Annotated in this window: 56 protein-coding genes (2 of these 56 running past the window's edge); 31 read left to right on the top strand and 25 right to left on the bottom strand. The window is 61.7% G+C overall.

Annotated elements, in window-relative coordinates; all coding sequences use genetic code 11:
* The 4 genes from glnK to sutA all read left to right on the top strand — a co-directional run.
* A protein-coding gene (gene glnK / locus CAF63_RS25480; protein WP_002555808.1) for a P-II family nitrogen regulator crosses the window boundary here: on the top strand, positions 1–317 show its 3' portion. It extends 22 nt beyond the left edge of the window; 317 of the gene's 339 nt are visible here — the last part of the coding sequence; its start codon lies beyond the left edge, outside the window; it ends in the stop codon at positions 315–317.
* Positions 318–354: 37 nt separating this feature from the next.
* Complete coding sequence (locus CAF63_RS25475; RefSeq protein WP_007951904.1) at positions 355–1,692, top strand: ammonium transporter; 1,338 nt, start codon at positions 355–357, stop codon at positions 1,690–1,692.
* 215 nt (positions 1,693–1,907) lie between these two features.
* Entirely contained in the window at positions 1,908–2,333 is a 426-nt protein-coding gene (locus CAF63_RS25470) for a secondary thiamine-phosphate synthase enzyme YjbQ (RefSeq protein ID WP_011336526.1), read from the top strand.
* A gap of 102 nt (positions 2,334–2,435) precedes the next feature.
* The gene (gene sutA, locus CAF63_RS25465; RefSeq protein WP_007951900.1) at positions 2,436–2,762 is read left to right on the top strand and encodes a transcriptional regulator SutA; all 327 of its coding nucleotides are present in this window, start codon (positions 2,436–2,438) and stop codon (positions 2,760–2,762) included.
* Positions 2,763–2,827: 65 nt separating this feature from the next.
* Here sutA and CAF63_RS25460 read toward each other — a convergent pair whose 3' ends face one another.
* The 6 genes from CAF63_RS25460 to CAF63_RS25435 are packed head-to-tail and all read right to left on the bottom strand — an operon-like array spanning position 2,828 to position 7,435.
* Positions 2,828–3,532, bottom strand: a complete 705-nt coding sequence (locus CAF63_RS25460; RefSeq protein WP_085689976.1) for an HAD family hydrolase — start codon at positions 3,530–3,532, stop codon at positions 2,828–2,830.
* Positions 3,529–4,428, bottom strand: a complete 900-nt coding sequence (xerC, locus tag CAF63_RS25455) for a tyrosine recombinase XerC (RefSeq protein WP_007951897.1) — start codon at positions 4,426–4,428, stop codon at positions 3,529–3,531. Before xerC ends, CAF63_RS25460 begins: the two co-directional genes overlap by 4 nt.
* 2 nt (positions 4,429–4,430) lie before the next feature.
* Positions 4,431–5,156, bottom strand: a complete 726-nt coding sequence (locus CAF63_RS25450; RefSeq protein ID WP_007951894.1) for a DUF484 family protein — start codon at positions 5,154–5,156, stop codon at positions 4,431–4,433.
* Positions 5,157–5,169: 13 nt separating this feature from the next.
* Entirely contained in the window at positions 5,170–6,000 is an 831-nt protein-coding gene (gene dapF / locus CAF63_RS25445; protein ID WP_085689974.1) for a diaminopimelate epimerase, read from the bottom strand.
* A gap of 4 nt (positions 6,001–6,004) precedes the next feature.
* Positions 6,005–7,252, bottom strand: coding sequence for a diaminopimelate decarboxylase (gene lysA, locus CAF63_RS25440; protein ID WP_085689972.1), 1,248 nt, complete (start codon positions 7,250–7,252; stop codon positions 6,005–6,007).
* 9 nt (positions 7,253–7,261) lie between these two features.
* Entirely contained in the window at positions 7,262–7,435 is a 174-nt protein-coding gene (locus tag CAF63_RS25435) for a lipoprotein (protein ID WP_007951888.1), read from the bottom strand.
* Positions 7,436–7,674: 239 nt separating this feature from the next.
* Between CAF63_RS25435 and cyaY the strand changes: the two genes are divergently transcribed.
* The 3 genes from cyaY to rnk all read left to right on the top strand — a co-directional run bounded on the left by cyaY (position 7,675) and on the right by rnk (position 8,775).
* Entirely contained in the window at positions 7,675–8,007 is a 333-nt protein-coding gene (cyaY, locus tag CAF63_RS25425) for an iron donor protein CyaY (RefSeq protein WP_007951887.1), read from the top strand.
* Between the two features lie 4 nt (positions 8,008–8,011).
* Positions 8,012–8,236, top strand: a complete 225-nt coding sequence (locus CAF63_RS25420) for a DUF1289 domain-containing protein (protein WP_085689970.1) — start codon at positions 8,012–8,014, stop codon at positions 8,234–8,236.
* 128 nt (positions 8,237–8,364) lie between these two features.
* Positions 8,365–8,775 carry a nucleoside diphosphate kinase regulator gene (rnk, locus tag CAF63_RS25415; protein WP_007951886.1) on the top strand — a complete coding sequence of 137 codons (411 nt, stop codon included), beginning with the start codon at positions 8,365–8,367 and terminating at the stop codon, positions 8,773–8,775.
* Positions 8,776–8,781: 6 nt separating this feature from the next.
* Here the strand turns inward: rnk and CAF63_RS25410 are convergent, their stop codons facing one another.
* The 3 genes from CAF63_RS25410 to CAF63_RS25400 form a co-directional block, all read right to left on the bottom strand.
* The gene (locus CAF63_RS25410; protein ID WP_085689968.1) at positions 8,782–11,625 is read right to left on the bottom strand and encodes a class I adenylate cyclase; all 2,844 of its coding nucleotides are present in this window, start codon (positions 11,623–11,625) and stop codon (positions 8,782–8,784) included.
* A gap of 194 nt (positions 11,626–11,819) precedes the next feature.
* Positions 11,820–12,065, bottom strand: a complete 246-nt coding sequence (locus tag CAF63_RS25405; protein WP_007951883.1) for a TIGR02647 family protein — start codon at positions 12,063–12,065, stop codon at positions 11,820–11,822.
* A 191-nt stretch (positions 12,066–12,256) separates the two neighbouring features.
* The gene (locus CAF63_RS25400) at positions 12,257–12,541 is read right to left on the bottom strand and encodes a hypothetical protein (RefSeq protein WP_085689966.1); all 285 of its coding nucleotides are present in this window, start codon (positions 12,539–12,541) and stop codon (positions 12,257–12,259) included.
* A gap of 123 nt (positions 12,542–12,664) precedes the next feature.
* Between CAF63_RS25400 and CAF63_RS25395 the strand changes: the two genes are divergently transcribed.
* Entirely contained in the window at positions 12,665–13,324 is a 660-nt protein-coding gene (locus CAF63_RS25395; RefSeq protein ID WP_085689964.1) for a glutathione S-transferase family protein, read from the top strand.
* Between the two features lie 128 nt (positions 13,325–13,452).
* Here CAF63_RS25395 and argH read toward each other — a convergent pair whose 3' ends face one another.
* Positions 13,453–14,847, bottom strand: coding sequence for an argininosuccinate lyase (gene argH / locus CAF63_RS25390; protein ID WP_011336517.1), 1,395 nt, complete (start codon positions 14,845–14,847; stop codon positions 13,453–13,455).
* 470 nt (positions 14,848–15,317) lie between these two features.
* On the opposite strand from argH, the gene CAF63_RS25380 reads away from it, so the two are divergent.
* The 7 genes from CAF63_RS25380 (at position 15,318) to rsd (ending at position 21,718) form a co-directional block, all read left to right on the top strand.
* Entirely contained in the window at positions 15,318–16,064 is a 747-nt protein-coding gene (locus tag CAF63_RS25380) for a LytTR family DNA-binding domain-containing protein (protein WP_085689960.1), read from the top strand.
* Positions 16,065–16,202: 138 nt separating this feature from the next.
* Positions 16,203–17,144, top strand: coding sequence for a hydroxymethylbilane synthase (hemC, locus tag CAF63_RS25375; protein ID WP_085689958.1), 942 nt, complete (start codon positions 16,203–16,205; stop codon positions 17,142–17,144).
* A complete protein-coding gene (locus CAF63_RS25370) occupies positions 17,141–17,908 on the top strand; it encodes a uroporphyrinogen-III synthase (protein WP_085689956.1) in 768 nt (255 codons plus the stop codon). The genes hemC and CAF63_RS25370 overlap by 4 nt, the downstream gene beginning before the upstream one ends.
* Positions 17,909–17,924: 16 nt before the next feature.
* Entirely contained in the window at positions 17,925–19,067 is a 1,143-nt protein-coding gene (locus CAF63_RS25365) for a uroporphyrinogen-III C-methyltransferase (RefSeq protein WP_085689954.1), read from the top strand.
* Positions 19,064–20,302 (top strand): heme biosynthesis protein HemY, encoded by a 1,239-nt coding sequence (locus CAF63_RS25360; protein ID WP_085689952.1) that lies wholly within the window; start codon positions 19,064–19,066, stop codon positions 20,300–20,302. Before CAF63_RS25365 ends, CAF63_RS25360 begins: the two co-directional genes overlap by 4 nt.
* Positions 20,303–20,522: 220 nt before the next feature.
* Complete coding sequence (locus CAF63_RS25355; RefSeq protein ID WP_085689950.1) at positions 20,523–21,074, top strand: disulfide bond formation protein B; 552 nt, start codon at positions 20,523–20,525, stop codon at positions 21,072–21,074.
* 185 nt (positions 21,075–21,259) lie between these two features.
* Entirely contained in the window at positions 21,260–21,718 is a 459-nt protein-coding gene (gene rsd / locus CAF63_RS25350; RefSeq protein WP_085689948.1) for a sigma D regulator, read from the top strand.
* 60 nt (positions 21,719–21,778) lie between these two features.
* Here the strand turns inward: rsd and CAF63_RS25345 are convergent, their stop codons facing one another.
* On the bottom strand, positions 21,779–22,444 hold the full coding sequence (locus CAF63_RS25345; protein WP_085689946.1) for an FKBP-type peptidyl-prolyl cis-trans isomerase: 666 nt from the start codon (positions 22,442–22,444) through the stop codon (positions 21,779–21,781).
* Positions 22,445–22,636: 192 nt separating this feature from the next.
* On the opposite strand from CAF63_RS25345, the gene CAF63_RS25335 reads away from it, so the two are divergent.
* Positions 22,637–23,839 (top strand): AlgP family protein, encoded by a 1,203-nt coding sequence (locus tag CAF63_RS25335; protein ID WP_085689944.1) that lies wholly within the window; start codon positions 22,637–22,639, stop codon positions 23,837–23,839.
* Here the strand turns inward: CAF63_RS25335 and CAF63_RS25330 are convergent.
* Positions 23,836–24,297, bottom strand: coding sequence for a TIGR02444 family protein (locus CAF63_RS25330; protein WP_085689942.1), 462 nt, complete (start codon positions 24,295–24,297; stop codon positions 23,836–23,838). The two genes, CAF63_RS25335 and CAF63_RS25330, sit on opposite strands and share 4 nt — an antisense overlap.
* Positions 24,298–24,347: 50 nt before the next feature.
* Here CAF63_RS25330 and CAF63_RS25325 point away from each other — a divergent pair, with 50 nt between their 5' ends.
* The 3 genes from CAF63_RS25325 to CAF63_RS25315 all read left to right on the top strand — a co-directional run bounded on the left by CAF63_RS25325 (position 24,348) and on the right by CAF63_RS25315 (position 27,617).
* Positions 24,348–26,258, top strand: coding sequence for an ATP-binding cassette domain-containing protein (locus CAF63_RS25325; RefSeq protein WP_085689939.1), 1,911 nt, complete (start codon positions 24,348–24,350; stop codon positions 26,256–26,258).
* Positions 26,258–26,839 (top strand): mechanosensitive ion channel family protein, encoded by a 582-nt coding sequence (locus CAF63_RS25320; protein WP_011336505.1) that lies wholly within the window; start codon positions 26,258–26,260, stop codon positions 26,837–26,839. Before CAF63_RS25325 ends, CAF63_RS25320 begins: the two co-directional genes overlap by 1 nt.
* A 145-nt stretch (positions 26,840–26,984) precedes the next feature.
* Positions 26,985–27,617, top strand: coding sequence for a LysE family transporter (locus CAF63_RS25315; protein WP_085689937.1), 633 nt, complete (start codon positions 26,985–26,987; stop codon positions 27,615–27,617).
* 60 nt (positions 27,618–27,677) lie between these two features.
* Here CAF63_RS25315 and CAF63_RS25310 read toward each other — a convergent pair whose 3' ends face one another.
* The 5 genes from CAF63_RS25310 to CAF63_RS25290 all read right to left on the bottom strand — a co-directional run bounded on the left by CAF63_RS25310 (position 27,678) and on the right by CAF63_RS25290 (position 32,410).
* Entirely contained in the window at positions 27,678–28,421 is a 744-nt protein-coding gene (locus CAF63_RS25310) for a penicillin-binding protein activator LpoB (RefSeq protein WP_085689935.1), read from the bottom strand.
* A 3-nt stretch (positions 28,422–28,424) separates the two neighbouring features.
* Positions 28,425–29,012 (bottom strand): penicillin-binding protein activator LpoB, encoded by a 588-nt coding sequence (gene lpoB, locus CAF63_RS25305; protein WP_007951848.1) that lies wholly within the window; start codon positions 29,010–29,012, stop codon positions 28,425–28,427.
* Positions 29,013–29,048: 36 nt separating this feature from the next.
* Positions 29,049–29,423 carry a YcfL family protein gene (locus CAF63_RS25300; protein ID WP_011336502.1) on the bottom strand — a complete coding sequence of 125 codons (375 nt, stop codon included), beginning with the start codon at positions 29,421–29,423 and terminating at the stop codon, positions 29,049–29,051.
* Between the two features lie 15 nt (positions 29,424–29,438).
* Positions 29,439–30,833 (bottom strand): COG3014 family protein, encoded by a 1,395-nt coding sequence (locus tag CAF63_RS25295; RefSeq protein ID WP_085689933.1) that lies wholly within the window; start codon positions 30,831–30,833, stop codon positions 29,439–29,441.
* 203 nt (positions 30,834–31,036) lie between these two features.
* Positions 31,037–32,410: a COG3014 family protein gene (locus CAF63_RS25290; protein WP_085689931.1), complete on the bottom strand. Its 1,374-nt coding sequence runs from the start codon at positions 32,408–32,410 to the stop codon at positions 31,037–31,039.
* 151 nt (positions 32,411–32,561) lie between these two features.
* On the opposite strand from CAF63_RS25290, the gene CAF63_RS25285 reads away from it, so the two are divergent.
* The gene (locus CAF63_RS25285) at positions 32,562–34,457 is read left to right on the top strand and encodes an FTR1 family protein (protein WP_085689929.1); all 1,896 of its coding nucleotides are present in this window, start codon (positions 32,562–32,564) and stop codon (positions 34,455–34,457) included.
* Positions 34,458–34,560: 103 nt separating this feature from the next.
* Positions 34,561–35,016 carry a YaiI/YqxD family protein gene (locus CAF63_RS25280; protein ID WP_085689927.1) on the top strand — a complete coding sequence of 152 codons (456 nt, stop codon included), beginning with the start codon at positions 34,561–34,563 and terminating at the stop codon, positions 35,014–35,016.
* Positions 35,017–35,146: 130 nt separating this feature from the next.
* On the opposite strand, the gene elbB is transcribed toward CAF63_RS25280, so the two are convergent.
* Entirely contained in the window at positions 35,147–35,815 is a 669-nt protein-coding gene (gene elbB, locus CAF63_RS25275; RefSeq protein WP_085606045.1) for an isoprenoid biosynthesis glyoxalase ElbB, read from the bottom strand.
* A 115-nt stretch (positions 35,816–35,930) separates the two neighbouring features.
* On the opposite strand from elbB, the gene CAF63_RS25270 reads away from it, so the two are divergent.
* Positions 35,931–37,166, top strand: coding sequence for a sterol desaturase family protein (locus tag CAF63_RS25270; RefSeq protein ID WP_085689925.1), 1,236 nt, complete (start codon positions 35,931–35,933; stop codon positions 37,164–37,166).
* On the opposite strand, the gene CAF63_RS25265 is transcribed toward CAF63_RS25270, so the two are convergent.
* Positions 37,147–37,803, bottom strand: coding sequence for a DedA family protein (locus CAF63_RS25265; RefSeq protein WP_085689923.1), 657 nt, complete (start codon positions 37,801–37,803; stop codon positions 37,147–37,149). The two genes, CAF63_RS25270 and CAF63_RS25265, sit on opposite strands and share 20 nt — an antisense overlap.
* A gap of 207 nt (positions 37,804–38,010) precedes the next feature.
* Here CAF63_RS25265 and hemB point away from each other — a divergent pair, with 207 nt between their 5' ends.
* Both hemB and ppk1 read left to right on the top strand, forming a co-directional pair.
* Positions 38,011–39,024 carry a porphobilinogen synthase gene (gene hemB / locus CAF63_RS25260; protein ID WP_007951836.1) on the top strand — a complete coding sequence of 338 codons (1,014 nt, stop codon included), beginning with the start codon at positions 38,011–38,013 and terminating at the stop codon, positions 39,022–39,024.
* An 18-nt stretch (positions 39,025–39,042) separates the two neighbouring features.
* Positions 39,043–41,268, top strand: a complete 2,226-nt coding sequence (ppk1, locus tag CAF63_RS25255) for a polyphosphate kinase 1 (protein ID WP_085689921.1) — start codon at positions 39,043–39,045, stop codon at positions 41,266–41,268.
* A gap of 66 nt (positions 41,269–41,334) precedes the next feature.
* Here ppk1 and ppx read toward each other — a convergent pair whose 3' ends face one another.
* From ppx to CAF63_RS25230, 5 genes are all read right to left on the bottom strand, one after another.
* Positions 41,335–42,837: an exopolyphosphatase gene (gene ppx / locus CAF63_RS25250; protein WP_085689919.1), complete on the bottom strand. Its 1,503-nt coding sequence runs from the start codon at positions 42,835–42,837 to the stop codon at positions 41,335–41,337.
* Between the two features lie 208 nt (positions 42,838–43,045).
* Entirely contained in the window at positions 43,046–43,783 is a 738-nt protein-coding gene (locus CAF63_RS25245) for an amino acid ABC transporter ATP-binding protein (protein ID WP_085689917.1), read from the bottom strand.
* Positions 43,770–44,420 (bottom strand): amino acid ABC transporter permease, encoded by a 651-nt coding sequence (locus CAF63_RS25240; protein ID WP_007951832.1) that lies wholly within the window; start codon positions 44,418–44,420, stop codon positions 43,770–43,772. Before CAF63_RS25240 ends, CAF63_RS25245 begins: the two co-directional genes overlap by 14 nt.
* Positions 44,417–45,097, bottom strand: coding sequence for an amino acid ABC transporter permease (locus tag CAF63_RS25235; protein ID WP_085689916.1), 681 nt, complete (start codon positions 45,095–45,097; stop codon positions 44,417–44,419). The genes CAF63_RS25240 and CAF63_RS25235 overlap by 4 nt, the downstream gene beginning before the upstream one ends.
* Before the next feature lie 21 nt (positions 45,098–45,118).
* On the bottom strand, positions 45,119–45,904 hold the full coding sequence (locus tag CAF63_RS25230) for a transporter substrate-binding domain-containing protein (protein WP_085689913.1): 786 nt from the start codon (positions 45,902–45,904) through the stop codon (positions 45,119–45,121).
* A gap of 256 nt (positions 45,905–46,160) precedes the next feature.
* Between CAF63_RS25230 and CAF63_RS25225 the strand changes: the two genes are divergently transcribed.
* The 7 genes from CAF63_RS25225 to CAF63_RS25195 all read left to right on the top strand — a co-directional run bounded on the left by CAF63_RS25225 (position 46,161) and on the right by CAF63_RS25195 (position 54,367).
* Positions 46,161–46,868, top strand: a complete 708-nt coding sequence (locus CAF63_RS25225) for a FadR/GntR family transcriptional regulator (protein ID WP_085689911.1) — start codon at positions 46,161–46,163, stop codon at positions 46,866–46,868.
* A 120-nt stretch (positions 46,869–46,988) separates the two neighbouring features.
* Positions 46,989–47,318 (top strand): thioredoxin TrxA, encoded by a 330-nt coding sequence (trxA, locus tag CAF63_RS25220; RefSeq protein ID WP_003206727.1) that lies wholly within the window; start codon positions 46,989–46,991, stop codon positions 47,316–47,318.
* Positions 47,319–47,568: 250 nt separating this feature from the next.
* A complete protein-coding gene (rho, locus tag CAF63_RS25215) occupies positions 47,569–48,828 on the top strand; it encodes a transcription termination factor Rho (RefSeq protein ID WP_007951825.1) in 1,260 nt (419 codons plus the stop codon).
* Positions 48,829–48,999: 171 nt separating this feature from the next.
* Positions 49,000–50,997, top strand: coding sequence for an acyltransferase family protein (locus tag CAF63_RS25210; RefSeq protein ID WP_085689909.1), 1,998 nt, complete (start codon positions 49,000–49,002; stop codon positions 50,995–50,997).
* A 69-nt stretch (positions 50,998–51,066) separates the two neighbouring features.
* A complete protein-coding gene (gene ubiD / locus CAF63_RS25205; RefSeq protein WP_007951823.1) occupies positions 51,067–52,533 on the top strand; it encodes a 4-hydroxy-3-polyprenylbenzoate decarboxylase in 1,467 nt (488 codons plus the stop codon).
* Positions 52,533–53,501: a CDP-6-deoxy-delta-3,4-glucoseen reductase gene (locus CAF63_RS25200; protein WP_085689907.1), complete on the top strand. Its 969-nt coding sequence runs from the start codon at positions 52,533–52,535 to the stop codon at positions 53,499–53,501. The genes ubiD and CAF63_RS25200 overlap by 1 nt, the downstream gene beginning before the upstream one ends.
* Before the next feature lie 197 nt (positions 53,502–53,698).
* Positions 53,699–54,367, top strand: coding sequence for a gamma-glutamylcyclotransferase (locus CAF63_RS25195; RefSeq protein WP_085689905.1), 669 nt, complete (start codon positions 53,699–53,701; stop codon positions 54,365–54,367).
* On the opposite strand, the gene glpT is transcribed toward CAF63_RS25195, so the two are convergent.
* On the bottom strand, positions 54,343–55,067 hold the 3' portion of the coding sequence (gene glpT, locus CAF63_RS25190; RefSeq protein WP_085689903.1) for a glycerol-3-phosphate transporter. 625 nt of this gene lie beyond the right edge of the window; the window shows 725 of its 1,350 coding nt (coding positions 626–1,350); its start codon lies off the right edge, out of view; its stop codon occupies positions 54,343–54,345. The two genes, CAF63_RS25195 and glpT, sit on opposite strands and share 25 nt — an antisense overlap.

Genomic DNA, 55,067 nt, shown 5'->3' with positions numbered 1-55,067 from the left:
TCAAGCCGTTCAAGTTGGACGACGTGCGCGAGTCGCTGTCCGAAATCGGCGTGCAGGGCATTACCGTTACTGAAGTCAAAGGCTTCGGTCGGCAGAAGGGACACACCGAGCTGTATCGCGGCGCGGAGTATGTGGTCGATTTTCTGCCCAAGGTGAAAATCGACGTTGCCATCGACGACAAGGATCTGGATCGGGTTATCGAGGCGATAACCAAGGCTGCCAACACCGGCAAGATCGGTGACGGCAAGATCTTCGTGGTCAATCTGGAACAGGCGATCCGCATCCGTACCGGCGAAACCGATACCGACGCGATCTAAACGCCGCCACAAACCCAACGCCCCAGGAGAAAACAATATGACTCTGCGTAAATTCGCAGGGCTAGGAGCCCTGTTGTCTATCGTAATGCCCGGCCTGGCCATGGCGGCAGACGAGGTGGCAGCTCCAGTCCTGAACTCCGGCGATACCGCCTGGATGCTCACCTCCACAGCCCTCGTGCTGTTCATGACCATTCCCGGTCTCGCGCTGTTCTACGGCGGCATGGTTCGGTCGAAAAACATTCTTTCCGTGATGATGCAGTGCTTCGCCATTACCGGTCTGATCAGCGTCCTGTGGGTCATTTATGGCTACAGCATCGCGTTCGACACTACCGGCATGGAGCAGGGCGTCGTCAACTTCAACTCGTTCGTGGGCGGTTTCGGCAAGGCGTTCCTGGCCGGTGTCACGCCAGCGAGCCTGACCGGCCCGGCGGCGCTGTTCCCCGAGGCGGTCTTCATCACCTTCCAGATGACCTTCGCGATCATCACCCCGGCGCTGATCGTCGGTGCGTTCGCCGAGCGGATGAAGTTCTCCGCGATGCTGATCTTCATGGGCATCTGGTTCACCCTGGTTTATGCACCGATCGCGCACATGGTCTGGTCCGGCAACGGCGGCCTGATGTGGGACTGGGGCGTACTCGACTTTGCCGGCGGCACCGTGGTGCACATCAACGCCGGTGTGGCCGGTCTGATTGCCTGCCTGGTACTGGGTAAACGCAAAGGCTTCCCGACCACCCCGATGGCGCCACACAATCTGGGTTACACCCTGATGGGCGCGGCGATGCTGTGGGTTGGCTGGTTCGGCTTCAACGCCGGTTCCGCCGCAGCCGCCAACGGCACCGCCGGCATGGCGATGCTGGTGACTCAGATCGCGACCGCCGCTGCCGCACTGGGCTGGATGTTCGCCGAGTGGATCACCCACGGCAAACCAAGCGCACTGGGTATCGCATCCGGCGTCGTTGCAGGTCTGGTCGCGATCACTCCGGCCGCTGGCACCGTGGGCCCGATGGGCGCACTGGTGATCGGTCTGGCGGCAGGCGTGGTGTGCTTCTTCTGCGCCACCACCCTGAAACGCAAACTCGGTTATGACGACTCCCTGGATGCCTTCGGCGTGCACGGTATCGGCGGTATCCTTGGCGCGATCCTGACCGGTGTGTTCGCTGCACCGTCGCTGGGTGGCTTCGGCACCGTCACCGACATCGCCGCACAAGTCTGGATTCAGTGCAAAGGCGTCGGCTTCACCGTGATCTACACCGCGATCGTCACCTTCATCATCCTCAAGGTGCTGGATGCCGTGATGGGCCTGCGCGTGACCGAGGAAGAAGAATCGGTCGGCCTAGACCTGGCACAACACAACGAGCGCGGCTACAACCTGTAAGCACGCGCCGCAAAAAACTTGCCCGGCTCGCCGGGCATTTTTTTGTCTGGAATTTGTCTTCCCTGATACAGCTGAAAGGATTTTTCGTACTGCTTTGGTCGTGTTTACGACGAGTGTTTTTCTGCGGCCAAAGGCTTACATCATTGAAGGAACATCAGGGCCTTTGTTTTTTTCCAGAGCGCGCTAGAATGCGCCCCGAACGTGCGGAGAACTGTATGTGGCAACAGACTCTGATAACCCTGCGGGCACGGCCCCGGGGCTTTCATCTGGTGACGGACGAGTTGCTCGCCGGCCTGCCCGAACTCAAGGCATGCCGGGTCGGTCTGTTGCATTTGTGGCTGCAGCATACCTCGGCGTCGTTGACCATCAACGAGAACGCCGATCCGGCGGTACGTCGCGACTTCGAACGATTTTTCAATCGTCTGATCCCACAAGGAGCAGACGGCTATGAGCATAACGACGAAGGCCTGGACGACCTCCCGGCGCACTTCAAGGCCAGCGTGCTGGGCTGTCAGATCAGTTTGCCGGTAACGGCGGGCCGACTGGCACTGGGTACCTGGCAAGGCGTTTATCTGGGCGAGCACCGTGATCATGGCGGTGCCCGTAAAGTCCTCGCCACCTTGCACGGTGAAGGGGCATAAACCGTTGGTCACCAATGGTTACCGATTTTTTTCCGGCGACTTTCGACAGTCGCCAAAGCTGGTCTATAACTAATCTGCTTTTCGCAAGTCATGAGGTAGAACATGAGCGACGATGATCTGGAAAACGACGACCTCGAAGTAGGCGACGAAGACGAGGCCGAAGACGGTCTGGAAGCAGCAGCGGAAGACGTTGCTGAAGACGATGGCGGTGACGATACGCCTGCCCCGGCTGCCAAAGGCAAGGCCAAGGCTGCGGTGTCGGTCGACGAGTTGCCGAGCATTGAAGCCAAGAACAAGGAGCGCGACGCCCTGGCCAAGGCCATGGAAGAGTTCCTTGCACGCGGCGGCAAGGTGCAGGAAGTGGAGGCCAACGTGGTCGCCGATCCGCCCAAGAAACCGGACAACAAGTACGGCAGCCGCCCTATCTGAGGCGTGTCGCTTGCTTGCTGAAAAAGCCCGCCGTCGCTGCGGGCTTTTTCATGGGCGAAAGAAAATTAGCCGCGGCTGTTCCAGCGGGCGAGCACCGCGGGCAGATCGTTCAGGCTGCGAATCTCGGCATCCGGCAGGCGCTCCGCTTCCCAGACCTTGCCGGCCGGGTTGAACCAGATCGCACGCAATCCCGCTTGCTGAGCCCCGGCGATGTCGTCCCCCGGGTGGTCACCGATATGTACCGCCGCCTCGGCGCTCACGCCACCGCGCTGCAACGCTTCATGGAACAGTCGCACATCCGGCTTGGCGATGCCGATGTCTTCGGCGCACAGCGCAAACTTGAAGTAGTCCGCCAGCCCGAGACGACGCACATCGGCATTGCCGTTGGTGACTACGCCGAGGGCGTAATGTTTGGCGAGGGTTTCCAGAATCGGCTCGACTTCCGGGAACACCTCGATCTGATGCCGCGCATGCAGAAACACTTCAAAACTCTTGTCTGCCAGCTCCGACGCTTCGCCGTGGGCGTAGCCGGCTTCTTCCAGCGCATGGAACAGCACCCGCCGGCGCAGCGCGCTGATGCGGTGCTTGAGTCCCGGCTCGCTGGCCAGCACTCGTTCGCGGATCGACCAGAGATGCTCCACCGGCACCGCGCCCAGATTCGGCGCATGTTCGCTCAGCCATTCGCGCAAAACCGCTTCGGCGCTGACGATCACCGGGGCGGTGTCCCACAGGGTGTCGTCGAGGTCGAAGGTGATCAACTGGATGCTCATGAATCGTCGCCTTTCATGCGTTTGGCCCGTGGATGGGCGCTGTCGTAGACCGCCGCCAGGTGCTGGAAGTCCAGGTGGGTATAGATCTGGGTGGTCTTGATGTCCGAGTGGCCGAGCAGTTCCTGCACCGCGCGCAGGTCCTGGGAGGACTCGAGCAAATGGCTGGCGAAGGAGTGCCGCAGCATGTGCGGGTGCAGGTTCTGCCCCAGCTCGCGCTCGCCGGCCAGTTTGACCCGCACCTGAATCGCTCGCGGGCCGAGGCGTCGGCCTTGCTGGCTGACGAATACCGCGTCGTCCGCAGGATTGGTCAGCGCCCGCAGCGGCAGCCATTGCTCCAGTGCTTCCCGGGCTTTTTTGCCGACCGGCAACAGGCGCGTCTTGCTGCCCTTGCCGAGCACCTGAACCATGCCGTCGGCCAGATCGAGCTGATCGAGATTGAGTCCGGTCAGCTCCGACAGGCGCAGGCCGGAGGAATAGAACAACTCCAGAATTGCCTGATCACGCCGCGCGAGGAAATCGTCCTCCACGGCGCCTTCGAGCAATTGCAGGGCGCGGTCGGTGTCGAGGGTTTTTGGCAGGCGGCGTTCGCCTTTCGGCGGTGCCAGACCCGTTGCCGGATCGTGATCGCAGAGGCCTTCGCGGTTCAGATAGTGATAGAGCCCGCGCACCGCCGAGAGCAGGCGTGCCAGGCTGCGCGAGGACTGGCCCTGCGCATGCAGGCGGGCGATCAGACTGCGCAGACGCTGGATATCCAGTGCCTGCCAGCTGCCGATGTTCTGTTTGTTGCACCAGCCGAGGACTTTATCGAGATCGCGGCGGTAGGCCGACAGCGTGTGCGGCGACACCTGCCGCTCACTGCGCAGGTGTTCGCAGTAAGCGTCCAGTTGTCGTTCCATGCTCAGCGTACCGAGCGCAGGGAGCTGTTGACCCGTGGCAGCACGCGACCCATGACTTCGGCGATGTAGCTGAGGAACAGCGTGCCGACCGAGCTCTTGTAGTGCTGCGGATCACGGCTGGCGATGGCCAGGATTCCGTGGATGCCTTGATGGCTGACGGCGACCACGGCGGTGGAGCCGATCTGCTTGCGTTGTTCTTCGCCGAACAGGAAGTCCAGCTCGTGTTCACGCAGGCTGCCGCTGACGCTCTTGCCTTCGGTGAGCAGGCCGCCGATGGCGGTTTGCGCATCGGCGTGGGTCACCCAGCGACCGACCGGGGCCGGGTTGTCGCCGAGCAGGATCAGGCTGACAAAGGGCACCTGGAAATCCTGGCGCAGGCTGTCTTCGACGCTGATCACCACGTCTTCCAGAGTGGCAGCGTCCATCAGGGCGAGGATCAGGCGACGGGTCTTGTCGAACAGGCGATCGTTGTCCCGGGCGACGTCCATCAGGTGCGAGAGGCGATGACGCATCTCGATGTTGCGGTCGCGCAGAATGGCCATCTGACGCTCCACCAGCGAGACGGTATCGCCGCGTTGATGGGGGATGCGCAGGGACGGCAGCAGTTCTTCATGCTCGACGAAGAAGTCCGGATGAGCCTCCAGGTACGCGGCAACCGCTGCCGCCTCCAGGCTCTCGGACGCTGATTCACCGGACTGTCGGGCGGGTACCTGAGGCTTATCGGTCATGGCTTCTGCTCACTCAAAGACGCACTTGTCCTTCGTATACGCGCACTGCCGGGCCGGTCATCAACACCGGTTGGCCAGGGCCTGCCCACTCAATGGACAGGCGCCCGCCCGGCAGGTCGATCAGCAGTGGCGAATCCATCCACCCCTGACTGATCGCAGCTACAGCAGCAGCGCAGGCACCGGTTCCGCAGGCCTGGGTTTCCCCGGCGCCGCGTTCCCAGACGCGCAGTTGTGCGCGATGGCGGTCGATGACCTGGAGAAAACCGACGTTGACCCGCGCCGGGAAGCGCGGATGGTGTTCGATTTTCGGCCCCAGTTCATGCACCGGTGCAGTGTTGATATCGTTGACCCGCAGCACCGCATGGGGATTGCCCATCGATACCGCCGCCAGATCGACCGGCGTACCGTCGACATCGACCCGATAACTCAGGGCCTGCTCCGGCGCCTGGAACGGAATGTCCGCCGGCACCAGGCGCGGGGCGCCCATGTTCACGCCGATCTGGCCGTCGTTACGCACGTCCAGTTCGATGATGCCGCCCTTGGTCTCGACGCGGATCTGACGTTTGGCGGTCAGGCGCTTGTCGAGCACGAAGCGGGCGAAGCAGCGCGCACCGTTGCCGCACTGCTCCACTTCGGAGCCGTCGGAGTTGAAGATCCGGTAACGGAAATCCACATCCGGGTTGCTCGGCGCTTCGACGATCAGCAACTGGTCGAAACCGATGCCGGTGTGCCGGTCGCCCCACATTTTTGCGTGCTTGGGCTGAATATGCGCGTGCTGGCTGACCAGGTCGAGAACCATAAAGTCGTTGCCCAGGCCGTGCATCTTGGTAAAACGCAGCAGCATGGGGTTACTCCGGCAGCAGGCTTTCGCCGGCAAACAGCTCGGCCACGGTTTCGCGGCGACGCACTTCAAATGCCTGATCGCCATCTACCAGCACCTCGGCGGCACGGCCGCGGGTGTTGTAGTTGGAGCTCATCACGAAACCGTAGGCACCGGCCGAATGCACGGCCAGCAGATCGCCTTCTTCCAGCGCCAGCTCGCGCTCCTTGGCGAGGAAGTCGCCGGTTTCGCAGATCGGGCCGACGACGTCGTAGGTACGCGCAGCGGTCTCGCGTGGCTTGACCGGGGTCACGTCCATCCAGGCCTGGTACAGCGCCGGGCGGATCAGGTCGTTCATGGCCGCGTCGACGATGGCGAAGTCTTTGTGCTCGGTGTGCTTGAGGTACTCGACCTGGGTCAGCAGCACGCCGGCGTTGGCGACGATGAAGCGGCCCGGTTCGAACACCAGCGCCAGATCACGACCGGCCAGACGCTCGCGCACAGCCTTGATGTAGTCGGCGGCCAATGGCGGCTCTTCATCGCGATAACGTACACCCAGGCCGCCACCGAGATCGATGTGGCGCAGGTGGATGCCGCAATCGCCGAGGCGATCGACCAGGTCCAGCAGACGATCGAGGGCATCGAGGAACGGAGGCAGGGTGGTCAGTTGCGAACCGATGTGGCAGTCGACGCCGACCACTTCCAGGTTCGGCAGGTGCGCGGCACGCACGTACACGTCTTCGGCGTCGGCGATGGCGATGCCGAACTTGTTCTCTTTGAGACCGGTGGAAATGTACGGGTGGGTGCCGGCATCGACGTCCGGGTTCACGCGCAGGGAAATCGGTGCACGAACACCCAGCTCGGCGGCGACCACTTGCAGGCGTTCGAGCTCGTCGGTGGATTCGACGTTGAAGCAATGCACGCCGACTTCCAGCGCACGGCGCATGTCGTCACGGGTCTTGCCGACGCCGGAGAACACGATCTTGTCCGGGCTGCCGCCGGCGGCCAGAACGCGTTCCAGCTCGCCACGGGAGACGATGTCGAAACCGGCGCCGATACGGGCCAGGACATTCAGGACTCCGAGGTTGGAGTTGGCCTTGACCGCGAAGCAGACCAGATGCGGCATGCCGGCCAAGGCATCGGCGTAGGCCAGGTACTGGGCCTCGATGTGGGCGCGGGAGTAGACGTAGGTCGGTGTACCGAAGCGATCGGCGATGGCGGACAGCGCCACACCTTCCGCGAACAGTTCCCCGCCACGGTAGTTAAAAGCGTCCATGGCGATCCCTTAGTAAACGTCGTGCTTGTGTGCCTTGGAGACAGGCTGCTTTTGCGAAGACTGGGCTTGCTCGGCCGGGTCCTGATCTTCATCGGGCAGGTACAGCGGGCCTTTCTGACCGCAGGCCGAAACGAGACAGGCAACCGCGACGAGCGCAGCAAGGGAAGAGATCAGGCGCTTCATGGCGAAATCCTTGAAAATGCGTTAATTGCGCCGGAGTATACCGGCCACCCGGCAGCTTGCCTATGCGACGGAACTCCCGTCCGGCGGGGCTCGGGCTGCGGCGCGGAAACTTTTCCCGCGTGGCGGGTGGATATTTCGTCGCCGGGCAGGGCGCTTGGTCGTTATCCTTTGCAATCGGCCGGCAGCGTCCGTATCTTGCGGCGCTTGAGCCTGATCAGACATTTTTTGAGGTTGCCGCAATGAGTTTGTCCGAAGCCCGTTTCCACGATCTGGTCGATGAAACCCAGGAAAAACTGGAAGACATCTTCGACGACAGCGACCTGGACATCGACATGGAGAACTCGGCCGGTGTGCTGACCGTCAAGTTCGAGAACGGCACCCAGTTGATCTTCAGTCGTCAGGAACCGCTGCGTCAGCTGTGGCTGGCCGCCGTGTCCGGTGGTTTCCACTTCGACTACGACGAAGAAAGCGAACGCTGGATGTGCGACAAGAGCGAAGAACAGCTGGGCGAAATGCTCGAGCGCATCGTCAAGCAACAGGCCGGCACCGAATTCGATTTCGAAGGCCTGTGATTCTGTGACTGAGATCGCGCCCGCCCGTCCGCCGAAGCCGCTCTACAGCAACGTCAGCCCGGCCGTGCCTTCGCCGTGCACCGGCGTGTGCCGGCTGGATGAACAGAAGGTCTGTCTCGGCTGCATGCGCCATGTCGAAGACATCCGCGAGTGGCGTTCGGCCGATGACGAGCGCCGCCGGGTGATTTGCGTGCAGGCGGCTCAGCGCCGGCAGCTCGCCGGAGCGTAGCTTGTATATTTTTTGAGCTGTGATAGTGTCCGGAAACGCCTCAACCCATCGAGGCCTGGTGAAAACCCCGTCTTTTTTGGCGGGGTTTTGCTTTTTTTGTGTGCAGAAGAAAGGAGTCTGCCCGGATCATGACCGCACCTTCCATCACCCTTACCCGTCTGGACGTGCAACGTCTGGAGCGCCTGATCGACAGCCTGGATGACACGCTGCCGGGCGTGATCGCGCTGCAAACCGAACTGGACCGCGCCGATACCCTGGTCGGTCACGATGAAGTGCCTGCCGATGTCGTGACGATGAATTCCCGTGTGCACTGCCGCGAAGAAAGCAGTGGCAAGGACTACCACCTGACCCTGGTCTATCCGAAGCACGCCAACGCCGACGAAGGTAAAGTCTCGATCCTGGCCCCGGTCGGCAGTGCTCTGCTCGGCCTGAAAGTCGGTCAGCATATCGACTGGCCGGCGCCGGGTGGCAAGACCCTGAAACTGACTCTGCTGGAAGTCGAATCGCAGCCGGCCAACGGCGGTGATTTCCCGGAGTAACCCGCCTCAGACCTGCTCGAGCGCCTCGTTCAGAGAGCGTTCCAGGTCGGCCTTGTAACGCAGATACAGATTGCTCGAACTCTGCCCGTCACCGATCACACCCGACAGGTCCAGGTCGGTGATGTAGCAGCGGTAGCGCTCGGTTTCCCGGCGCTGCCCGACGATCTCCCGGGCGACCACGCTGAACAGCTGGTCGCCATGTTCCAGCTCGCTGAATTCCCGTTGATTGCAATACAGCGTGACCTGCACCTCGCCGGGTGCGGCTTTGCCGACGATCGCCTGCACGTCGTAGAACGGTTTGTTGACCGGCGTCTGCGGCGCCGGACGCATTTCGACCCGTCGCGCGCGCCCCGGCCCTGATGGCAATAACTGGTAATACAAGATTTCAAGGCTGGCGGCATGGCCCGAATCCATCGGCAGCAGCGCTTCGCGGCGGAACTGGATCGATTGCAGGAACCGTTGCAGCGGCACCAACAGGCTTTGCTCGTCGTGATAGGGCAAGTGCTGTTGCCACAGCGCATTGAACTCGTCGAGCACGTACAGCTCGGCGGTTTGTTCGGTGATCCGGTAGAACACCTGAATGCATTCGGGCTGGCCCATCGGCAGGATCAACGCCAGGTCGTGGTCTTCCAGCGCCATCGGGTCCAGGTGCAGCGGGCTGTAGCGCGGCTGTTCCTCGCCCAGGTAATCGAGCAGCGCCGGCAGGGTGGCGAGGGCGACATGGCTGACCTGGCCCGGCACCAGTTCCAGCACGTGGTAATGCTGCTGCACCTGAATCAGGTAGCGGTGATTCAGGTCGCTGAGCAACAGGGTCTGCGCGGTATCGACAATTTCTTCCACCCGGCGGGCGATGAACTGCGCGCGGTTGTGACAGAAACAACGCACTCGCAGCGATGGCTGTTGCGGCCCGCGCGGCAGGTTGTTGAGGTAATCGCGCAGGCAGTCCATCAGGGCATGCGGGCCGTCGAAGCGGTTGACCAGCACTTCGTTCCAGCTGTTGAGCGTGACTTGATCCAGGGTCAGCACCAGGTTTTCGCGCACGCCGGCGTAGCTCAGGGAGTCCGTGCGCTCGGTGGTCATCAGGATGTTCAGGTCGCGGTGATGCTTGAGCGGGTCGACCCCGACATTCACCAGCATCAGCACTTCGCTCGGCACGGCGGCGCGCAGCAGCGGTTCTTCGGCAACGGTCGACAAGGGCAGAGCGATGCTTTGTTGCAGGCTGCCGAGCAGGTTGAACAGCTCGAACTCGCTCATATCGCTGGTGCCGGGGTGCAGGGCCAGTCGGGTGCTGCTGTCGATCACGCCATTGCGATGGCACCAGGTCAGCAGTTCCAACAACTCGCGGCTGCGCTTGATCGGCGCGAAGTGTTCCCACTCCAGCGCCGTCAGGCTGCCGTTGTACAGGCCCCACTGGGTTTGGCCCGGTTCCTTTTTGTTCGGCGATTGCACCAGGGTCAGGGTGTCTTCGGCCAGGTCCGGGGCGATGCCGGGATTGATGAACTCGACCTTGTCGGCCTTGCGTTCGAACGCTGCGTACAGGCGCCGGCCGAGAACGTTGAGGTCGCGCTTGTTGATCAGGCTGACAGTCTGTTCGGTGCGGGCGAACTGGGTCAGGAAGCGGTAGCTGTAGTTCAGTTCGTTGACCAGCGCCCGGCGCTCGGCGCTGACCTGGCGGACTTTCCACTGGCTTCGGCTGTCGAGCAGTGCCAGTTGCCGCTGATCCCAGTGCCATTCGCTGGCGAGTCTTTCCAGTAGTGAACGCTGCCAGCTCTGGGTGCGGCTGTTGCCGGTGAGCTTGCGATTGACCTTGAGGTAAAGCGCACGGCGCACCAGCTCAAGGCGCTCCGGCTCGTTGCGCGCGGTCAGGTATTCCTCGATCCGGCGATAGACCACCATGTACGGGTCCAGCTCGTCGAGGTCCAGCCGATTGGCAAACACCGCCTGCTTGAAACGCAGGCTCAGGCACTGCACCTGCGGGTGCTCGCTGGCGTAAACCTCGGTCAGCAGCAGCTTGAGCACCGACTTGTAAGGTGACTCGATGCCCTTGAACAGTTGCCACAGCCCGGCGCCGACAAACTCGCCCGGCGGAATGTGCGCCATCGGCCCCAGGTCGAGGGTTTCATCGTTGCGGATGAAGCGCTTGGAAATCAGGGTGTGGGTGTACGCGTCATAGGCGTGTTCTTCGTAGACCGGCACCAGCCACCAGATCGGTGTGCGCCCGGCGAGCCAGATAGCGGTGCGGTAAAACTCGTCCAGCAGCAGATAGTGCTGGGTGGTGCCGCAATCTTCGGAGCTGAGCTGGGTGTCGCGCTCGCCTTTGACGAAGCGTGCCGGGTCGATCAGGAAGAAGTGCGCCTCGGCCCCCTGACTGGCAGCCCAGGTCTCGAGCAACTGGCACTTCTTGCGCAGCTCGGCCAGTTCGCTGTCGCTCAGGTCGGAGGCGTGGCAGACCCACACGTCCATGTCGCTCTGGTCGGCCTGGGCGAGGGTGCCGAGGCTGCCCATCAGGAACAGACCGTGAATCGGTCGTGGCGGGTTACTGCCGTGACGGGGCTTGTAGGAGAACGAGCGGGTCAGGCGCTGGGCTTCGGCTAGCGCATCGGCGTCCGGTTCGTAATTCGACAGCCCGGCTGGCGTGCTGCCCGAGACATAACCCGGAAGCAGCGGATGATTGACGTGAAAGAACAGCGGCAGCAGCGTCAGCACACTTTGCTGGCGCGTCGAAAGACCTTCCAGTGCCCGGTTCAGGCGACCTTCATTGAGTTTCAGAAAACGTGCACGTAGCTGGCTGAGTACCTTGCGGTCGATGCCTTCGTCCAGGTCGGGGCGGATTTCATGGGTGCGGGTCATGTCGGCTCAAACCGGCGCGCAGGGCTCGGAGGCAAGGGGTCTCGGGTGTCCGGGAGTTTAGCGCCTGAGCAGCAGGAGTTTTAAGCTGAATTTGTTTTTTGACGTCAGATTTCTATCGCATGGCGATGGACGACGTTCATGGCTGGCCCGCGGAAATCCCGTGGCAGGGGTTTCCGTGGGCAAAGTCGGGAGGATCAGGCTGTTTGTTGCTCTTTCAGAATCGTCAGTACGGTCTGCACGTTTTGTGCGGCATCGCGACCGAGGCTGGTCAGGTAACCGCCATCAGGCTGGTCCGTCAGTTCTTTTTCGAACAGGCGTTGTGCGGCAGCAATGTGCTTCGGGGCAGCGGTCTGATGAATTTTCAGACCTTCCTGGGAACTGTCCAGGTTGAAGAGTGCGAGGACTTCCAGTTCGGCAACCAACTCAGGGGTAAGCGACATAAGGACTCCAGACTTTCTAGGAATTGGACGACAGCGCCCCTAAGGTGAACCTGCCGGCGCGGCCTGTCCAGTGCGCGTGTCAGGGTTTTTGTCCCGGGGTGGATTCCAGTGTAGTCAGGGGGCAGCAGAAGGCCGCGCAGATGGGTGACAAATTGTGTGGGAGCAGGTCTGCTCCCACAGGGCGGGGCCGTTTACTGTTTTTCCGGTGGCAGTTCCGGCAGTGCGCGCAGCGCGGTTTCGTACCACTCGGTATCGAACGCGCGGTCATCGTCGAGCATCGCGTCGATTTCGTAGGCCAGCACGTGGGCCATCAAGTTCAGGATGTCTTCGCGCTCATAACCGACCAGCGTCAGCTTGTTGAAGGTTGCCTTGGCCGCTGGCGGGTTGTCGCTTTCGATCTGGTTCTCGATCGCTTCGATCAGCGTCGATTCGGTGAACTCTTCTTCATCATTGTCGATGTCAGTCGGCTCGCTCATGGCAGGCTCCTCAAGGAAAGGCGCCAGTTTACCCGCATTCAGCAGCGTGATGCTGCTGGCAGGATTCCCCGGAGCGATCTATAAACAGGCACTGCCCACCCCGCACGGCCTGGAGGCTATGTGATGTTCAAGCTCTATGGATTCTCCGTCAGCAACTACTACAACATGGTCAAACTGGCGCTGCTGGAAAAAGGTCTGCCGTTCGAAGAGGTCACGTTCTACCCGACGCCTACGCCTGAATCTCTGGCCATCAGCCCGCGCGGCAAGGTGCCGGTGCTGGGGGCTGAAGGTGGTTACATCAACGAAACGATGGTGATGCTCGAATACCTCGAAAGCAGCCAGAAGGGTGTCCCGCTGCTGCCGACCGAGCCGTTTGCCCGCGCTCAGGTGCTGGCGGTGGCCAAGGAAATCGAGCTGTACATCGAGCTGCCGGCCCGTGCCTGTTACGGCGAAGCGTTTTTCGGCACGGCGCTGCCGGAGGCGATCAAGGAAAAAACCAAGGCTGAATTGCTGCTGGGTTTTGCGGCGCTGGGACGGCACGGCAAGTTCGCCCCTTATGTGGCGGGCGACAGCCTGAGCATTGCGGATTTGTACTTCCTCTACAGCGTGCCGCTGGCGGCTGCGGTGGGGCACAAACTGTTCGGTCTGGATCTTATGGCGGAGATGCCGAAGGCCAAGGCGCTGCTGGAGCGGCTTGAGCAGAATCCGCATGTACAGAAGATTGCAGCGGACAAGGATGCGGCGATGCCAGCGTTTTTGGCGATGATTGCAGCCAAGAAGTAATTTTTTTGGTGCTTTCGAGATGGCTTTCGCGAGCAAGCCCGCTCCCACACTTGATCTCGATTGGACACCTGGTCGGTGTTCGCAGCAGATCGAATGTGGGAGCGGGCTTGCTCGCGAAGCTTTGGCTTTTAGCGGCTGGCGATCAACGCCTGACCGCGAACCACGGCAGCCTTGACCTGCGCCGGCGCAGTGCCGCCGATGTGGTCACGGGCATTCACCGAGCCTTCCAGGGTCAGCACGGCAAACACGTCCTGCTCGATCTGGTCGCTGAACTGGCGCAGTTCTTCCAGGCTCATTTCCGCCAGATCCTTGCCGGTGTCGACGCCGTACTTCACTGCGTGACCGACGATCTCGTGGCAATCACGGAAAGGCAGGCCACGGCGTACCAGGTAGTCAGCGAGGTCGGTGGCAGTGGAGAAACCGCGTAGCGCCGCTTCGCGCATGATGGCGTGCTTTGGCTTGATCGCCGGGATCATGTCGGCAAAGGCACGCAGCGAGTCGCGCAGGGTGTCGGCGGCGTCGAACAGCGGTTCCTTGTCTTCCTGGTTGTCCTTGTTGTAGGCCAGCGGCTGGCCTTTCATCAGGGTCAGCAGGCCCATCAGGGCGCCGAACACACGGCCGGTCTTGCCGCGTACCAGCTCCGGCACGTCGGGGTTTTTCTTTTGCGGCATGATCGAGCTGCCGGTGCAGAAACGGTCCGGCAGATCGATGAACTGGAACTGCGCGCTGGTCCACAGCACCAGTTCTTCCGAGAAACGCGACAGGTGCATCATCGCGATGCTCGCGGCCGAGCAGAATTCGATGGCGAAGTCACGGTCGGACACGTTGTCCAGCGAATTGCCGCCGACGGCATCGAAGCCCAGCAGTTGCGCGGTGTATTCGCGGTCGATCGGGTAAGTGGTGCCGGCCAGCGCGGCGCTGCCCAGCGGCATGCGGTTGGTGCGCTTGCGGCAGTCGACCAGACGCTCGTAGTCGCGGCTGAGCATTTCGAACCAGGCCAGCATGTGGTGCCCGAAGGTCACAGGCTGCGCGGTCTGCAGGTGGGTGAAGCCCGGCATGATGCTGGCGGCTTCACGCTCGGCCTGTTCCAGCAGGCCTTTTTGCAGGCGGGTGATTTCGCTCAGGATCAGGTCGATCTCGTCACGCAGCCACAGGCGGATGTCGGTGGCAACCTGGTCGTTGCGGCTGCGGCCGGTGTGCAGCTTCTTGCCGGTGACGCCGATGCGGTCGGTCAGGCGTGCTTCGATGTTCATGTGCACGTCTTCAAGGTCGACGCGCCAGTCGAACTGGCCGGCCTCGATTTCGCCCTGGATGGTCTTCAGGCCATCGATGATGCTGTCGCGCTCGGCATCCGTCAGCACGCCGACCTTGGCCAGCATGGTGGCGTGGGCGATCGAGCCCATGATGTCGTGGCGATACAGGCGCTGGTCGAAAGTGACGGAGGCGGTGAAGCGGGCGACGAAGGCGTCGACGGGTTCACTGAAGCGGCCGCCCCAGGACTGATTGGTCTTGTCAGTGCTCATGAATTCGCTCGTATCGGCTTGAAGAAAGAAGGCGTGAAACGCTGGCGCGGATAATAACAGGGTTGCCAATCCTGTCGCTGACACTGGTCGATACGTTTTTTTCTCATTCGCTCGTCCATAGTCGCCGCCGTCTCCGAGGGATTTGCGCAAGGATATTTTCCGATTGAGCAATATCGTCCCGACGAGCGTCTACAGTAGGACATAGGGGTCGGTGGGCCGCAGATCTGCTAAAGGTCCGGCTACCGGCTATAAGAAGAGGGGGTAGGTGGATTGGCCATTGGCATACCCTGCGTAAAACGCAGTCAGCGGCGGGCCTTGAGCGATGCGTACCGGGCGTCGGCAAATATTGCCGGCCGACGTACGGCACTTTTCGGCGCTCGCGCTAGTCTTAGCGTGGACCGCGGTGACGGACGTCACTCCACTTGTCTACGCTATCCTTGTGCGAGACTCACGCAGGAATCCAGCGCAATATGAATGTCCTGATCGTTGATGACGAACCACTGGCCCGCGAGCGACTCAGCCGAATGGTGAGCGAGCTCGAGGGCTACACAGTCCTGGAGCCCAGCGCCACCAATGGCGAAGAGGCGTTGGCGCTGATCGACAGCCACAAGCCGGATATCGTGCTGCTCGATATCCGCATGCCGGGCCTCGATGGCCTGCAGGTGGCTGCCCGTCTGTGCGAACGCGAAACCCCGCCAGCCGTGGTGTTTTGCGCAGGTCCCGATGAATTTGCCGTGGAAGCCCTGCAGGCCAGCGCCGTGGGCTATGTGGTGAAACCCGTGCGAACCGAACATCTGCATGACGCCCTGAAAAAAGCCGAACGTCCCAACCGGGCCCAGCTCTCGGCCCTGACCCGTCCTGCCGCCGAAAGCGGTAACGGCCCGCGCAGCCACATCAGCGCCCGGACCCGCAAAGGCATCGAACTGATCCCGCTGGATCAAGTGGTGTACTTCATTGCCGACCACAAATACGTGACCTTGCGTCATGAAGGTGGCGAAGTCCTTCTGGATGAGCCGCTCAAGGCGCTGGAAGACGAATTCGGCGAGCGCTTCGTGCGGATCCACCGTAACGCGCTGGTCGCCCGCGACCGCATCGAGCGACTGCAACGCACACCGCTGGGCCACTTCCAGTTGTTCCTCAAGGGCCTCAACGGTGATGCGCTGATCGTCAGCCGCCGGCATGTGGCGGGCGTGCGCAAAATGATGCAAGGGCTTTAGTCCGCAGGCTCAGGGCGGTTCTTCATTCTTTTCACCAGGCATTGCAGGCCAGGGAGGCCACGCCGTTTCTGATTCAGGTCAAAGTGGATTTGGCTGAGCTGTTATTATCCGCCGTATCTATTCAGTACGGATTGATCCATGTCCTCTCGCGAAATCCGCATCGCCACCCGCAAAAGTGCTCTGGCCCTCTGGCAGGCCGAATACGTCAAAGCCCGTCTGGAAGCAGCCCACCCGGGCCTGCTGGTGACACTGGTGCCCATGGTCAGTCGCGGCGACAAGCTGCTTGATTCGCCCCTGTCGAAAATCGGCGGCAAGGGCCTGTTCGTCAAGGAACTGGAAACCGCGCTGCTGGAAAACGAAGCCGACATCGCCGTCCATTCGATGAAAGATGTGCCGATGGATTTCCCCGAAGGCCTCGGTCTGTTCTGCATCTGCGAGCGCGAAGATCCGCGTGACGCGTTTGTCTCCAATACTTATTCCAGCCTCGATGCGTTGCCGGCCGGCAGCATCGTCGGCACCTCCAGCCTGCGTCGCCAGGCGCAGTTGCTGACCCGTCGTCCGGATCTGGAAATCCGTTTCCTGCGCGGCAACGTCAACACCCGTCTGGCCAAGCTCGACGCCGGCGAGTACGACGCGATCATCCTCGCGGCCGCCGGCCTGATCCGCCTCGGTTTCGAAGACCGCATCACCTCGGCCATCAGCGTCGACGACAGTCTGCCGGCCGGTGGCCAGGGCGCCGTTGGTATCGAATGCCGTAGCGCCGACACTGAAATTCATGCTTTGCTCGCGCCGCTGCATCACGCCGATACGGCTGACCGTGTGAGTGCCGAACGTGCCCTCAACAAACACTTGAATGGCGGTTGCCAGGTGCCGATCGCCTGCTACGCGGTGCTCGAAGGCGATCAGTTGTGGCTGCGCGGTCTTGTGGGCGAGCCGAGTGGCGGCAAGCTGCTCAGTGCACAGGCTCGCGCGCCGCGTGCGGCGGCCGAGACGCTGGGCGTGCAGGTTGCTGAAGACCTGCTCAGCCAGGGCGCCGACGATATTCTCAAGGCAGTCTACGGCGAGGCGGGTCACGAGTGACCGCCTGGCGCCTGCTGCTGACGCGCCCGGCGGAAGACTGTTCGGCGCTCGCCGCCGTGCTGGCCGAACAAGGGGTTTTCAGCAGCTGTCTGCCGCTTTTGGAAATCGCGCCGCTGCCGGTCTCTGACACAATGCGCCGCACGATCACACAACTGCCGTGTTGCAGCGCGGTGATCGTGGTCAGCAAACCGGCGGCGCGGATCGCGGTGGATTTGCTCGACGCTCTGGGTCTGGCGACTCCGGAGATGCCATGGTTCAGCGTGGGGGCCGCGACCGCAGCTATCCTTCGGGATCGTGGGCTGGATGTGAGCTTCCCGGACGTGGGCGACGACAGCGAAGCCTTGCTGCAAATGCCGCGTCTGCTGGCGGCGGTGGCCGTGCCCGGTTCGCACGTGTTGATCCTGCGCGGGGAGGGCGGACGCGAGCTGCTGGCCGAGCGCCTGCGCGCGCTTGGTGCTAGTGTCGAATACTTGGAGTTGTACCGTCGCGACCTGCCGGACTATCCGCCGCAGGAGCTGCCCCGCAGGATTGCAGCGGAACGCCTGAACGGGCTGGTGGTCAGCAGTGGACAGGGTTTCGAGCACCTGCGCCAACTGGCCGGCGACAGCTGGCCTGCACTTGCGCAGTTGCCGTTGTTTGTTCCAAGCCCAAGGGTTGCCGAGCAGGCCAGTGCCGCCGGGGCCCGAACAGTTGTGGATTGTCGTGGCGCCAGTGCCGCGGCCTTGCTGACGGCGTTACGGGAGCATCCCGTGCCCGTTCTCTAATGCAAAGGATGGATACGTGAGCGAAACAGCCTTGCCTAAAGATGACGTTCAACCTGTGATCGATGCACCGGTTGATGCACCGCCACCGGCCGCCGAACCGCGCCGAGGCAACGGATTGGCCATTCTCGCGCTGCTGCTCGGCGCTGCCGGTGTTGCGGTGGGTGGCTGGGGTGTCTGGCAGGTGCGACACCTGCAGACCAGCACTCAGAATCAGTTGAGTCAGGTACAAGCGTTGAACGATCAGGCACAGACCCTGAAGCTCAACGAACAGCGGCTGACCGAGCGTCTCGGGCAATTGCCCGGCGCCGATGAGCTCGCCGATCGCCAGCGTCTGGTGACGCAACTTCAGGGCGATCAACAGCGCCTGAATCAACGTCTGGAAACCGTCCTCGGCGCCAGCCGCAAGGACTGGCGTCTGGCCGAGGCCGAGCACTTGCTGCGTCTGGCCAGCCTGCGTCTTTCCGCCTTGCAGGACATCAGCAGCGCCCAGGCGCTGGTGCAGGGTGCCGATGAAATCCTGCGCGAGCAGAATGATCCCGGCTCGTTCGCTGCTCGTGAGCAAGTGGCGAAAACCCTCATAGCGCTGCGCAGTACCGAGCAGCCGGACCGCACCGGGTTGTTCCTGCGACTGGGCGCCTTGCGTGATCAGGTCGTCGGCCTCACCGAGCTGGCGCCGGAGTACAAGGATCGTGGTGATTCGCTGCTGGGCCTGACCTCCGATGGCGACGGCGCCAGTCGCTGGGCGCAGTGGTGGGATCAGATTTCGCGCTACATCCGCATCGATTTCAATGCCGACAAAAACGTTCGGCCACTGCTCGCCGGCCAGAGCCTGAGCCAGGTGCGTCTGGCCCTGAGCCTTTCGCTCGAGCAGGCGCAATGGGCCGCGCTCAACGGCCAGGCGCCGGTCTACACCCAGGCCTTGGCGGAGGCGCGTGATGTACTTACAGGCAACTTCAATCCGGACAACCCGCAGAGCAAAATCATGCTCGAGCAGGTCGCGGAACTCAGCAAGCAGCCGGTTACCGTCAACACGCCGGATCTCACCGCAACCTTGAGCGCGGTGCAGGCGTATCTGGAGCGCCGCAATGTCAACGCCGAAGACTCGGTGAAACCCTTCGCAAAACCGGCCGCCAGCACCGCGCAGGAGGCGACACCATGAAGCGCCTGTATGTGATCGTGTTTCTGGTGATCGCGGCAACGGCGGCGCTGGGTCTGGCGATTGCCGAGCATTCCGGTTACGTGCTGGTCGCCTACAAAAGCTTTCGTTATGAATCGAGCCTGTGGGCGACCCTGGCGGTGGTGGCGGTGCTGTGGCTGCTGGTCTGGGGCATCAAGGCGCTGGTCGAACTGGTGCTGACCTCCGGCGGCGTGGTCAATCCATGGTCGCGACGCAACCGCAGCCGTCGCGTGCAGGTGGCGATCGAGCACGGCCAGCTCGATCTGGCCGAAGGTCGCTGGGCCAGTGCCCAGCGTCACCTTTACCGGGCCGCCGAAGCCGAGCGTCAACCGTTGCTCTATTACCTGGGCGCCGCCCGCGCCGCCAACGAACAAGGCAATTACGAGGAAAGCGATCGCCTGCTGGAGCGCGCTCTCGAGCGTCAGCCGCAAGCCGAGCTGGCGATCGCCCTCAGCCATGCGCAGTTGCAGACCGATCGTGGCGATACCGATGGCGCGCTGGTCACCTTGCAGGCGATGCACGAACGTCATCCGCACAATGTCCAGACCTTGCGCCAGTTGCAGCGCCTGCATCAGCAGCGCGGTGACTGGTCGTCCGTGATCCGGCTGTTGCCGGAGCTGCGCAAGGACAAAGTTCTGCCACCGGCCGAACTGATCGAACTCGAGCGTCGTGCCTGGGGAGAAAACCTGTCCCTGGCGGCCCAGCGTGAAGAGGATGGTGCAGTCGGTTTGCAGTCGCTCAGCCGCGCCTGGCAGCAACTGACGTCTGCCCAGCGCCAGGAGCCGGCTCTGGTGCTGGCCTACGCCGAGCAACTGCGTCAGCTGGGCGCTCAGGTTGAGGCGGAAGAAGTGCTGCGCACGGCGCTCAAGCGCAAGTACGACAGCCATCTGGCGCGCCTCTACGGTCTGGTGCGCGGCAGTGATCCGGCGCGTCAGTTGCAGACGGCCGAAGGCTGGCTCAAGGATCATCCGGGCGATGCCAGCCTGCTACTGACGTTGGGACGTTTGTGCCTGCAAGCCAGTCTGTGGGGCAAGGCGCGGGACTACCTGGAAAGCAGTCTGCGAGTGCAGCGCAATCCGGAAGCGTGTGCCGAGTTGGCGCGCCTGCTGGCCCGGCTCGGCGACACCGAACGCAGTAATCTGCTGTTCCAGGAGGGGCTCGGTATGTTGGATGAGCGCCTGCTGGCTTCGCCATTGCCCGTAGCCGTTCGAGCGTGACCAATAAGGAGGGGCATGCTCCTCCTTTTCTTTCCCGGTGACTGAATAGTTACCGATAGATCCCCTCCCGAGCAAAGTCCTACAGTGGGCTACACCTAATCCTTCGGTGCTTGTCGGGATTTCCCTACACTTCTGCTGAAGTGTCGCCAGTGGCCTGCCTTGAAAGCTCGAGGCGCTTTCCTCTACCGTAACTGCCTGTCTCTATTGTTACGGATAAGCCATGTCGTTGGCCTGCTCACGCTCCCTGTTTTTTATGGCTTTCACTGCGGGGATTCTGGCCCTGGGAGCTTCCTATTACCTCGAATACACGGTCGGTCTGGTGCCTTGCAGTCTATGTCTGGTTCAGCGTCTGTTCATGAGTGTGCTCACCGTTTTTTGTGGTGTGGCGGCAGTTCATGGACCGCAACGTGGCGGTCTGTCTCTGTACTGGATGATGGCATTGCTGACCAGTCTTGGCGGGATGACGGCGGCTTGGCGGCAAGTGCTGCTGCAAAGTGATTCCCTGCAAAGACTGGCGCATTGCGCGCCCGGGCCGGAGGAAATGTTCAGCAATCTGCCGTGGTTGTGCGCGCTGATGCGGATGTTCAACGACACTGCCGATTGCGCGGAATTGTCCTGGACGCTGTTCGATCTGAGCATTCCGGAGTGGAGTCTGCTGTTTTTCGTGGGGATGTCGATCCTGGCTGTTAACCAGTTGCTGCGACAGGTCTGGATGGCTTTGCAGCAACCGCTCAGCGGCCAACCGTCGCACCCGGTGCTGGTCAGGGATTAAACACTTGTATGAACTTTCTCTCCTGCGTACCTTGAAGCCATAGGCGTGCGGGCATAATCTGGCCCGCACGTGTCATTGGAATTGTGTTGCTCGATGACGCTCTGCCTGGCCGCCTCTCAAAGCAATATTCACAAGAAGGGGCGCGGGTGTAGAGCAGCATGACCCACAAGGGAAGAGAGATCGCCATGCTCGAAAGTTGTCAGAATGCTCAGGAACGTTGGGGTGGAGTTCATCTGCTGATCGACCGCTGGCTCCAGGAGCGTGAGGAATTGATCGCTGCCTACGACAAGCTGGGCGCCAATCCTCAAGCGCTGTCCGAGGATCGAAAGCCCTTGCAGGAATTCTGCGGCGTGCTGGTCGATTACGTTTCGGCCGGGCACTTCGAGATCTACGAACAGCTGACGGGCGAGGCCAAGGCCTTCAACGACAAGCGCGGCCTGGAACTGGCCGAGACGATCTATCCGCGGATCGATGTCATCACTGAAAAACTGCTCGCGTTCAACGACCTTTGCGATGAAGGCAAATGCGTTGCGGAGAAATTCAAAGAGCTGGGCGGCCTGCTCCACGAGCGCTTCGAACTGGAGGACTGCCTGATCGAAGTGCTGCATACCGCACACAAGGAAGAGGATTCGGTCCAGGCCTGAATCCAACCTCGCAAGACACAGAAACGGTGCGCCCCAAGCGCACCGTTTTTTATTGGGCGATCAACTCGTCGCGCCGCGCAATTCCACTTCGAACACCAGCGGTGTGAACGGCGCGATCAAGTCGCCGGCACCGTCGGCGCCGTACGCTTGATCCGATGGAATCACCAGTCGCCACTTCGCGCCGACCGGCATGTTCTGCAACGCGGTGCGCCAGCCAGCGATCACGCTGTCGAGATTGAACCACTGCGGCTGGCTGTTCTGATCGAACACCGTGCCGTCCGGCAGCCGGCCGATGTACAACACCTGCACCTTTCCATCCGGGCCGGCCTTCGTGCCATTCCCCGGCGCAAGCTCGGTCAGCAGGATGCCGTCGGCCAGCTCCTTCACACCCGGTTTGGCTTTTTCGGCGGTGAGAAAGCGTCGTTCGTTTTCCATCGCGGCTTCTGTCGAAGGCATGGCTGCCTGCTCGGCGGTCTGCGATTCGTGATCGGCGAGGATCTGCTCGATACGTGCTTCGCTCAATGCCAGCGGCTTGCCTTGATAGGCCTGTTGCAGACCTTCGATCAGTGCCTGGATCTGGAGCTGCGGCACTTCCTGACGCAGTCGTTCACCGAGGCTGGCGCCAAGGCTGTAAGCCAGATCGTGGGCATCATTTGCAGTGTTTTTTTCGTCGGCCTGCGCCAAGGAAAAAATCATGCAGAGGGATAAAAAAAGGTAGCGCGACATGGGCACTCTCCGTCCTGAATTGCGGTGGATTATGCCAGCGCGAACGTCTGCAACGGTGAACTGCTTTTGCCAATGCGCAGAAGTTTTTCGCAAGCCTGCAACCGAGTGCTTTCGATACTGTCAACATGCCCTAGCGGCGGTAGCAGCAGAGGTCTAGTATGAGCCGCACTCACGTCAGCCAGGAGGTAAACCATGTCGGCCACCAAGAAGCCTGTAAACACTCCGTTGCATTTACTCCAACAACTCTCGGGCAGTTTGCTCGAGCATCTGGAAAACGCTTGCTCCCAAGCCTTGGCTGATGCTGAAAAACTGCTCGCCAAACTGGAAAAGCAACGCGGCAAGGCGCAAGAAAAACTGCACAAATCCCGCACCAAATTGCAGGACGCAGCAGCAGCCGGTAAAGCCAAGGCGCAGACCAAGGCCAAGGCTGCCGTGAAGGAACTTGAAGACCTGCTCGATGCGCTGAAGGATCGTCAGTCCGATACCCGCAGCTACATTCTGCAACTCAAGCGCGATGCCCAGGAAAGCCTGAAACTGGCCCAGGGTGTCGGTCGTGTTCAAGAGGCCGTCGGCAAGGCGTTGTCCCTGCGTTCGGCTAAACCTGCAGCGGCACCTGCGAAAAAAGCGGCTGCCAAACCTGCTGCAAAAGCACCGGTCAAAGCGCCTGCGAAAGCGCCAGTGAAAACCGCTGCAAAACCAGCCGCGAAGAAACCCGCAGCCGCCAGCGCTGCCAAACCTGCGGCTAAAACCACAGCGGCCAAACCAGCTGCCGCCAAACCGGCTGCTGCAAAACCAGCCGCCAAACCTGCGGCGAAAACCGCTGCTGCAAAAGCGGCTCCGGCAAGGACTGCTGCTGCAAAACCTGCTGCCAAGCCAGCCACCAAAGTGGCCGCCAAGCCGGCAGCAAAACCAGCCGTTAAAGCTGCCGCTAAACCAGCCGCCAAAACTGCTGCTGCCAAGCCTGCGGCGAAAACCGCTGCCAAGCCGGTTGCTGCCAAACCTGCAGCCAAAGCGGCGGCGAAACCAGCGGCCAAGCCTGCGGTAAAAGCTGCGGCCAAACCTGCTGCAAAACCAGCGGCCAAACCAGCTGCTGCAGCGAAGCCTGCAACGACCGCCGCCAAGCCAGCGACCGCTGCTAAACCGGCCGCCAAGCCAGCCGTGAAACCAGCTGCAAAACCTGCGGTGAAAAAACCTGCCGCTGCCAAGCCGGCTGCCGCCAAACCAGCTGCAGCAAAACCGGCCACTGCGTCTGCTGCCAAACCTGCCGCACCGGAAACTCCGGCTCCGACCGCAGCACCGGCATCCGCCGCCACTACCTCGACCACCGCAACCACGCCATCGTCATCGCCGGCGCCGTTGTCGAGCGTCGCCAGCAACCCGTCCAGCGCTTCCTAAGCGCCGGTCGCCGCGACGCGCAGCACTTGCAGCGCGTCGCGGTTCAGGTTGGCCGCAGGGCCGGCCAGCACTTGCAGCCAGTCACTCGATTCCTTCGAATTACGTTTCCAGCCTTGCGCGGCGCCTTCAAGTCGCGACAGCAGCGCACGCTCCGCCTCCAGTTCCAATCCCTTGATCTGCTCGCGCATGCCCTTGAGCACCGGATCGGTGTCGGCCAGGGTTTTCCACTGCATGCGCAATGCGCGTAACGGCCGGACCACTTCCTGGTCCCAAGGCTCTGTCAGGTCCAGAAGCTGCCGCGTACGCGCCTCGTCACAAGTCGCGTCGCGTTGTTCCAGCCATAAACCGCACAGCATCAGGCACACGCTGGCCCCCGCCGATTGCAGGCGCAGGCAGGCATCCTCCACGCCGGGACGGGCGTAGACGGCAAGGGCAAAGCTCCACAGGTCAGAGGACATCGTGCTACTCGCGCCAGTTGCGGGGGAAGCTGGTAGACTCCGCCGCCATTATGATCCGACTTCAGAACCTGACTTTACAGCGTGGCCCGCAACGTCTGCTAGAAGACGCCGAGCTGACCCTGCACGCCGGCCACAAAGCCGGCCTCATCGGTGCCAACGGCGCCGGCAAATCCAGCCTGTTCGCCTTGCTCCGCGGTGAGTTGCACCCGGACTCGGGCGACTGCCTGCTGCCGGCCGACTGGCGTATCGCCCACATGCGCCAGGAGGTCGACACGCTCGAACGCCTGGCGGTCGATTATGTGCTCGACGGCGACCTGCGTCTGCGCGAGGTGCAGCGTGAGCTCGCGGCAGCCGAGGAGGCCCACGACGGCGCCGCGCTGGCCCGCCTGCACGCCGAGCTCGACAGCGCCGACGGCTACACCGCCGATGCGCGGGCGCGCAAATTGCTGGCCGGCCTCGGTTTCACTAACGAGCAGATGGATCGTCAGGTAGGAGATTTCTCCGGTGGCTGGCGGATGCGTCTGAACCTTGCGCAGGCTTTGATGTGCCCATCAGACCTGCTGCTGCTCGATGAACCGACCAACCACCTGGACCTCGACGCCATCATCTGGCTCGAAGAGTGGCTGAAAAGTTACCCCGGCACTTTGCTGCTGATTTCTCACGACCGGGATTTCCTCGATGAAGTGGTCGATCACGTGGCCCACGTCGATCAGCGCAAGCTGACGCTCTACCGTGGTGGTTACACCGCGTTCGAACGTGCCCGTGCCGAACGCTTGGCCCAGCAGCAACAGGCCTACGAGAAGCAGCAGGCGCAGCGTGCGCACATGGAAAGCTACATTGCCCGGTTCAAGGCCCAGGCCACCAAAGCCCGTCAGGCCCAGAGCCGGATCAAGGCCCTCGAGCGTATGGAAGAACTGTCGGCGGCTCACGTCGATTCGCCGTTCGACTTCGTGTTCCGAGAGTCGACCAAGATCTCCAGCCCGCTGATCGACCTGTCCGATGCGCGTCTGGGTTACGGCGAGAAAACCGTGCTGGAGAAGGTCAAGCTGCAACTGACCCCCGGTGCGCGGATCGGCTTGCTCGGCCCCAACGGCGCGGGTAAATCGACCCTGATCAAGAACCTCGCCGGCGAGCTGTCACCGTTGGCCGGGCGCCTGACTCGCGGCGAGAACACCGTGGTCGGCTACTTCGCCCAACATCAGCTCGACTCGCTGGACGCCAAGGCCAGCCCGTTGTTGCACTTGCAGCGTCTGGCGCCGACCGAGCGCGAACAGACCCTGCGCGATTTCCTCGGCGGTTTCGACTTCCGTGGTGCGCGGATCGACGAGCCGGTGCTGAATTTTTCCGGTGGCGAAAAGGCCCGTCTGGCCCTGGCGTTGATCGCCTGGGAGCGGCCGAACCTGTTGCTGCTCGACGAACCGACCAACCACCTGGATCTGGAAATGCGCCTGGCGCTGACCATGGCGTTGCAGGAATTCAGCGGCGCGGTGCTGGTGGTTTCCCACGATCGGCACCTGCTCAAGAGCACCACCGACAACTTCTTCCTGGTCGCGGACGGCAAGGTCGAGGAGTTCGATGGCGACCTCGAGGACTACGCCCGTTGGCTGGTCGAGTATCGTCAGCGCAATGCCCCGGTCAGCAACACGCCGGTCAATCCGGACAAGACCGACAAGAAGGCCCAGCGTCAGGCCGCCGCTGCGTTGCGTCAGCAACTGGCGCCGCACAAGCGCGAGGCCGACAAGCTTGAAGCCGAGCTCGGCAAGCTGCACGAGAAGCTGGCGAAGGTCGATGCCAGTCTTGGCGACAGCGACATCTACGAGCCGGCACGCAAGAACGAACTGCGTGAACTGCTGGCCGAACAGGCCAAGCTGAAAGTTCGCGAAGGCGAACTTGAAGAAGCGTGGATGGAAGCCCTGGAAACGCTGGAAAGCATGCAGGCGGAGCTGGAGGCGTTGTCCTGATGGAAGCCTTCAAACTTCCATTGCCGGCGATGTGGGTCGAGCCGATCTGGCTCGGCGTGCAGATTCTGCTGATCCTGCTGGCCGGTTACTTCGCCCAGCGCGTCGTTGCCCGGTTTCTCACTCGACTGGGCGAGAAGTATCCGTTTCCGCCGCAGCTGCTGATGCCGCTGCGCGGTGGTCTGCGCTGGCTGATCATGGGCAGTGCGCTGATCTTTGTGCTGGAACGCCTCGGGGTGTCGGCCACGGTGCTGTGGACAGCGTTGTCGGGCTTCGTCGCGGTGGCAGCGGTGGCGTTCTTCGCCATGTGGAGCGTACTGTCGAACCTGCTCTGCGCGATTCTGATCTTCACTGTCGGCCCGTTCCGTCTCGGCGACGTGGTCGAACTGGTCGACACCACCGACAAGCCCGGCGTCAAAGGCCGGGTGGTGGCGATCAATCTGCTCTACACCACGTTGATCGAGGCTGAAGAACTCGGCACCGGCAGCGCCATGGTGCAAGTGCCCAACAGCCTGTTCTTCCAGCGCTCGGTGCGACGCTGGCGGGGCACGGATGTTTTCCCTTCCAGCGGTTTCGAAAAGTAAGCTCCCGGCGTTTGTACTGACGCTTTTCGCGAGCAGGTTCGCTCCCACGGTCGGCGGCTGCAACATCCTGCAAAAAATCGGTAGTCAGCCAGCCAAATCCGCATTAGCTTTGAGGATTGTCACGAGTCCGAAGTCGAGGTGTGCGATGGAGCTTCAAACATGGGTGGCGTTTTTTGCCGCCTGCTGGGTGATCAGTCTTTCTCCGGGTGCCGGCGCCATTGCGTCGATGTCCAGCGGCCTGCAATACGGTTTCTGGCGCGGTTACTGGAATGCCCTGGGCCTGCAGATCGGCCTGGCTGTGCAGATCGCCATCGTCGGCGCCGGTGTCGGCGCGATCCTCACTGCCTCTGCCACCGCGTTTCACGCGATCAAATGGTTCGGTGTCGCCTACCTGGTTTATCTCGCGATCAAACAATGGCGCGCACTGCCGATGGACATGAGTGACGACGCGGCGGTTCGGCCGATCGGCAAGCCGCTGGCGCTGGTGTTCCGTGGTTTTCTGGTGAACATCAGCAACCCCAAGGCCCTGGTGTTCATGCTCGCGGTGCTGCCGCAGTTCATCAATCCGCATGCGCCGCTGCTGATCCAGTACGTGGTGATCGGCGTGACCATGATCGCGGTCGACCTGATCGTCATGGCCGGCTACACCGGTCTGGCGTCGAAGGTGTTGCGCCTGTTGCGTACACCGACCCAGCAGCGACGCATGAACCGCACGTTTGCCGGGCTGTTCATTGGCGCTGCGGCGTTCATGGCGACTTTGCGCAAAGCTGCTGCGTAAAGCATACAGGCACAAAAAAGGCGACCTTTGCAGGTCGCCTTTTTCGTTTCCGGCTGTTAATCAGCGCAGAATCACTGGTGCCGTATCACGCGGCAGATTGTTACGCTGCTGCGGTTCACGCGGCTGCTCGTAACCACCACCGCCGAGCTGCATGCTCAGCTGTCCGGCCACGTCTTCGCCCAGCGCCTTCGACACGTCACGCACCACCCGTGGGCGGTTGAGCGAGATCTTGATGTCGCGGTGGTTCACCAGTTTGGTGTCCTGCGCTTCGCCCATCGCCGTGAAGGCCGAGGTGATTTCGTAGGTCTTGGTGTTGATCAGGCTGAAGTCGGCCACCAGCGTCAGGCCCAGCACTGCCGAATAGCTGTCGGTGTTCGCCAGCTCGTTCACGTCCTGGGTGAAGTCGATGTCCGACACGGTGCCGAACAGCACGTAGTCGGCACCCTTGAAGTTGCCGGCCTTGATCCGCTTGATCACGTCGTATACGTCACCCTTGGAGGACGCGGTGTACGGCGTGCCCTGCACCAGCTGGAACATGCCGGTGCGCAGGATTTCACCCTTGATGTCACCGGTGAACTTACGCAGTTCGGTCTGTTCGATGTAGCTGGTAGTGGCTTCAAGCTCGTTGTAGCTCGAAGAACCGCTGGAGCTGTAGTAACCCTCGCGGTAATTGTTCTGGGCCGAAACGATGTGGATGTATTGCTCCACGCGCTCCTGGTACGCCAGATCCGTCACCGCGACTTTCGGGGCCGCTTGCACGCTGAACGCGCAAGCCAGGGCCATCATGCCAATCCATGTGCGCATCGATTAACGCTCCGTGGTTTTGCGGATCTCTTTCTCGTCCATCCACTCGGCCAGACCGCTTTCAACGTCGATCAGTTGCAGGCTGAATTTGTAGAAGACGTCCTTGTAGTCGCTGCTGCGCTTGACGATCGAGCTGATCGAACCTTCAAGACGGTATTTGGCGGCGATCATGTTGCCGGTCTTGGCCACGGTGCTCTTCTTGTACAGACCGCTCTGGTTTTGCAGCTTGAGCTGGTCGACCTGGCTCTGCATCGCGGTGTTGTCGCTGGCGAAACGGGCAGTGCCGGACTTCATCAGCTGGGTCTTGATGCTGGTCGTGATTTCGCGAGTGTCGATATATTCGCTGGTCTTGTTCTTCACGTCGTAGACCTGCACCACAGGGCGGCCCTGCAGAATGCCGGACTGGGCCAGGGAACGGGTCATCGACTCGGCGATCATCTGCAGGTCGGTGGAGCCGAACTCGTTGGTCACGGTTTCAACGGCCTTGGTGTCGCCGTAGCTGATGTTCTTGCTGCCCAGGGTCGGCGAAGTGTTGGCGCAACCGGAGGCCAGCAGGGCGAGGACGGCGATGAAGGAAAAGCGTGCAAACATGGGAATGCTCTCTGAATCGGGAATAGGGTGTCGGGCTTAAGGCGTCTTGAGTTCCAGACGGAAATCCACGGCTTTCGGCGTCGGTGCAATGCCCTGGATGAAGCTGGTCTGGGCGCCGTACATCATCTGGCTCTTCCAGACTTCTTCTTCGGCGATCGGGAAACCTTCCGGCCCGAGCCAGGCGAAGCGGTAGTAGAACGTCTTGTTGCTGTTGAGGGTGTTGCTCAACTGCACGTTGACGGTCATGAAGCCGTTTTCGCGGGCCACGCGCATCGCGCCGACCACGATGTGTTTTTGCGGGCCCATGGCCACGACCTTGCTCGCGGCGCTGCCCGGCTCCGGTGGTGGCGGGGTGGCGCAGCCGCTCGCCAGCAGGGCGAGGGCGGCGACGGCGATGAGTTTGAAGCGCATGCAAAGACTCCGTTCTTAAGGTTGTTTGAGGCTGGCCACGGCGGTGGCGCCAGCGCTCGGGGTGACGTGGGCGGCGAGGCCTGCGGCGAACACCTGATTGCCGACGGCGCGCAGGGTGATCACCTGATAACGCTGATCGACGGTGACCTTGACCTGAGAGCCACCGACGGCGCTCGGCAGGGTGACGTGGTGCTCACCTTTCTTCAAGCGCAGACGTACCACTTGTGTGGTGTCCGGCAGGGTGCGCCACGTACGGGTATCGGCACCTTCGAGCACAGCTGAAGAAATACCCACTGCCAGGCCCGCCAGCGGGTTGGTTTCGTTGATCTTCTTCTGCGCCACACCTTTGGTGATCGCGCGCACGGTGGTGCGCAGGATGATCCCCGGCATGTCATCGCGCAGGGCGCGGCGGGACATGGCGGTGGTGCTGTTCAGAGCGGTCAGGTCGACCTGTTGGCCATCGACCCCGATCTGCGCGAACGGCGCGGTGGAGGTGTCAGGCTTGATGATCGGGAACGACAGCGGGGTGATCACGACGTTGTTGGAGATTGGCAGAGGCAACGGCACGCGGATCGAATCGCGGGCCGGCGCCAGACCGCTCTGCACCACGATCAGGATGTCGCTGTCGTCGCTCTTGACCGGCTTGTCGAGGTTGACCAGCGCCTGCTCCAGCAGCGGGATGTTCGGTCGCAGCTCGGCAGCCTTGCGGTAGCCCGGCGCAGCGAGGTCTTTCTCGCCCAGAGCTTCATAGACGAAACCGGCCAGGTAATGGCTGAACGCACTCTGGTAGCTGTTTTTCAGGCCGACCACTTCCGGTGCGTCGAGGCTGGCGACCGGGTAGCCCTGCAAGTCCTTGTATTCGGTCTTGATGCCTTCTTTCTCGGCTTCCTCTTCGCTCTTGAGGTATTCCTTGTCGCGCAGGTCGGCGATCACCGCTTCACGTTCGTGCGTCTTCTTGATCGCGGTGCGGGCGCCGTCGAAATCGTTGACCGCCAGCAGGTTCAAAGCCATCTGCGTGGTCAGCATGACTTTTTCGTAGTCGTAGCCTTCGTAGCGGCGCACCTTGTCGTTGACCAGGAAGCTGCCGAACTGGGCCAGGTACTTGTCGGTGTCGAGCTTGACCGAATCTTCCCACTTGCCCACCACCTGGTCGGCGCTGGTCCAGGCATTCTGGCTGCCGGACAGATCGCCCTTGGCACGCAGCAGTTCACCCTTCTCGAAGTAATAGAGCAGGTCCTTGTCCGGGCCGGTGTTGTTCTTTTCCAGCAGGGTCAGGGCGGCGTCGACGTTGCCGGTGGCCAGTTGCTGGTTGGTCTGGGCCAGTTCGGAATCGTAGTTGCGAAACGCCGAACAGCCGGACAGCAGGGTGACGGCGCTGAGCGCGATCAGAGTGGGAGCGCGGAATGCCATGGGGTACTTCTTCCATGAGTGGCGACAGCCTCGGGTGCGGGTCGGGCTGTTGGGGACCGATCGGCAGTGGCGCTGGCCTCCTGCCAATTCCTCATAAAAAGAGGAGCTTTAATGCCGCATCGCGATAGCGTGGGCGCGGCATTATAGGCGGGTGATGCTGGCTATGTAATAGCTTTTTAATTGCACCGGTTAGTTAGGTGCCATTACTTGTCGGGCTGTCTGGCGTTGCCGATGACGTTGGCTATGTCGCTCAAAACCCGCAGGTTTATCAACTGGTGATCCTGGTCGATACGCAGGGTGACCGGCGCCGCTTCCGGTGCATTGGGCGCACTGAACTGGTGATTGCCTTTTTTGAGGCGCACCCGTGCCACCAGCGTCTTGTCCGGCAGGGTGCGCCAGGTGCGGGTGTCGGCTTCTTCAAACGGATCGTGCTCAGTGACGACCAGCGAGGCCTTGGCCGGGTTGCGTTCATTTTCATGGGCCTGGGAAATGGCCGCCATGTTGGCGCGGAACATCGCCCGGGAGATGATCGCCGGCATGTCGTCGCGCAACGTACGAAATGCCATGTCCGTGACGCTGTTGATCGCGGTCAGCGGCTTTTTGCGGCCATCTACCATGATGTGATCGAACACAGGTGTGACGGTGTCCGGCACCAGGATGGGGAAGGAGATCGGCGCGGTAATGACCAGGTTTTCATTGAGCCGGACCGGGATCGGCACAGTTACCGAGCTGCGGGCCGGCGCCAGACCGCTCTGGACGACGATCAGAACATCGCTTTCATCATCCTTGGTTGGCGGTTTGTCGAGATTGCGCAGCGCCTGTTCGAGGAAGGGCGTGTTCGGGCGCAACTCGATCGCCTGGCGATAACCCGGTGCGGCCAGGCCGCGTTCGCCCAGCGCTTCGTAGGTGAACCCGGCCAGGTAGTGGCTGAAAGCACTTTGGTAGCCGTTCTTCAATTCAATGACGGCCGGCGCATCGAGGGTGGTGACCGGATAGCCTTGCAGGTCCTTGTAATGAACGACGATGCCCTGAGCTTTGGCCTGTTCCTCAAGCTCTTCAAACTGGCGTTCCCGCTGGCGGGCGATCAGTGCTTCACGTTCGTGGGTCTTCTTGATGTCTGCCCGGGCGCCGTCGAAATCACTTTCACCCAATTGGTTGAGGGCCATCTGTGTGGTCAGCATGACTTTTTCGTAGTCATAGCCTTCGTAGCGGCTGAGCTTGTCGTTGACCAGCATGGTGCCCATTTCATAGGCAAACCGGTTGAGCAGCTTCATGGGGGCGGAAGGCACGGCTTCTTCGCGCTGAAACACCATCCGGTCGGCGCTGCGCCAGGCTTTCTGGCTCTGCGGGCGTGCGTTGGCGAAGCTGAGAATCGAACCCTTCTCGAAGTAGTAGAGCAGGTCCTTGTCTTCCCACGGGTTGTGCCACTCCAGCACATCCAGGGCGCCCTGATAGTCCCCGAGCATCAACCGGTCATTGGTCTGCTGCATTTCCAGATCGTAATTGCGATAAGCCGCGCAGCCGCTCAGTTGCAGGATCGCGCTGATTAATACCGGGAGCAGCAAGCGTTGGCGCATGGAGTGCAGCTCTTCCTTGAACAGAGAGGCGATAGGTGACGGATTATAGGGGTGGGCAGTGGCCATGTGCCGGGTATTGGAGAGAAAGCTTGAGGGAATCGCGCTCGAAGTGAACAATATGTAACTTCGCATTTCCACTTGAGACTCATTCATGACTGCCGCGTCCCGATTCCTGGCCTGGCTGGTGTTCCCGTTGTGCGCGCTGAGCAGCTTCAATCTGCTGGCCGACACCGTGGAAGGCGCACCGCAAGCGCTGCACCTGCTCGATTACATCAGCGCCGATTACCCGCCGACGGTGCAGGCTGGCAAGGTCATCGACGACGGCGAATACCGCGAACAGCTGGAATTCACCCAGGTGCTGCAAGGGCTGATCGCCGGCCTGCCGGCCAAACCGGAGAAAGCGGCGCTGGAGCTGGGCGTCACTGCCTTGCACGCAGCGATCACGGCGAAACAGGACGGCGCGGACGTGGCCCGTCAGGCCCGGCAACTGGGGGCGAAACTGGCGGTGGCTTATGAAGTCAGCCAGGCCCCGATCATCACCCCTGATCCGGCCCGTGGTGCGCCGCTCTACGCGCAAAACTGCTCGGTGTGCCACGGCGACTCCGGTGCCGGCGACGGCCCGGCGGGTCTCGGCATGACGCCGGCGCCGGCCAATCTGCGCGACGCGGCGCGGATGGATCACCTGAGCCTGTACGCGATTTACAGCACTCTCGGCCAAGGCGTGGAGGGCACTGACATGCCAGCCTTCGCCGATCAGCTGGATGACCGTCAGCGCTGGGATCTGGCGACCTACATCGCTCAGTTCAGCGCCGATCCGGCCACGGCCAAATCCGACAAGACCTACAACATCGCCGATCTGGCTCGCCAGACCCCGGCCGAAGTGAAAGCTGCCGAGGGCGCTGAAGCCGCTGCGATCTTCCGTGTGCAACGGGCGCAGCCGCCGCAGGTCAAGCGCGGCCCGGCGCAGTTGCTCGACTACACCGCCGCGACGCTGGACAAGAGCCTGGCGGCGTACCGTGCCGGTGAGCACGATCAAGCCTATGACCTGTCGGTGGCGGCGTATCTGGAAGGCTTCGAGCTGGTAGAAAGCTCGCTGGACAACGTCGACGCCAACGTGCGCAAAGACACCGAAAAATCCCTGATGGCCTATCGGCAATCGCTGCAGGACGGCTTGCCGGTGGAGCAGGCCGAGCAGCGTCTTGACGCGGCCAAGGCCAAACTCAAGGAATCCGCCGGCCTGCTGGGCAGCGATGGCCTGAGCTGGTCGCTGAGCTACATCTCCGGCTTGCTGATTCTGCTGCGCGAAGGCCTGGAAGCGATTCTGGTGCTGGCGGCGATCCTCGCGTTCCTGCGCAACACTGGCCAGCAATCGGCGGTGCGCAGCGTCAACGTCGGTTGGGGGCTGGCGCTGCTGGCCGGCCTCGGCACCTGGGCGCTGGCGGCGTATGTGATCGATGTCAGCGGCTCCCAGCGTGAACTGCTGGAAGGCGCCACGGCGCTGTTCGCCAGTGTCATGGTGTTGTGGCTCGGCGTGTGGATGCACGACCGTCGGCACGCGGCGGCCTGGCAGGATTACATCAAGCAGAGCCTGGTTGGCGGAGGCGGGCGTTTCGGGTTTGCGATCCTGGCGTTCTTCTCGGTGTACCGCGAGCTGTTCGAAGTGATCCTGTTCTACGAAACCCTATGGCTGCAGGCCGGCCCTGCCGGACATAACGCGGTATTGGCGGGGGGCGCGACGGCGCTGGTGCTGCTGTTCGGTCTGGCGTGGGTGATTCTGCGTGGCTCGGCGAAACTGCCGCTGACGCTGTTCTTCAGCATCAACGCGGCGCTGCTCTGCGCGTTGTCGGTGGTATTCGCCGGTCATGGTGTGAAGGCGTTGCAGGAGGCCGGGATCTTCGGCACCCGGCCGGTGGCGTTCTTCGACTTCGACTGGCTGGGGATTCACGCCGATGCGTACTCGCTGACGGCACAGGCCGTGGCGATTGCGGCGATTATCGTGCTGTACGGTCGCAGTTGGGTGGCTGAAAAGCGCCGAGTGACTGCTTAAACAGCATTCGTTGCACTCACTTCGCGAGCAAGCTCGCTCCCACAGGGTTGGTGTGTAATCTGTGGGAGCGAGCTTGCTCGCGAATTGTTTGGAGGTAGAAAACATGCGCGTATGGATCGATGCCGACGCCTGCCCGAAGATGGCAAAGGAGCTGGTGGTGAAGTTCGCCCTCAAGCGCCGCTTCGAAGTAGTGCTGGTGGCGGGGCAGCCGCAGAGCAAACCGGCGCTGGCGATCGTCAAGCTGATCGTGGTGCCGAGCGGTCCGGATGCGGCGGATGATTATCTGGTGGAGCACGCGGTGCCGGGCGAACTGGTGATCTGCAGCGACATCCCGCTGGCCGACCGGCTGGTGAAGAAGGGCGTGGCGGCGCTGGACCCGCGAGGCAAGGAGTTCGACGCGCAGAACATGGGTGAACGGCTGGCGACACGCAACCTGTTCACCGACCTGCGCGAGCAGGGCCAGGTCAGCGGCGGCCCGGCACCGTTTGGTGACCGGGAGAAGCAGGCGTTCGCCAATGCGCTGGACCGGATCCTCACCAGGCTCGCCCGCAAAACCTGAACATTACACAAATCCTCTGTGGGAGCGGGCTTGCTCGCGAAGGGGGTGTGTCATTCAACGAATAGTTGTCTGACCTGACGTCTTCGCGAGCAAGCCCGCTCCCACATTGGGTGTGTATTCGACCAAGAGATCAGGCGTCGTTTTCGTGGGTCAGCTCTAGCACCCGATCCACCAGCTTGTTGATCCCCGAAGCCGCTTCGCTGATCGTCTGCGCCAGCATGTAGGCCGGGGTGGTCACCAGTTTGCGCGCCTTGTCTTCGATGATGTCGGTCACCGCGCAGTCTTCGTGGGTGGCGCCCATCTTGTTCATGGCGGCGGCCGTGTCGGCGTCGTTGCCGATGGTGCAGGTCACGCCCGGGCCGTAGATTTTCGCGGCCAGTGCCGGCGAGATGCAGATCAGGCCAACAGGCTTGCCCGCTTCGGCAAAGGCTTCGGCCAGCGCCAGGACTTCCGGCTGCACGGTGCAGCCGGCGCCTTCGATCGCGAAGTTCGACAGGTTTTTCGCCGCACCAAAGCCGCCGGGCACGATCAGCGCATCGAAGTCCTCGACATCGGCCTCGCGCAGATCCTTGACGTTGCCCCGGGCGATGCGTGCCGATTCCACCAGCACGTTGCGCGATTCGGGCATTTCTTCGCCGGTCAGGTGGTTGATCACATGCAATTGCGCGATGTTCGGGGCAAAGCACTGCACCTGGGCGCCGCGCTGGTCGAGGCGCAGCAGGGTGATGACGCTCTCGTGGATCTCGGCGCCGTCGTACACGCCGCAACCGGACAGGATCACTGCAACTTTTTTGCTCATGGGTTTCTCTCCAGATTCATGGCGTTAAATGTCCTCTAATTTGTCGTTCGTTGCCATAGGATCAAGCCGCGGCTACACCTAGGATCTGTGCTACAGATTCCGACCAGGGCGCGTCATGAACTTCATCCTGTATGCGGTACCGTTTTTCTTCGTATTGATTGCGGTGGAGCTCATCGCCGACCGTTGGCGCGGGGTGAGCAACTATCGCCTGGCCGATGCGGTGAACAGCATCAGCACCGGGGTGTTGTCGACCACTACCGGCCTGTTGACCAAGGGTGTGGGCCTGGTGACCTATGCGTTTGCCCTGGAGCATCTGGCGCTGGTCAGGTTGCCGGCGGACAGCGTCTGGGTCTGGGTGTTTGCCTTTGTCTTCTATGACTTCTGCTATTACTGGCTGCATCGCATGGGCCATGAACGCAACATCCTTTGGGCCGCGCATTCGGTGCATCACCAGAGCGAGGACTACAACCTTTCCACGGCCTTGCGCCAGACCAGCACCGGGTTCCTGCTGAGCTGGATCTTCTACCTGCCGATGGCCGTGCTCGGGGTGCCGCTGCTGGTGTTCGTCAGCGTTGCGGCGCTGAATCTGCTGTATCAGTTCTGGGTCCATACCCGGCACATTCCCAAGCTCGGCTGGTTCGAGTGGTGCTTCGTCACGCCGTCCAATCATCGGGCTCACCATGCACAGAACGCTCTCTACATGGATCGCAACTACGGCGGGGTGTTCATTATTTGGGACCGTCTGTTCGGCTCGTTCCAGGAAGAGGACGACAACGAACCGGTGATTTTCGGCGTGACCACGCCGCTGGCGAGCTGGAATCCGTTGTGGGCCAACCTGCAGTTCTACGCGCAGCTGTGGGATGACGCGCGCCGGGCCGAGCGTACCTGGGACAAAATCCGGATCTGGTTCATGCGTACTGGCTGGCGTCCGGCGGACGTCGCGGCGAAGTACCCGATGAGCAAGCCGGACCTGGGCCAGTTCCGCAAATTCGAGGTGCCGCTGGACAGTCGTCAGCAGTGGTACGTGGGGTTGCAGTTTGGCGTCTACGTGGCGCTGGGCAGTTATCTGATGAATCTGGAACACAGTCTGCCCACCGGTGCATTGGTGCTGGGCTGGGGCGCGGTGGCGTTCGGTTTGTTCGTGTTGGGCGTGGCCCTGGAGAATCGCCCGTGGGCGGGGAGGCTGGAAGTGCTGCGGCTGGCATCGAACCTGCCGCTGGTGTGGCTGGCGCCGCTGGTCGGGCTGTGGCCGGCCAGCCCGGGGATGTGGGTCGGCCTGCTCAGTTACAGCCTGCTCAGCGGTATCGGGCTGTATTGCTGCCGCCAGCGACTTACTCGGCTGGCGTCTTAGGGTCGGCGGTCTTGGCCACTTCGGCTGTGTGCCGTTCGGCTTTGGCCAGTTGCTCGGCCTGTTCTTCTTCGTAGACCTTTTTCGCCAGCCGGGCATTCTTGAACCGGCGGCGCAGCCACAGGCCCAGACCGAGCACCAGCAGCGCGCCCAGCACCCACAACTCATACTTCTTGATGCTGCCGAGCATGCCTTCGAGCACGGCGCCGAAATGGTAGGCGGCAGCGGCCAGGGCGGTGGCCCAGATCGCGGCGCCGATACCGTTCAACAGCAGATAACGTCCCGGCGGATAGCCCGACAGGCCGATCGCCACCGGCATCACCGTACGCAGGCCGTACACGAAGCGGAAGCTCAAGACCCAGATGTCCGGGTGCTTGCGGATGTGTTCCAGCGCGCGGTCGCCCATCATCTGCCAGCGCGGTTTGCGCGCCAGCAATTTGCGCCCGTGCTTGCGGCCCAGGAAGTACCACAGCTGATCGCCGGCATAGCTGCCGAAGAACGCCACGACCACCACCAGTTTGATGTCCATGTATTCACGGAACGCGAGGAAGCCCGCGAGCACCAGGATGGTTTCGCCTTCGAAAAACGTGCCGAGAAACAGGGCAAAGTAGCCGAAGTCATGCAGAAATTGTTGGAGCATTGTCTGGGTGCTGGCGAAATGAACGCGCAGCCTAACCCTTCGGGCACATTCAGGAAAGTGTCGAAATGTGTCTCGACGTGAACAATTCCTACGCTGAGAATGGAATGCGACTACACGTCACAGGTCTCACACAACTGTCATCTGTTCGTCATAATGGCCGTCTATAACTGTCACGCTCGCCCGTTTGCGCGGGCTCAGGAGTCTGCCGTGAGCTTTACCCCAGCCAATCGTCTGTTCCCTGCCACCCGTCTGCGTCGCAATCGTCGTGATGATTTTTCCCGGCGGCTGGTGCGTGAGAATGTGTTGACGGTCGATGACCTGATCCTGCCGGTGTTCGTGCTCGACGGTGAAAACCGCCGCGAAGCCGTGGCCTCGATGCCGGGTGTCGAGCGCCTGACCATCGACCTGCTGCTTGAAGAAGCGGCGAAATGGGTCGAACTGGGGATCCCGGCGCTGGCGCTGTTTCCAGTTACCCCGCCCGAACTCAAATCCCTCGACGCCGCCGAAGCCTGGAATCCCGAAGGTATCGCCCAGCGCGCCACCCGTGCGCTGCGTGACCGGTTCCCCGAGCTCGGCGTGATCACCGACGTTGCCCTCGACCCGTTCACCACTCACGGTCAGGACGGCATTCTCGATGAAGAAGGCTATGTGCAGAACGACATCACCGTCGATGCACTGGTCAAACAGGCCTTGTCCCACGCCGCTGCGGGCGCCCAGGTGGTTGCCCCGTCGGACATGATGGACGGCCGCATTCAGGCGATCCGCGAAGCGCTGGAGCTGGCCGGTCACGTCAACGTGCGGATCATGGCCTATTCGGCCAAGTACGCCAGCGCCTATTACGGCCCGTTTCGCGATGCTGTCGGCTCGGCCGCGAACCTGGGCAAGGCGAACAAGGCCTCCTATCAGATGGACCCGGCCAACAGCGACGAAGCGCTGCACGAAGTGGGCGCGGACTTGTCTGAAGGCGCGGACATGGTCATGGTCAAACCCGGCATGCCGTACCTGGACATTCTGTTCCGGGTAAAAGATGCCTTCAAAGTGCCGACTTTCGTCTATCAAGTAAGCGGCGAATACGCCATGCACATGGCGGCGATCCAGAATGGCTGGTTGAGCGAAGGCGTGATCCTCGAATCCCTGACCGCCTTTAAACGTGCCGGCGCTGATGGCATCCTGACTTACTTTGCTGTCCGTGCCGCTCAATTGTTACGAGAGCAGAAATAGCCCTCCCAGGAACATTCGATGAATACCGAAGGACTCACTGAAGTTGCCGTAAAAGAAGCTCAACCCGTGGTCGAGCAGATTACCGAAACCCCGCCGGAACTGGAGCCTGCGCCACCCGCGCCGGCCACAGAAGCCGCAGCGGCGGTCCCGGCGATCGCGATTCCCGGCCTGGATGACAGCAGCCTGTACATCCACCGTGAGTTGTCGCAACTGCAGTTCAACATCCGCGTGCTGGAACAGGCGCTGGACGAGTCCTATCCGTTGCTGGAGCGGCTGAAGTTCCTGCTGATCTTCTCCAGCAACCTCGACGAATTCTTTGAAATCCGCGTCGCCGGCCTCAAGAAGCAGATCACCTTCGCCCGTGAACAGGCCGGCGCAGACGGCCTGCAACCGCATCAGGCCCTGGCCCGCATCAGCGAGCTGGTGCACGGTCACGTGGACCGCCAGTACGCGATTCTCAACGACATTCTGTTGCCGGAGCTGGAAAAGCATCAGGTGCGCTTCATCCGTCGGCGCAACTGGACGACCAAGCTCAAGACCTGGGTTCGCCGCTATTTCCGCGACGAGATCGCGCCGATCATCACCCCGATCGGCCTCGACCCGACGCACCCGTTCCCGTTGCTGGTGAACAAGAGCCTGAACTTTATCGTCGAGCTCGAAGGTATCGACGCGTTCGGGCGCGATTCCGGTCTGGCGATCATCCCGGCGCCGCGCCTGCTGCCGCGGATCATCAAGGTGCCGGAAGAAGTCGGCGGCCCTGGCGACAACTATGTGTTCCTGTCGTCGATGATCCACGCCCACGCCGATGACCTGTTCCAGGGCATGAAGGTCAAGGGCTGCTACCAGTTCCGTCTGACCCGAAATGCCGACCTTGCGCTCGACTCCGAAGACGTCGAAGACCTGGCCCGTGCTCTGCGTGGCGAGTTGTTCTCCCGTCGTTACGGTGACGCCGTGCGCCTGGAAGTCGCCGACACTTGCCCGAAACACCTGTCGGACTACCTGCTCAAGCAGTTCAACCTGAGCGAGACCGAGCTGTACCAGGTCAACGGTCCGGTGAACCTGACGCGTCTGTTCAGCATCACCGGGCTGGACAGCCATCCGGAACTGCAATACACGCCGTTCACGCCGCAGATCCCGAAACTGCTGCAAAACAGCGAGAACATTTTCAGCGTGATCAGCAAGCAGGACATCCTGCTGCTGCACCCGTTCGAGTCGTTCACCCCGGTGGTCGACCTGCTGCGCCAGGCTGCCAAGGATCCGCATGTTCTGGCGGTGCGCCAGACCCTGTACCGTTCCGGCGCCAACTCGGAAATCGTCGATGCGCTGGTGGACGCCGCGCGTAACGGCAAGGAAGTGACAGCGGTCATTGAGTTGCGTGCGCGCTTCGACGAAGAGTCCAACCTGCAACTGGCCAGCCGTCTGCAAGCGGCCGGTGCGGTGGTGATCTACGGCGTGGTCGGCTTCAAGACCCACGCCAAGATGATGCTGATCCTGCGTCGCGAGGCCGGCGAGATCGTGCGTTACGCGCACCTCGGCACCGGTAACTACCACGCCGGCAACGCCCGTCTGTACACCGACTACAGCCTGCTGACTTCCGACGACGCCTTGTGCGAAGACGTTGGCAAACTGTTCAGCCAGTTGATCGGCATGGGCAAGACGCTGCGCATGAAGAAGCTGCTGCATGCTCCGTTCACCCTGAAGAAGGGCATGCTCGACATGATCACCCGCGAGACGCAATTTGCGCTCGACGGCAAACCGGCGCACATCATCGCCAAGTTCAACTCGCTGACCGATCCGAAGATCATTCGCGCGCTGTACAAGGCCAGCCAGTCCGGTGTGCGCATCGATCTGGTGGTGCGCGGCATGTGCTGTCTGCGTCCAGGCATCGCCGGGGTTTCGCACAACATTCACGTGCGCTCGATCATCGGCCGCTTCCTTGAGCACACCCGGGTGTTCTACTTCCTCAACGGTGGCGAGGAGCAGATGTTCCTGTCCAGCGCCGACTGGATGGAGCGCAACCTCGACAAGCGCGTCGAGACTTGCTTCCCGGTGGAAGGCAAGAAGCTGCTGACCCGGGTCAAGAAAGAGCTGGAGCTGTACCTGACCGACAACACCCACAGCTGGAGCCTGCAATCGGACGGTCGCTACATCCGCAACACGCCGACCGGCAACCAGAACCCGCGCAGTGCGCAGGCGACGTTGCTGGAGCGGTTGGGCAGCCCGATTTTGCCGGTGAGCAGCTGACCGAAGATTTCGGAACAATAAAAAAGGCGATCCATCCGGATCGCCTTTTTTGTACCTGCCGGTTACTCAGTGTACGGTCAGGACAATCCCCACCCGCGTCAGCCACTCGGCCTCAAGCCCGAAATCGGCCTGGGTCAGCTGGTTTTCATCCAGCCAGTTTTCCGGGAATTCCACATCGAGGTGGTTGCCGTTGGCATGCAGCGCCACTTGCGGCATCGCCTGGGTGCCACGGATGTGGTGGAAGAGGATGGCGAAACGCAGCAGCACGCACAGGCGGATCAGCTTGTCGCCGTCGTCGCCGAACTCGGCAAACTTGTCCTTGGGGATGTTGCGGCGGTGGCCGCGCACCAGCAGGGCGAGCATTTGCTGGTCTTCGCGGGAGAACCCGGCGAGGTCCGAGTGCTCAATGAGGTAAGCGCCGTGCTTGTGGTAGTGATAGTGAGCGATGTCGAGCCCGACTTCGTGCACTTTCGCCGCCCATCCCAGTAGTTCGCGCCAGATACCGTCGTCCAGCTCCCAATCCACGGCCACTTGATCGAACGCATGCAGAGCTTTGCGCTCGACGCGTGCGGCCTGTTCCAGGTCGACGTGGTAGCGCTCCATCAGCGAGGTCAGGGTGCGTTCGCGCACGTCTTCGTGGTGATGGCGACCCAGCAGGTCATACAGCACGCCTTCACGCAGCGCGCCTTCGCAGTGATCCATGCGTTGCAGTTCGAGAGCATCGAAGATCGCTTCGAGAATCGCTAGGCCCGCCGGGAAGATCGCCCGACGATCCGGCTTGATGCCTTCAAAATCGATCTTGTCGACATCGCCGAGCTTGAACAGGCGGCGCTTGAGCCACGCCAGACCTTCGGCATTCACTTCGCCGGTGCCGTGACCGCCGGCCTTCAGCGCCAAGCCGATGGCGCGGATGGTGCCCGAGGAGCCGATGGCTTCATCCCAGGTCAGGCGGTGCAGGGCGTGTTCGATGCTCATGATTTCCAGCCGCGCCGCCGTGTACGCCTGGGCGTAGCGGGCCGGAGTGATCTTGCCGTCCTTGAAATAGCGCTGGGTGAAACTCACGCAGCCCATTTGCAGGCTTTCGCGCAGCAGCGGTTCGAAACGCTGGCCGATGATGAATTCGGTACTGCCGCCGCCGATGTCGGCGACCAGGCGTTTACCCGGGGTGTCGGCGAGGGTGTGGGACACGCCGAGGTAGATCAGGCGGGCCTCTTCACGGCCGGAGATGACTTCCACCGGATGGCCGAGGATGTCTTCGGCGCGGCGGATGAATTCGCCACGGTTGCGCGCCTCGCGCAGGGCGTTGGTGCCGACGATCCGCACGGCGCCCAGCGGCATGCCGTTGATCAGTTGGGCAAAGCGCTTGAGGCAGTCGAGCCCGCGCTGCATGGATTCTTCGTTGAGCTGGCGCTCATCGTCGATGCCGGCGGCCAGCTGAACCTTTTCCCCGAGACGTTCGAGAATACGGATTTCGCCGTTCTGGGCCTTGGCCACGACCATATGGAAGCTGTTGGAGCCCAGGTCGATCGCGGCGATCAGGGACAGATTCTTGGCTTGGGATTGGGGCATGGTCAGGGGGTCTCGGTCGATAACCCCGCCATCGTGCCACGATCAAACGCTGGCGCCAACGCGCAGGGTTCAAACCCTTGATCCTGCGCATAAAGTCTCAAGACCGCGGCGCGGCCATTCGCGAGCAAGCTCGCTCCCACAGGGCTACGCGTTCCTTTGTGGGAGCGAGCTTGCTCGCGAAGGCGTCCGTCAGGCCCCCGCAGAGCCCTCAGGCTGTCGCTTCCACGGTGCCAATGAAGTTCGCCAGCTCCGGCGTCTGCGGATCGGCAAACAGCACTTTCGGATCCCCCATCTCGTGCACCTTGCCCTGGTGCATGAACACCAGTTTGTCCCCGACCTCCCGGGCGAAGCGCATTTCGTGGGTGACCATGATCAGCGTCATGCCTTCTTTCGCGAGTTGGCGGACCACGCTCAGCACTTCGTTGACCAGCTCCGGGTCCAGCGCCGAGGTGATCTCGTCGCACAGCAGCACCTTCGGCGACATCGCCAGCGCCCGGGCAATCGCCACGCGTTGTTGCTGGCCGCCCGAGAGTCGCTCCGGGAACGCATCGAACTTCTCGCCCAGACCCACACGTTTCAGCATCTGCCGCGCCAGTTCCGCAGCCTCGGCTTTCGGCACTTTCTGCACTACTTGCGGCGCAAGCATCACGTTTTCGCCCACTGTCAGGTGCGGAAACAGGTTGAACTGCTGAAACACCATCCCGACTTTCTGCCGCAGGCTGCGCAGGTCGGCGCGGGCGGCGTCGAGGTATTCGCCGTCGACTTCGATCACGCCGTCGTTGATCGATTCCAGGCCATTGAGGGTGCGCAGCAGGGTGGATTTGCCCGAGCCGCTGCGGCCGATGATCGCCACCACCTGGCCTTCCTCGACGCTCAGGTCGATGCCTTTGAGCACGTGGTGATCGCCGTAGTATTTATGCAGGGCGGAAATTCTAAGCAGAGGCATGCAGTCTCCTTTCCAGGTAGCGCGCACTGAGGGACAGGGGGTAGCAGAGCAGGAAGTAGCCCAGGGCGACGAGGCCGTAGACCATGAACGGTTCGAAGGTGGCGTTGGCGAGCATGCCGCCGGTCTTGGTCAGCTCGGTGAAGCCGATGATCGAGGTCACCGCGGTACCCTTGACCACTTGCACCGAGAAACCTACGGTCGGCGCCACGGCAATCCGCAGCGCTTGCGGCAGGATCACGTAGCGCAGTTGCTCCAGCGGATTCAGCGCCAGGCTCGACGAAGCCTCCCACTGACCATTGGGAATCGCCTCGACGCAGCCGCGCCAGATCTCCGCCAGGTAGGCGCTGGTGAACAGCGTGAGGGCAATCGCCGCCGCCATCCACGGCGAAATCTCCACCCCGGCCAGCGCCACGCCGAAGAACACCAGAAACAGCTGCATCAACAACGGCGTGCCCTGAAACAGTTCGATCCAGGTGCGGGCGATGCTGCTGGGCAGCGGGTTTTTCGAGATGCGCATGATCAGGATCAGCAACCCGACGATCCCGCCGCCGATGAACGCCACCAGCGACAGCGCCAGCGTCCATTGCAGGCCGGTCAGCAGATTGCGCAGGATGTCCCAGAACGTGAAGTCGCTCATTGGCTGCTCCTTGCGCTGCTTTTAGACAGATAACGCCGACCGAGCCAGTTCAACAGCTGACGGATCAGCAGCGCCATGCACAGATAGATGAGGGTGGTCAGGGCGTAGGTTTCAAAGGCGCGGAAGTTGCGCGACTGAATGAAGTTGGCGGCGAAGCTCAATTCTTCGGTGGCAATCTGCGAACACACCGCCGAACCGAGCATGACGATGATGATCTGGCTGCTCAGCGCCGGCCAGACCTTGCCCAGTGCCGGCAGCAGCACCACGTGGCGGAACGCTTCGAAACGACTCATCGCCAATGCCGCCGCCGCTTCCAGCTGCCCGCGCGGAATCGCCTGGATGCCGGCGCGGATGATCTCGGTCGAATACGCGCCGAGGTTGATCACCATCGCCAGCACCGCCGCCTGCCACTCGGAAATCTGCACGCCGAGGGACGGCAGGCCGAAGAAGATGAAGAACAGTTGCACCAGGAACGGCGTGTTGCGGATCAACTCCACATACACGCCGAAGATTGCCGAGAACGGGCGGATGTTCCACGCCCGCACCAGCGCCCCGACGATGCCCACGCCAACCCCGAACAGTGCACCGATGGCCGTCAGCTCAAGGGTAAACAACGCCCCGCGCAGCAGCAGGTCGATGTTTTCCACCACCGGCAAGAAATCGAACTGATAGGCCATTAAAGTCTCCCGCGGCGCCGGTCAGAGGTCGGCCGGCAGCGGCTCTTTGAGCCAGGTCTGCGCATTCTTTTCCAGCGCGCCGTCAGCCTTGGCGGTGGCCAGGATCTCGTTGACCTTGCCCAGCAGCGCCGGCTCGTTCTTGTTCACGCCGACGTAGACCGGTGAATCCTTGAGTTTCACTTTCAGCGCGGGGACGCGTTTCGGGTTCTTTTCGCTGATCGCGACCATCACCACGTTGCCGCTGGCGATCAGGTCGACTTGCCCTGCGAGGTAGGCGGCGATGGTCGAGTTGTTGTCTTCGAAGCGCTTGATGGTCACGCCTTCGGGGGCGACTTTGGTCAGTTCGATGTCCTCGATGGCGCCACGGGTGACGCTGATGGTCTTGCCCTTGAGGTCGTCGAGGGTGCTGACGGCTGCGTCTGGCGGGCCGAACACGGCAAGGTAGAACGGCGCATAGGCGCGGGAGAAATCGATGACCTTCTCGCGCTCGGGGTTCTTGCCGAGGCTGGAAATCACCAGGTCGACCTTGCCGGTGGTGAGGAACGGGATGCGGTTGGTGCTGTTGACCGGGGTCAGTTCGAGTTTGACCTTGAGCTGCTCGGCCAGCAGTTTCGCGGTGTCGATATCGAGACCGCGCGGCTTCATGTCCGGGCCGACCGAACCGAACGGCGGGAAGTCCTGAGGCACCGCGACTTTCAAAGTGCCGCGCTTGACCACGTCATCCAGACCGTCGGCATGGGCAGGGGCCTGGCTCAGCATCAGACCGGCAAACAGGGCGGCGAGGAGGGCGCTGTAACGCTTCGTCATGGACAATCTCCGGATCGGCGGGAAGTGAAATCTGCGATCGGACAGAGCATGGGCCGTGCCAAGATAGAGGTTCGGCCCCGCAAAGCCACGGGTTTAGCGGGTTTGTTCGGTCTTACTGGTCTGAACAGTCGGATCGGGTTTCGCACTGCGATAGCGCATCGACGCGCCCTGTCGAACCCAGCTGGGGCACGACTTGCCTGATGCCTCGAATAGCTTTACAACTGGCCGCACCTTGGCCTGGTTCGTCTGGAAAACCATGAACTCGATCTCCCGCGCCGTACCCGAAGTGGCGCTGCAAGCGATCCGCAAACTAATCACCGAGCAGGGCTTCGGCCCCGGCGATGCGCTGCCCTCGCAACGGGATCTGGCGGTTCAGCTGGGTGTCAGCCGGGCGTCGTTGCGCGAGGCGCTGTCTTCATTGAGTGCATTGGGTGTGGTCAGCATCCAGCCGGGCAAGGGTGTGTTCGTGCAGGCGCCTGTGGAATTGTCGCGCGGCGAGGGTGCGCCGGCGTGGCCGTTTGCAGCCCAGGCTTCGCCGCTGGAAATCTTTCAGTTGCGCTACGCGCTGGAAGGGTTCGCGGCCGGACTGGCGGCGGTGACGTTGAGCACGTTTGATCTGGACGAACTGGAAGACAATGTCGCTGCCATGCGCGAGCAACTGCGCGCCGGTGACTTCGAGGCAGCGGCGAAACTGGATTTCGAATTCCACCGGCGGATCCTGCTGGCCAGCGGCAATCAGGCGATGCTGAGCATCCTCACCGCCAGCGCCGACATCTTTCTGGAGAGCCAGAAACTACCGTTCATCCGTGCCGAACGGGCCATGGAAACCTGGCAGGAACACCGCAAGATCCTCCGCGCCCTGGCTCGCCGGGCCTCCGCTGCCGCGCAGAAAGCCATGCAGGAGCACGTGCGCAACGCAGCGCTGCGCACCGGAATTTCCTTCATCGCCCCCGCCAGCGCTTGACTTGAGCTATACCCAAACTCATCGAGTGCCATAGCAAGACTCAATCATCTGCGGCTTCCTGAACAAGGGAAGGGCGGCTATGATGGGCCACGTTTTTTTGCTTACAACCTGGAGAATTCCATGAGCAGCGATCTGATCAAACACGTTAGCGACGCTAGCTTCGAAGCCGACGTACTCAAGGCCGAAGGCGCTGTCCTGGTCGACTACTGGGCTGAATGGTGCGGCCCTTGCAAAATGATTGCTCCGGTTCTGGACGAGATTGCAGAAACCTACAAAGGCAAGCTGACCGTTGCCAAACTGAACATCGACGAAAACCAGGAAACCCCTGCCAAGCACGGCGTACGTGGTATTCCGACCCTGATGCTGTTCAAGAACGGCAACGTGGAAGCGACCAAGGTCGGCGCTCTGTCGAAGTCGCAACTGGCTGCTTTCCTCGACGCCAACATCTAAGCGTCGTTGTAAAGATGGTCCTCAAAAAGCCCCGCAAATTGCGGGGCTTTTTGCGTATACAGGGCTAGACGCTCCGAAACTCAGGTGGTACATTCGGCCCCGCACTGGTTTCTCCACTGCCCCCTGCTAGCCGTCGCCGACGCACTCCTTTTCGAATAAGTACGCGATCCTGTCGCCTTCTCTGCGGCGCGGCCTCATTAAGCCAAAAGCTTAATTTCCCCCCCTCCATAAATGATTACGTCATTCCTATATGAATCTGACTGAACTCAAGCAAAAGCCGATTACCGAACTGCTCGAATTGGCCGAACAGATGGGCATAGAAAATATGGCCCGTTCGCGCAAGCAGGACGTGATTTTCTCCCTGCTGAAAAAGCACGCTAAAAGCGGTGAGGAAATCTCCGGTGATGGCGTGCTGGAGATTCTCCAGGACGGCTTCGGCTTCCTGCGCTCCGCTGACGCTTCCTACCTCGCCGGCCCTGACGACATCTACGTCTCGCCGAGCCAGATCCGCCGTTTCAACTTGCGCACCGGTGACACCATCGTTGGCAAGATCCGCCCTCCGAAGGAAGGCGAGCGGTATTTCGCCCTGCTCAAGGTCGACACGATCAACTTCGATCGTCCTGAGAACGCGAAGAACAAGATTCTCTTCGAGAACCTGACCCCGCTGTTCCCGAACGTGCGCATGAAGATGGAAGCCGGCAACGGCTCCACCGAAGACCTGACCGGTCGTGTAATCGACCTGTGCGCCCCGATCGGCAAAGGCCAGCGTGGTCTGATCGTTGCACCGCCGAAGGCCGGTAAAACGATCATGCTGCAGAACATCGCAGCGAACATCGCCCGTAACAACCCTGAAGTTCACCTGATCGTGCTGTTGATCGACGAGCGTCCGGAAGAAGTGACCGAAATGCAGCGCACCGTGCGCGGCGAAGTGGTTGCCTCGACCTTCGACGAGCCGCCGACCCGTCACGTGCAAGTGGCTGAAATGGTGATCGAGAAGGCCAAGCGCCTGGTCGAGCACAAGAAGGACGTGGTGATCCTGCTCGACTCCATCACGCGTCTGGCCCGTGCCTACAACACGGTGATCCCGAGCTCCGGCAAGGTGCTGACCGGTGGTGTCGATGCCCACGCCCTGGAGAAACCGAAGCGTTTCTTCGGCGCCGCGCGCAACATCGAAGAAGGCGGCTCGCTGACCATCATCGCCACCGCGCTGGTTGAAACCGGCTCGAAGATGGACGAAGTGATCTACGAAGAGTTCAAGGGCACCGGCAACATGGAGCTGCCACTGGACCGTCGTATCGCCGAGAAGCGTGTGTTCCCGGCCATCAACATCAACAAGTCCGGTACTCGTCGCGAAGAACTGCTGACCGCCGACGACGAACTGCAGCGTATGTGGATCCTGCGCAAACTGCTGCACCCGATGGACGAAGTGGCTGCCATCGAGTTCCTGGTCGACAAGCTGAAAACGACCAAGACCAACGACGAATTCTTCCTGTCGATGAAGCGCAAGTAACATCGTCGGTTGATTCAGAAAATGGCGTCCCTCAGGGGGCGCCATTTTTTTGCCTGTTTTTTGCCTGGCCGGCAGGAGGTTTGCGATCTGGTAAGGTCAGTGACTTGGCAAAACAAGAAGCAGCGTTCGATGCTGTACAAAAAATAACCATCTGATTGGCATTAAAGATTTATGAGCACACTCGCTTATCGAAGGGATATCGACGGCTTGCGGGCAGTCGCGGTAATTGCCGTGGTGCTGTTCCATTTTGGCGTCCCGGGGTTTACCGGCGGTTTTGTCGGTGTGGACGTGTTCTTCGTGATCTCCGGTTACCTCATCACCTCGATCATCTGGAACCAGCGTCAGGCCGGCCGGTTCAGTTTCGTCGAGTTCTGGTCGCGACGAGCGCGGCGGATCCTGCCGGCGCTGTTTGCGATGATCATTGCGGTGCTGGCGGTGGGCTGGTTTCTGCTGGCGCCCAAGGACTACGAAGAACTCGGGCGTTCGGTGCGCTATCAGGTGCTGTTCGTCTCGAACATCCTGTTCATGCGCCAGGACGGCTACTTCGATGTCGCCTCGGACCTCAAACCGCTGCTGCACACCTGGTCGCTGGCGGTGGAGGAGCAGTTCTACATCGTCTTCCCGTTGTTGCTGACATTAATGTCGAGCCGCTTGAAGCACTGGCGGCTGGCGCTGTTCGGCGTGCTGCTCGTTTCGTTCGGGCTGAGTGTCTGGGCGGTCCACCATCACCCGGAAAAAGCCTTCTTCCTGTTGCCGATGCGCGCGTGGGAGCTGCTGGCCGGAGCGATGCTGGCGATCGCGCCGAAGCATGCGTGGCGCCTCAAGCCGATGGCGGCGCAATTGTTGAGCCTGTTGGGTATGGGCCTGATTCTGTTGGCGGTGTTCGGTTTCGACAAACGCACGCCGTTTCCCGGTGCGGCCGCGTTGCTGCCGGTGCTTGGAGTTGTGCTGCTGATCCTGGCCAACGGTCATCGCCAGACCTGGGTTGGTCAAATCTTGAGCAGCCGGGTCATGGTCGGCTTCGGCCTGATTTCCTATTCCTGGTACTTGTGGCACTGGCCAGTGTTCGTGTTTTCCAGCTACGCGAGCGTCGATGAGCCAGGCGCGCTCGACAGTGCCGGACTCATTCTGGTGACGATGGTGCTGGGTTATCTGTCGTGGAAGTTTGTCGAGACGCCGTTTCGTGAGCGGCGCGTGTTGGCCGGGCGTCGGCAGATTCTCCTGGCCGGTGCCTGTGGCGTGCTGGTGCTTGGATTGGCCGGGCAAGCCTTGCGCTGGACCGATGGCCTGCCGTGGCGTCTGTCCGATCAGGCGCTGCAATATGCGAAGGGGCGCGACTGGCGGCCGGAATTAATGGCTTGCCTGGCGGATGACAAGACCCCTGATGACAAGCTCTTCTGCCATTACGGTCTGCAAAACCGTGCCTCGCGAGCGCTGGTCTGGGGCGACAGCCATGCCACCGCATTGATCCCGGTGTTCGACGATGGCGCGCAAGCCCACGGAGTCAGTGTGATCCTCGCCAGTTCGCCGGGATGCGTACCGGTGGAAGGTCTGGAGCACGACGCCCGCTGTGCGCGATTCAACCAGCGAGTGGTGCAGGCGCTCAAGCCGCAGGCCGTCAGCGATGTGGTGCTGGTGGCGCGCTGGAGTCTGTATCTCTATGGCGATGCCAAAGGTGATCTGGGCCACGCATTAAAAGAATCTGACGGACACTACGACCGTGCGGCTGCCGAGCAGCGCCTGGCTGACGGCCTGCGCGCGCGGGTGGCACAGTTGCGGGCCGGCGGGCATCGGGTCTGGCTGGTGAAAGAGGCGCCGTTGCAGGCTTTCAGTCCGCCGTACCGCCTGACGCGGCTGGCGATGCTGGATCGCCCGGTGGATGCCGTCGGACTGAACGTCGCCGAACACCACAAGCGTCAGGCCTTTATCAGTCAGCTGTTCGCCGATCTGGCTAAAGATCCGGCGGTGCGCGTCGTCGATCCGGCACCGAAATTGTGCGATGAAAGCGGTCTGTGCCGCGCCGAGCTCAATGGCTACTCGCTGTACACCGATGACAATCACTTGTCGGAGGTCGGCGCGAGATTCGTTGCGCCGATCCTCGAACCGCTGTTTGTCAGCCTGCAGGCCAGGGCAAATCTGGGAAAAGGTCAGGCGAATGCAGCCAAGTAAGCAGTGACAGGCTGCCAGCGACCGGCATAGCAGGTAGGATGTACGCCTATTTTGAGGGTGCCATCGTCAATGAAATTCAAGGATCTTCGGGATTTCGTGCAGCAGCTTGAGCAGCGCGGAGAGTTGAAACGCATCCAGATTCCCGTTTCGCCGGTGCTGGAAATGACCGAGGTGTGCGACCGCACGCTGCGGGCCAAGGGCCCGGCGTTGCTGTTCGAGAAACCGACCGGTTACGACATCCCGGTGCTCGGCAACCTGTTCGGCACTCCCGAGCGGGTCGCCATGGGCATGGGCGCCGAGTCGGTCAGCGAGCTGCGCGAAATCGGCAAGCTGCTGGCGTTCCTCAAGGAACCGGAGCCGCCGAAGGGCTTGAAGGACGCGTGGTCGAAGCTGCCGATCTTCCGCAAGATCATCGCGATGGCGCCGAAAGTCGTCAAAGACGCGCCGTGCCAGGAAGTGGTCATCGAAGGCGACGACGTCGATCTGGCGATGCTGCCGGTACAGACCTGCTGGCCGGGCGACGTGGCGCCGCTGATCACCTGGGGCCTGACCGTCACCAAAGGTCCGAACAAGGACCGGCAGAACCTCGGCATCTACCGTCAGCAAGTGATCGGTCGCAACAAGGTCATCATGCGCTGGCTCAGCCACCGTGGTGGCGCGCTGGATTTCCGTGAGTGGTGCGAGAAGCATCCGGGCCAGCCATTCCCGGTGTCCGTGGCTCTTGGCGCGGATCCGGCGACCATTCTCGGCGCGGTCACCCCGGTGCCGGACAGCCTTTCCGAATACGCTTTCGCCGGTCTGCTGCGCGACAGCCGCACGGAACTGGTGAAGTGTCGTGGCAACGACCTGCAAGTGCCGGCCACTGCCGAAATCATCCTTGAAGGCGTGATCCATCCGGGCGAGATGGCCGATGAAGGCCCGTACGGCGACCACACCGGTTACTACAACGAAGTCGACAGCTTCCCGGTGTTCACCGTCGAACGCATCACCCACCGGATCAAGCCGATCTACCACAGCACCTACACCGGCCGTCCGCCGGATGAACCGGCGATTCTCGGCGTGGCGCTGAACGAAGTGTTCGTGCCGATCCTGCAGAAGCAGTTCCCGGAAATCACCGATTTCTATCTGCCGCCGGAGGGCTGCTCGTACCGCATGGCCGTGGTAACGATGAAGAAGTCGTATCCGGGCCACGCCAAGCGCGTGATGCTGGGTGTCTGGTCGTTTTTGCGACAGTTCATGTACACCAAGTTCGTTATCGTCACTGACGACGATATCAATGCGCGGGACTGGAACGACGTGATCTGGGCCATCACCACGCGCATGGACCCCAAGCGCGACACGGTGATGATCGACAACACGCCGATCGACTACCTCGACTTCGCCTCGCCGGTGTCGGGGCTCGGCTCGAAGATGGGCCTGGACGCCACCCACAAGTGGCCGGGCGAAACCACTCGCGAGTGGGGCCGCGTCATCGTCAAGGATGATGCCGTCACCCAACGGATCGATGCCATCTGGAATCAGTTAGGAATAGATTGATGCGTGTAACCCTGCAGCCCTCCGGAGCGGTGCTCGAGATACAGCCCGGAGAGCGGATTCTCGATGGTGCGCGGCGCCTGGGCTACGAATGCCCGCAAAGCTGCCGCAACGGCAATTGCCATGTGTGTGCGGCGCTGCTGGTGGAAGGCCGGGTCGAACAGGCCGGCAAGGTGCATGACCACGGCGAGTTCTACACTTGCATAGCGGAGCCGCTGGAAGACTGCATCGTGCTGTGGGATGGCGTGCTCGCGCTGGGAGAACTGCCCGTGCGCAGCGTGTCGTGTCAGGTCATCGAATGCCGGGACGTCGGTGGCGATACCTTTCGTGTGCGCCTGCGGGCACCGGCCGGCAAGCCGCCGCGTTATCACGCGGGTCAGTATCTGATGATCGAGCGCGAGAACGGCGAGAAGTCGGCATTCTCCATGGCCTCGGCGCCCCACGGCGGTCGCGATCTGGAAATCCATGTACTGGCGCGCGAATCCAGTGCGCTGAGCCTGATCGATCAGCTCAAGCGCAACCCGATGGTGCGGGTCGAACTGCCGTTCGGCGACACCCATCTTGCGGAACTGCCGGACGGGCCGCTGGTGCTGATCGCCGCCGGCACCGGCATGGGTCAGATCCACAGCCTGATCGAACATTGCCGGGCTTCGGGCTTCAAACATCCGGTGCACTTGTACTGGGGCGTGCGTCGTCCGGAAGATTTCTACGAAATCGAACATTGGGACGAATGGCTGAAGTTGCCCAATCTGTTCCTGCACAAGGTCGTCAGTGACCAGTGCGGCTGGGAAGGGCGCTGTGGCATGTTGCATGAGGCGGTGTGCGAGGATTTCCCCGATCTGAAGCCGCTGCACGTCTACGCCAGCGGCTCGCCGGCCATGGTCTACGGCACGCTGGATGCGCTGGTGGAAGCGGGGATGGATGCTCATCAGATGCGTGCGGATGTCTTTGCTTACGCACCCCGCTCATAAGTTCGTTATAACTCTCCATATAGCCGATCGGTATTTATGTAAATGCATAAATGCCGGTAGGTTATATATCAATCAGACAATCAATTAAGAACTGTGCCATGGCACTCAAATTGCCTTAAAACATATGTGCCTTATTGTTACAGCGGTGCGTTCTATTAAGTAATTCTTCACCCGCGGGGAGCTGAACGCTATTCGCCATGAGCGCCATTGAAAACGCTTTTCTGAACCTGGCTTACCCTCCGCGGCTCGATCTTGGGCCGCAGCTGACACACGAACAACTTCTCGCTTCCATGCAATCGACCATGGCGCGCCACAAGGGCGGGCCGGTGTGGCTGTTCGCCTACGGTTCGCTGATCTGGCGGCCGGAATGCTCCGCCGTCGAGCGGGTGCGCGGGCGAGTGCATGGCTACCATCGCGGCTTGTACCTGTGGTCTCACGAACATCGCGGCACGCCGGAAATGCCGGGTCTGGTCTTTGGTCTGGATCGCGGCGGTTCGTGCAGCGGCTTCGCCTACCGGTTGCCGGAAGACAATCTGGACAGCGCGCTGTATGCGCTGTGGAAACGCGAGATGCCGTTCCCGTCCTATCGGCCACACTGGCTCAACTGCCGACTCGAAGATGGCAGCCAGGTTCAGGCGCTGGGATTCGTATTGGAGCGACACCTGCCCAGCTACGCCGGCAACTTGCCGGATCATGTGCTGAGCCAGGTGTTCGAAAGCGCTTGCGGGCGTTACGGCACCACTCGCGATTATGTCGAGCAGACCGCCCACGCCCTGCGCAGCCACGCCATGCCAGACCGAAATCTGGAGGCGCGGCTCAAGCGCTGTAAGTCAAAGACCGATCAGGCGACTGCTTCGCGGCTCTGACTGGCGACTTGCTTGTGCCACAGGGTCGGGGCCAGGAAGGCCATCGACAGCAGGCAAGCGCCCACCAGCAGCACGAAACCGCCATTCCAGCCGAAGTGGTCCACGGTGTAGCCCATCGCTGCACTGGCCGCGACTGAACCACCCAGATACCCGAACAGACCGGTGAAGCCCGCAGCAGTGCCGGCGGCTTTCTTCGGTGCCAGTTCCAGCGCCTGCAGGCCGATCAGCATCACCGGGCCGTAGATCAGGAAGCCGATGGAGAACAGCGCGATCATATCGATGGTCGGGTTGCCGGCCGGGTTCAGCCAGTACACCAGGGTCGCGACGGTCACCAGTGCCATGAACACCATGCCGGTCAGGCCACGGTTGCCACGGAAAATCTTGTCCGACATCCAGCCGCACAGCAGCGTGCCCGGGATCCCCGCCCACTCGTAGAAGAAATAGGCCCACGAGGTTTTATCCACGGTGAAACCCTTGGCTTCCTTCAGGTAGGTCGGCGCCCAGTCCAGCACGCCGTAGCGCAGCAGGTAGACGAAGACGTTGGCCATGGCGATATACCAGAGCATTTTGTTGCGCAGCACGTATTTGACGAAAATTTCCTTGGCGCTGAATTCGTCTTCGTGGCTGGCGTCGTAGCCTTCCGGGTAGTCGTTCTTGTACTTCTCGATAGGTGGCAGGCCAACCGATTGCGGGGTGTCGC

Origin of the sequence: Pseudomonas sp. B20(2017), assembly GCF_002113125.1 — a bacterium.
Taxonomy (GTDB): Bacteria; Pseudomonadota; Gammaproteobacteria; order Pseudomonadales; family Pseudomonadaceae; genus Aquipseudomonas.
Note: the sequence above shows the minus strand (reverse complement) of the source record. Positions and strands in the feature narration are given on the sequence as shown.

Excerpts from the sequence above, each read along its gene's own strand:
- elbB (WP_085606045.1), bottom strand. The coding sequence starts at position 35,815 with ATGAGCAAAAAAGTTGCAGTGATCCTGTCCGGTTGCGGCGTGTACGAC.
- CAF63_RS25410 (WP_085689968.1), bottom strand. The coding sequence starts at position 11,625 with ATGACCCGCACCCATGAAATCCGCCCCGACCTGGACGAAGGCATCGAC.
- sutA (WP_007951900.1), top strand. The coding sequence starts at position 2,436 with ATGAGCGACGATGATCTGGAAAACGACGACCTCGAAGTAGGCGACGAA.
- CAF63_RS25395 (WP_085689964.1), top strand. The coding sequence starts at position 12,665 with ATGTTCAAGCTCTATGGATTCTCCGTCAGCAACTACTACAACATGGTC.
- CAF63_RS25335 (WP_085689944.1), top strand. The coding sequence starts at position 22,637 with ATGTCGGCCACCAAGAAGCCTGTAAACACTCCGTTGCATTTACTCCAA.
- CAF63_RS25315 (WP_085689937.1), top strand. The coding sequence starts at position 26,985 with ATGGAGCTTCAAACATGGGTGGCGTTTTTTGCCGCCTGCTGGGTGATC.
- CAF63_RS25265 (WP_085689923.1), bottom strand. The coding sequence starts at position 37,803 with ATGCTCCAACAATTTCTGCATGACTTCGGCTACTTTGCCCTGTTTCTC.
- hemC (WP_085689958.1), top strand. The coding sequence starts at position 16,203 with ATGTCCTCTCGCGAAATCCGCATCGCCACCCGCAAAAGTGCTCTGGCC.
- CAF63_RS25235 (WP_085689916.1), bottom strand. The coding sequence starts at position 45,097 with ATGGCCTATCAGTTCGATTTCTTGCCGGTGGTGGAAAACATCGACCTG.
- CAF63_RS25210 (WP_085689909.1), top strand. The coding sequence starts at position 49,000 with ATGAGCACACTCGCTTATCGAAGGGATATCGACGGCTTGCGGGCAGTC.
- CAF63_RS25355 (WP_085689950.1), top strand. The coding sequence starts at position 20,523 with ATGTCGTTGGCCTGCTCACGCTCCCTGTTTTTTATGGCTTTCACTGCG.
- CAF63_RS25450 (WP_007951894.1), bottom strand. The coding sequence starts at position 5,156 with ATGACCGATAAGCCTCAGGTACCCGCCCGACAGTCCGGTGAATCAGCG.
- trxA (WP_003206727.1), top strand. The coding sequence starts at position 46,989 with ATGAGCAGCGATCTGATCAAACACGTTAGCGACGCTAGCTTCGAAGCC.
- CAF63_RS25295 (WP_085689933.1), bottom strand. The coding sequence starts at position 30,833 with ATGGCATTCCGCGCTCCCACTCTGATCGCGCTCAGCGCCGTCACCCTG.
- argH (WP_011336517.1), bottom strand. The coding sequence starts at position 14,847 with ATGAGCACTGACAAGACCAATCAGTCCTGGGGCGGCCGCTTCAGTGAA.
- dapF (WP_085689974.1), bottom strand. The coding sequence starts at position 6,000 with ATGCTGCTGCGTTTTACCAAGATGCACGGCCTGGGCAACGACTTTATG.
- CAF63_RS25290 (WP_085689931.1), bottom strand. The coding sequence starts at position 32,410 with ATGCGCCAACGCTTGCTGCTCCCGGTATTAATCAGCGCGATCCTGCAA.
- xerC (WP_007951897.1), bottom strand. The coding sequence starts at position 4,428 with ATGGAACGACAACTGGACGCTTACTGCGAACACCTGCGCAGTGAGCGG.
- ubiD (WP_007951823.1), top strand. The coding sequence starts at position 51,067 with ATGAAATTCAAGGATCTTCGGGATTTCGTGCAGCAGCTTGAGCAGCGC.
- rsd (WP_085689948.1), top strand. The coding sequence starts at position 21,260 with ATGCTCGAAAGTTGTCAGAATGCTCAGGAACGTTGGGGTGGAGTTCAT.
- CAF63_RS25195 (WP_085689905.1), top strand. The coding sequence starts at position 53,699 with ATGAGCGCCATTGAAAACGCTTTTCTGAACCTGGCTTACCCTCCGCGG.
- CAF63_RS25240 (WP_007951832.1), bottom strand. The coding sequence starts at position 44,420 with ATGAGCGACTTCACGTTCTGGGACATCCTGCGCAATCTGCTGACCGGC.
- CAF63_RS25270 (WP_085689925.1), top strand. The coding sequence starts at position 35,931 with ATGAACTTCATCCTGTATGCGGTACCGTTTTTCTTCGTATTGATTGCG.
- CAF63_RS25320 (WP_011336505.1), top strand. The coding sequence starts at position 26,258 with ATGGAAGCCTTCAAACTTCCATTGCCGGCGATGTGGGTCGAGCCGATC.
- CAF63_RS25460 (WP_085689976.1), bottom strand. The coding sequence starts at position 3,532 with ATGAGCATCCAGTTGATCACCTTCGACCTCGACGACACCCTGTGGGAC.
- CAF63_RS25380 (WP_085689960.1), top strand. The coding sequence starts at position 15,318 with ATGAATGTCCTGATCGTTGATGACGAACCACTGGCCCGCGAGCGACTC.
- CAF63_RS25200 (WP_085689907.1), top strand. The coding sequence starts at position 52,533 with ATGCGTGTAACCCTGCAGCCCTCCGGAGCGGTGCTCGAGATACAGCCC.
- CAF63_RS25225 (WP_085689911.1), top strand. The coding sequence starts at position 46,161 with ATGAACTCGATCTCCCGCGCCGTACCCGAAGTGGCGCTGCAAGCGATC.
- rho (WP_007951825.1), top strand. The coding sequence starts at position 47,569 with ATGAATCTGACTGAACTCAAGCAAAAGCCGATTACCGAACTGCTCGAA.
- CAF63_RS25300 (WP_011336502.1), bottom strand. The coding sequence starts at position 29,423 with ATGCGCTTCAAACTCATCGCCGTCGCCGCCCTCGCCCTGCTGGCGAGC.
- CAF63_RS25345 (WP_085689946.1), bottom strand. The coding sequence starts at position 22,444 with ATGTCGCGCTACCTTTTTTTATCCCTCTGCATGATTTTTTCCTTGGCG.
- ppk1 (WP_085689921.1), top strand. The coding sequence starts at position 39,043 with ATGAATACCGAAGGACTCACTGAAGTTGCCGTAAAAGAAGCTCAACCC.
- CAF63_RS25405 (WP_007951883.1), bottom strand. The coding sequence starts at position 12,065 with ATGTCGCTTACCCCTGAGTTGGTTGCCGAACTGGAAGTCCTCGCACTC.
- CAF63_RS25400 (WP_085689966.1), bottom strand. The coding sequence starts at position 12,541 with ATGAGCGAGCCGACTGACATCGACAATGATGAAGAAGAGTTCACCGAA.
- lysA (WP_085689972.1), bottom strand. The coding sequence starts at position 7,252 with ATGGACGCTTTTAACTACCGTGGCGGGGAACTGTTCGCGGAAGGTGTG.
- CAF63_RS25245 (WP_085689917.1), bottom strand. The coding sequence starts at position 43,783 with ATGCCTCTGCTTAGAATTTCCGCCCTGCATAAATACTACGGCGATCAC.
- CAF63_RS25280 (WP_085689927.1), top strand. The coding sequence starts at position 34,561 with ATGCGCGTATGGATCGATGCCGACGCCTGCCCGAAGATGGCAAAGGAG.
- rnk (WP_007951886.1), top strand. The coding sequence starts at position 8,365 with ATGACCGCACCTTCCATCACCCTTACCCGTCTGGACGTGCAACGTCTG.
- ppx (WP_085689919.1), bottom strand. The coding sequence starts at position 42,837 with ATGCCCCAATCCCAAGCCAAGAATCTGTCCCTGATCGCCGCGATCGAC.
- CAF63_RS25330 (WP_085689942.1), bottom strand. The coding sequence starts at position 24,297 with ATGTCCTCTGACCTGTGGAGCTTTGCCCTTGCCGTCTACGCCCGTCCC.
- CAF63_RS25310 (WP_085689935.1), bottom strand. The coding sequence starts at position 28,421 with ATGCGCACATGGATTGGCATGATGGCCCTGGCTTGCGCGTTCAGCGTG.
- lpoB (WP_007951848.1), bottom strand. The coding sequence starts at position 29,012 with ATGTTTGCACGCTTTTCCTTCATCGCCGTCCTCGCCCTGCTGGCCTCC.
- CAF63_RS25470 (WP_011336526.1), top strand. The coding sequence starts at position 1,908 with ATGTGGCAACAGACTCTGATAACCCTGCGGGCACGGCCCCGGGGCTTT.
- CAF63_RS25435 (WP_007951888.1), bottom strand. The coding sequence starts at position 7,435 with ATGAAGCGCCTGATCTCTTCCCTTGCTGCGCTCGTCGCGGTTGCCTGT.
- CAF63_RS25325 (WP_085689939.1), top strand. The coding sequence starts at position 24,348 with ATGATCCGACTTCAGAACCTGACTTTACAGCGTGGCCCGCAACGTCTG.
- CAF63_RS25360 (WP_085689952.1), top strand. The coding sequence starts at position 19,064 with ATGAAGCGCCTGTATGTGATCGTGTTTCTGGTGATCGCGGCAACGGCG.
- CAF63_RS25230 (WP_085689913.1), bottom strand. The coding sequence starts at position 45,904 with ATGACGAAGCGTTACAGCGCCCTCCTCGCCGCCCTGTTTGCCGGTCTG.
- CAF63_RS25475 (WP_007951904.1), top strand. The coding sequence starts at position 355 with ATGACTCTGCGTAAATTCGCAGGGCTAGGAGCCCTGTTGTCTATCGTA.
- CAF63_RS25285 (WP_085689929.1), top strand. The coding sequence starts at position 32,562 with ATGACTGCCGCGTCCCGATTCCTGGCCTGGCTGGTGTTCCCGTTGTGC.
- cyaY (WP_007951887.1), top strand. The coding sequence starts at position 7,675 with ATGAGTTTGTCCGAAGCCCGTTTCCACGATCTGGTCGATGAAACCCAG.